Genomic DNA, 55,350 nt, shown 5'->3' with positions numbered 1-55,350 from the left:
AAGCCGGCCTTGTAGTTCTTCACCTGGCGGACCATCTCCGCCTCGGACTCGATGGACTGCGAGCCGAAGATGAAGCTCAGCCCGCCCACCCGCGCCAACGCGATGCCGAGCTCCGCGCCCGACACCGACTGCATCATCGCGCTCGCGATGGGGACGTTGATGGTGAGCGGGGATTTCCTGGGATCCGGAGGAGCATCACCGGGCTCCGCCTTGAAGCGGGCCACGGGAGCCAGGAGGTCCACGTTCGCCGGGGTGCACTGCTTCGTCGTCAGGTTCGGGATGAGCAGGTACTCACCGAAGGTCCTGCTCGGCTCGTCGTAGATCAGCGCCATGACCGCAACTATTTCGGCGGCATCGGCTTGTCAAATCTTGTTTCGAACCCCTGGACGCCTGCCTACACCCCTCCCAGGGCGGGTTGTGCGGCGGGAGCGCGCATCCACCGCCGGAAGAACCACACCGCGAGCAGCCCGTTGAGGAGGAGCCCGAAGACCCCCTCGCCATTGAAGATCCACACCTCGCCACCGAAGAGGCCGGGGCGCCCGGTGTACACGTCGCCGAGCAGCAGGGGGTTGAAGACGTTCCAGCTCAGGTGGAACAGCGCGCAGGGCCAGACCGAGCGGCTGGCCATGTACAGCGCGGCGAACACCACCGAGGCCACGGCGATGGAGGCGAGGAAGGAGACATTCTGGAGCACGTGCCCGCGCTGGGTGGAGGAGAAGATGACGGGCAGGTGGAAGGCGGCCCACACCGGCATGGAGATGGCCGCGGCCACCGCGGGGCGGTCCATCCACCGGCGCACGAGGTAGCCGCGCCAGCCCATCTCCTCGGCCAGCTCGCCGGGCAGCCCGCCCAGGTAGAACGAGGGCACCCACAGCGCGAGGTCGAAGAGGTGGGGCACCACGCGCCAGTTCTTGGGAAATCGCGCGCGCACGCGGTCCGGCCAACCGCGGCTGTGCGCCACCGCCACCAGGAGCCAGGTCAGAGAGCCCGCCACCAGAAGTCCCAGCATGGCGGGCACCACCACCAGGCCGCGTAGACCGAAGGGCCCCCTCAAGGACTCGGGCTGGAAGGTGATGAAGTCCGGCCGCCCCGACACGGCGCGCACCGCGTACGCCAGCGACACCTCCACCGCCGCGTACCCCAGGGGCAACAGCAGCCCCAGGGCCCAGTACCCCCACCCCGGAAATTGAAAGCCCATCGCGCGCGGCGGCTCACGCCGGAAGACCCACGCGCAGCTCATCGCCACCACCGCCGGCACGCACATCAACACCCGGAGGAGGAACACGAGCCGCGCCTCGTCCAGCAGCCACAGCCACCCGATGAACCAGCTGACCACCAACGTGATGCAGATGAACCACAGGGTGTCCTTACGGCTGTCCATGACGGAGCGTGTCTCCCGCGCGACGAGGCGCGGAGCGTATCACTCCCGGGACGCGCCTCCGGCTCCTGGCCGAGTGCCCTGCACGCAGCCGGGGGCTGGAACCGGGCCGGCCAGGCACACGGGAGACCCGTGATAGACCGGAGCCATGCTCTCCGCCCTCTCCGTCGTCGCCCTGCTGCTCGCTGCGGACGGGACTCCGGCCAAGAAGGAGTCTCCGGTCGAGGTCACCGCGCTCGCCGTGGACGTGGACTTCGTCTGCCGCACCCGGACCACCCAGAGCCTCATCCTCACCCCGAAGGCGCAGGGGCAGCTGGAGGTCCCCAGGGATTGTCCCAATGCCGGAGCCAACTGGCGTCTCACCCTCGACTGCTCGTCCAACGACCGCTGCTCCGGCTACGTCCGCGCGCCCCAGGGCGCCATCGCCATCATCGAGGGCACCCGGAAGCAACCCAGCCTGAAGCCCATCGCCCAGGAGCACCCGGCCACCCTGGACTTCATGAGCCTGAGCATCACCGGCCAGCACACGCTGCAGCTCAAGACGGCCGAGGAGCACCAGCGCCCGGTGCAACTGCTCCTCCAGCTCCCCGCCGTGACCGGCGTCTACACGCTCGCGCCGCCGGAGCACACCCCGGTGGATTTCGAGCACCAGGGCAAGCGCCTGATGCTGCGCGCCCAGGTCTCCTGGACCGACGACGAGCACGTCCACCTGAAGCTCTGGAACATCAAGCGCGAGCCACTCATGGATGAGACGCTGAAGCTGAACGAGCTCCGCGAGCTCGACTGCCAGCGTCTGAATGACATCTGCACGGGCAGGATGAAGGTCTTCGTGCGCGAGAACCAGCGCATCCTCTGAAATCAGCGCCCGTCTTCCTCGGTGAACTCGGCGTCGACTTCGTCTCCCGGCCGGCGATCGATGCGCGGCTGGGGAGGCGTCCGAGGCGTCCCGAAAGGGCCTCCCGGGAACGGACCCGACTGGAAGGTCGTCACGCGCAATGTGCCCGCCGCCATGCGGCGCTCGAGCCTCCGCCGCACGATGGCGGCTACGACCTTGCGCGTCGGTGGGAACAGCAGCAGGAGGCCGACGATATCGGTGAGGACACCCGGCGCCACCAGCAGCACCCCGCCCACCAGGACGAGCACCCCGCCCAGGATGCCCTCCTCGGGCATACGGCCCTGCACGAGCGCCTCCTGCCAGCGGCGGATGACCCGCACGCCCTCTCCCTTGGCCAGCAAGGCGCCCACCAGGCCCGTGAGCAGAACCATGCCTACCGTGGGCCAGAAGCCGACTTCACGGCCGATGGCCAGCAGCAGGTACAGCTCGATGAACGGAACGACCGTGAACGCGAGGAAGAAGTACTTGAACACCTGCCCAACTTAACGCCTCGAGCCCGCCCGTACCTGGAAGAACGCGTGGAGGCCCGCTGCGTTGAAGTCCAGCGAACTCAACCCCCGAGCTGCTCACCCATCCAGTTGACCAGCAGGTACAGCAGGGTGAAGAAGCCCAGGGCCCCGAGCACGAACTTCGTCGTGGGCTGGAAGCCCTCGCCCTCGGTGGTGCTGATGGGCATGGCCGAGGCCAACCCGAGCATCTCCGCCGCGTAGCGCGCGGTGCGCTCGTACTGGTCCACCACCGCACCGTCCGAGTGGGAGGAGAGCTCGCGCCCGAGCTGCGGATCGAAGAAACGGACCTCGGCCTCCTTCGCCACCTCCGCCACCTTGGCAACCACCTCGCGGACCAGCTCGGTCCGGTCCGACAGGGGCACACGCACCTCGGTGGCCACCCACTGGCCCCCCTCCCTCAGGGGGTGGATCTCCACCGAGCCGTGCTCGAGCAGCCAGGTATGCCCGCCCCCTGGCAGCACCTTCGCCCCCCGGGCTTCCAGGAGGGCCTGCACCCGGGCACTGTCGAAAGGCGTCCCGGGGACCATGGATTGAAGGAGCAGGTCGTATCTCACGCGGGTTGGAGTATACGCCGCCAACGCCATGCCCAAGCCAACCTCAGGACCCCGTCACGATCGCCGCCCCGGACCCCCCGCCGGCCGCAAGCGCCCCCAGCACCGCCCCGAGGCGCCCGCCCCGGACCGGACCACCCCGGACATCGGCCCGGACGGGCTGCCCCAGGTCTCGCTCATCCGCCGGGGCGTCGAGCGCTGGCAGGCCGGCCATCCGTGGATCTACCGCGCCGACCTCAACGGAGACCCCGCCCTGCAGGGCGGCGAGGTGGTGCGCGTGATGGATGCCCGCGGCTGGTTCCTGGGCAAGGCCTTCTATTCGAAGCACTCGAAGATCTCCCTGCGCTGGCTCTCCTACGAGGACGTGGCCGTCGATACGGACTTCTTCCGCCAGCGCCTGGCGCTGGCCGACGCGATGCGTCGACGCGCCCTCCCCGGTGAGACCACCTACCGCGTGGTGCACGGCGAGGCGGACCTGCTGCCCGGCCTCGTGGTGGACCGCTACGGCGACTGCCTGAGCGTGCAGTTCCTCATCCCCGGCACCGAGCAGCGTAAGCAGCTCATCGTCGACCTGCTGGTGGAGCTGTTCAAGCCGCGCGCCATCATCAACCGCTCGGACGTGGGCGTGCGCGCGCTGGAGGGGCTGCCCCAGGAGAAGGGCGTGCTGTACGGCACCCAGCCCGGACCCGTGGCCTATGACGAGGGACTGGTGCGCGTGCGCGCGGACCTGCTGGAGGGCCAGAAGACGGGCGCGTTCCTGGACCAGCGGGAGAACCACATCGTGGCGTCCCAGTACGCCTTCGGCGAGGCGCTGGACTGCTTCTCGTACGTGGGCGGCTTCGCGCTGCAGCTCGCCACCCGGGCCCAGAAGGTCACCGCGGTGGAGATCTCCGACCTGGCGGCGGCTCAGCTGCGCGAGAACGCGGCGTCCAACAAGCTCACCAACGTGGACGTGGTGGTGGCCAACGCCTTCGACTTCCTGCGCGACGCGGTGGACGAGGGCCGGCACTTCGACACCATCGTGTTGGATCCGCCGTCGTTCGCGAAGAACAAGGACGCCATCGAGGGAGCGCTGCGCGGTTACAAGGAGATCAACCTGCGCGCCATCCAGCTGCTGCGGCCGGGTGGCTACCTCATCTCCGCGAGCTGCACGTACCACATCGACGAGCAGGCCTTCGAGGACATGCTGGCCTCGGCGGCGGCGGACGCGAAGCGGCGGGTGCAGATCATCGAGAAGCGTGGCGCGGGCAAGGACCACCCGGTGCTGTTGAACCTGCGCGAGACGCGCTACCTGAAGTGCTTCGTGCTGCGCGTGCTTTGATGCGAGACCGCGTCAATCCCCTCTCCCCCTGGGAGAGGGCCAGGGTGAGGGTCGTCCTCCCCGGACTCGAGCAGCCCGAGCGAGGGAGCCCCTGAACCCATGAACCCCTGGGACGACGACATCGACGAAGCCCCCACCCCGGCCGCGAGCGCGCGAGAGGAAGCGCGAGCCCTCCAGGAGCTGCGCGCCATCTACCGGCAGGCGGACGCGGCGTACGCGCCCTTCTCGTGCCCGGCGAGCGGCGAGTGCTGCCAGCTCTCGAAGACGAAGCGTCAACCGTGGCTGTGGTACCCCGAGTGGCTGATGCTCGCGCGCAACCACCCGCTGCCGCCTCCGAGGGAGGACGGTGGCTGTCCCTTCCTGGACGCGGCGGGAAGGCGCTGCACCGTGTACGCGGAGCGCCCCTTCGGCTGCCGGACCTTCTTCTGCGAGCGCATCCGTGGCCCGGCCCGCCAGCCGGCGGACACGGTGAGCGCCCTGTTGATTCGCCTGGAGCGCGTCTCCCAGCGCATACTGCCGTCACTCACGGGTCCCCGTCCCATCCTCGAGTGGCACGCGGAGGCCTCGACCCCGAAGGAGTAACCATGAGCCCGATGCCGTGGCGCGGTGCCGTGATGGCGGTCGTCCTCTCCCTGTGCGGATGTAACGGCGCGGCAGGGGGCGCGGTGCTCAACGCCGCGCTGAACACCGGCATCGCGCTCGGGGCGTCCGCGGCCTCGCGCTCCAGCGGCGGCTGCTATGCCTCGTGCCCCGTGGGCACCACGTGCAACAAGGCCACGGGCCTGTGCGATCAAATCCCCTGCCGCGGAGAGTGCGATCCCTTCGAGGAGTGCATCGAGGAGCGGCTGACCTACCGGTGCGTTGCCCGGGGTCCGGCGAACGGAACCATCATCGTCAACCCTTCCGAGCAGAAGCCCGCCGAGCCCCAGCCGTGAGCCGCTGGCTCGTCGCGCCGCAGGAGTTCAAGGGGACGCTCACGGCCGCCGAGGCCGCCTCCGCGTTGGCCGAGGGACTGAGACAGGGCTCGCCCGGGGTGGAGTTGGACGTGGCGCCGCTCGCGGACGGCGGACCCGGCACGGTGGACGCGCTGCTCGCGGGACTGGGCGGCGAGCGGGTGACGCACACCGTCCAGGGGCCACTCGGTGCGCCCGTGCGGGCCACCTATGGACTGCTGGACGCGGGACGCACGGCGGTCATCGAGATGGCCGCGGCCTCCGGACTGTCCCTGCTCACACCGGATCAACGAGACCCCCGGCGGACCTCCACCACCGGCACCGGCGAGCTGATGCGCGAGGCGCTGGACCTGGGATGCGAGCGGCTCATCCTCGGGCTCGGCGGCAGCGCCACCAATGATGGGGGAACGGGGGCGCTCACGGCGCTCGGGTTCCGATTCCTCGACACACACGGGGCGCCGCTGCCTCCAGGCGGGGCCGCGCTGAAGCGACTCGCGCGGGTGGAGGCGAGCGGACGGCACCCACGGCTCACCGAGGTGGAGGTGCTGGTGGCCACGGATGTCACCGCGCCGCTGTTGGGACCGGATGGAGCCTCGCGCCTCTTCGGTCCCCAGAAGGGCGCGGACGAGGACACCGTGGCCGAGCTGGAGTCGGCCCTGGCCAGGCTCGCCGAAGTCGTCGCGCCCGGAGCCGCCCACCTCGCTGGCGCGGGCGCCGCTGGAGGCTTCGGCTACGGGCTCGCGGCCCTGGCGGGAGGAAGGATCGTCTCCGGGTACGAGCTGGTGGCCCGGACGCTCCGGCTGTCCGAACGGCTCGCCGCCGCCGAGGCCGTGATCACCGGAGAGGGCCGCTTCGACCGGCAGACGGCGCTCGGCAAGGGCCCCGGCTCCCTGGCCCGGGAGGCGCGGGCGCTCGGCAAGCGCACGGTGATGTTCGCGGGGGTGGTCGCGCCCGATGCGGACGCGGGTGCTTCACCCTTCGACGACGTGGTCGAGGTGTCCGCGCTCGCCCCTCCCGGCGCCTCTCACGCGGAGGCACTTCGCCACGCCGGTGCCTGGTGGGCCTCCCGACGGAGGTAGGTACGAAGCCGACATGGGGAACGAGTGCTCCCCTTCGGACAGTGGGTGCCTTGACCGATGAAGACAGGTGGGAGCACTAGGCGGCCCCCCCCCATCCCGTCAAGAATGGAAGCCCATGACTCAAGAAACCCACCGAGAGGCTTCGCGCAAGAACGGGCAGCCGACCTACGTGTTCGTCCATGGAGCCGGCAGCAACTCGTTCAGCTGGGCGCCGCTGCTTCGCGAACTCGCCCTGCTCGGGCATCGCACGCTCGCCGTTGATCTGCCAGGACATGGCTTCGACGCGCAGTTTCCCATCTCGTACCAGGCCCCGCAGGACCTGGAGGCGTTCGCCACCGAGCCGTCGGCGATGGCGCGCATCACCCTCCAGGACAACGTGAATCACGTCGTCGACATCGTCCGGCGCGTCGCCGTCCACGGGCCCGTCATCCTGGTCGGTGCCAGCATGGGCGGAGTGATCATCAGCGGGGTCGGCAACGCCATCCCCGAGCTGCTCCACAGGATCGTCTACATCTCCGCCTGGTGCTGCGTCGATCTGCCCAGCATCGCGGAGTACAGCCAGACGCGAGAGAACAACGAGAGTCTGCTTCCCAGCCTGGCGGGAGTGGCCGTGGGCAATCCCACGCAGATCGGGGTGGGCAGGACCAACTACCGCTCGGCGGACCCGGCCTTCCTCTCCAACGCGAAGGCCGCCCTGATGGCCGACGCCACCGACGACCAGTTCCGGGCGTTCCTCAACACCTTGCAGCCCGACGAGTCGCTCGCGGTCATGGTGGCGGATGCGCGAGTCGACGCGAAGACCTGGGGACGGATTCCTCACACCTACATTCGTCTGACGCGGGATCGGTCGATTCCTCCCTCCATGCAGGACAGGATGATCGCCGAGGCCGATGCGCTGACGCCGCATAACAAGTTCGACGTGCGGACCGTCGAGGCCAGCCACGTCGGGTTCGTCCTGAAGGCCCGGGAGGTCGCCGGGATCCTCGCCAGTCTCGCGTAGCCAGTCGCGAGCCGCTGACAGGGAGAGGCGCATGTTCGACTGGAACGACCTGCGCCTCTTCCTCGCGATGCAACGAGCGGGGAACCTCTCGGCGGCGCGGGCTGCGCATTGAGGTGTTTGAAGATCGCCTCACACCCAGAGCCCTGACTCCGCCCAGGTGTGAGTGCCCGATTACTTCTCCTCGAAGAAGTGCCGTAGGCGCTGCTCCGTCACCGGAGAGCCCTGAGCCTCGAGCAGCTTCTTCAGGCGGGCCCGGACGACCGGGTCCTCGCGACCCGTGGCCTCGAAGTACTCGATGTACCTGTCGCGCATGTCCTGATCGTGGTCCAGGCGCGGCAGGACCGTATCGCGCAAGCGCGGGTCCCCCGCCTCCGCGAAGCCCCTCAGGATGGCGCTCTCCAGCTGGGTGACCCGGCCCCGGTGCCCGAGCAGCTCCTTGAAGGCATCCTCCCCGCGAGGGGCAGGAGAAGCACCGCGGCCTGGGGCTCGCTCCTTCACCTGTGTGGAGAGCGCATCCCGCCTCTGGTGCAGTTGCTTCAACTGCTCCACCAGGAACGCTCGCTCCTCGTTCCCTCCCAGGCGGATGAGGAGGAGGGCTGCATTCAGGATGCCTCGGAACCGATCCACGTCCCGAGCGGCCTCGATACGCTCCAGGGAAAGTCTTGCCTTCAGGAAGGGAACGTAGGGCTTGGGATTGCGCCGCACCTCCTCCCAGGCCTCCATGACCTCCCTGCCCGACAACTCATTGAGGCCGTGGGGGGCTTGGACGAGCTGCTCGACGACCTGCTCGGAAGGGGGGGTTGCTGCTCGGGAGACCGGTGCCGAGAGCAAAAACCCCGCGATGATAAGGGCATGAGTCCGCATGGGTTCCATTTCCAGACGGATGTCAGCTTCGAGAGACGTCGGGGAACGCCGCCTCCACGCTCGCGATGTATCGCTCCATGCTCCTCGCGAGCGCCTTGGAGGCCGCGTCCTCCGCGTTGTTCCTCTGCTCGGCGCTCACCTCGGCATCCACGCTCAAATCAATGATTTCCTTGTACAGCTCCAGGTTGGCCTTCAAGTCGTCTCGCGCCTTCTCGAACTCCCCCCGTGGATCCGACATGGCCTGCCTCCTCGTCGCGGTTGAACTCCGCTGTAACAGGATAGCATGCGAGACCGCCTCGGGCCCATGCGTGCCCAAGGCGGTCGGTGCCCTGCGCCTACCGCATGACGAGCTGACCACCCCTCAGGGCCTTCAGCATGATGTTCTGGCCCCATCCCGTTCTGAAGCTCGTGGTCGCGTAGACGGCGCCACCGGCGGTCGTCGCACTGCAGTTCCAGGTACAGGCGTTCAGACCCAGACCGTCATTATAGAAACCCGACCACTTACGAGAAGACATTTTGTTTCAAAGTCAACTCGAGACACCCCTGTCACACCACTCGAGGCAGGGCGAGCGGGAGGAGCGCGGAGGGCGGGTCCACCATGTGGAGTACGCGCATCGTGCGCTGGTGCGCGTCCGGATCGAAGGTGGCCCGGAGCATCACCCTGTCCCCCACGATACTGTTGAGCGTCATGGTCAGACGCTCCATGGCGCTCACGTTCTCCAGGGTGCACCCGGGCACGCGCAGGTCCTCGCCGGCCGCCGTGAGCCAGGGACCCGCGCCGAGCGCGTTGAACCGCTTCTGCGAGATCCTCCCCCCCTGGGCCATCTGCCGCCCGAGCTCGAGCGCCGACAGCAGACTCACCGTCATCCCCTGCCCGTAGACGGGATTCAAGGCACACAACGCATCGCCCATCGTCACGAAGAGCGCGGCCAGGATGCGGCGTCGCGAGGAATCCCATCGGAAGGTCTCCGCCTCGAAACGCTCGACGAGCTCGATTCTCGGGTTGCTCGCCAGACGCGCGCGGATCGTCTTCTCCAGGAGCCCTCGGCTGCACAAACGCGAGGTGATGTCCGAGCGGGGGCGCGGGAAGGCCCCGAAGCGTCCCACCCAGTAGCAGTTCGCCCCCCAGTCGACCTCCGCGGCCCAAGGGGCTGCGCGGCCTGTCCACCGGCCGGTAACTGCGGAAGTCAGCGCGCTCGTCGAGAACTCATCGAAAGCCGATCGCGAGCAACTCTCGGCGCTACTCTGCGAGCTCGCGGAGCAGCTGTTCGACCCCACGCGCTGAAGCGTCGTCCGCCGGTGAAAAGACAAACATGCTGAGGCCGTCGCTGCCGTCGACGGAAAACACCGACGTCTCGAACACGAGCTCGCCGACATTCGGTCGGACGAGTCGCCTGTACCTCACTCCGTGCGTGCGCAGCTCATTCTCGGCCCACAGCCGGCGAAAGTCCGCGCTCGTCTCCATCAACTCGTCGACGAGCGCGGCAGCTTCTTCTGATGCTCCCGCACGCGCGATGTCGACGCGAAACGCGGCGAGGCACGTGCGATGCATGTCTTCGGCATGCGGCAGGAACGCGGCGGATTCGGGATGAAAGACCCGGCGCAGCATGTTGCGGTCGCGCTCGGGAACCGCGGCGTAATCGCCGATCACCGCCACGGCGGCGCGATTCCACGCGACGATCTGAAACGTCGGCGTCTTCACGAACGCGGGCACGTGCAGGTTGTCGAGCACGCGCTGCAGCGCCGGCGTGACCTCGGCGGGCGGCGTGTGGCGGCGCGGTGGCGGACGAGCGTGAGCGAGCAGGAACAGCATCTCGCGATTCGTGTCGTCGAGCTCGAGTGCGCGAGCGAGGCGTTCGAGCACGTCGTCGGACGGCACGCCGCCGCGACCTTGTTCGAGCCACGTGTACCAGGTGACGCTCACGCCGGCGCGCGCCGCGACTTCCTCGCGACGAAGTCCAGGAGTGCGACGCCGCTCGGTCGATTCGGGGTGAAGCCGCTCGCGGCGAGTGCGGAGAAATTCGGGGAGGGTGGTAGTCGCCATACCGGTATGCGGGCACGCCTTTTCTAGCTGACTCGCTCAGCTTACGGTTCGCGCATGACCAAGACAATGCTTCGGGCAAGGGAGTTCATATGCTGACGCTGCATCATCTCGGGCGTTCGCAATCGGAGCGGATCGTCTGGCTCTGTGAGGAGCTCGGACTCGACTATGAGCTGAAGCGCTATCAGCGCCGGGCCGACAACCGAATGGCCCCGCCGGAATACAAGGCGCTTCATCCGATGGGCACGGCGCCGATCCTCACCGACGGCGACCTCGTCCTCGGGGAATCCGGGGCGATCTGCGAGTATCTGCTCCAGACCCATGGCAATGGCCGGCTCGCTGTGAAGCGCGGCGAACCCGGTTTCACCGACTATCTCTATTGGTTCCACTTCGCCAACGGGACGCTGCAACCGGTCGTCTTGCAGGTGAGGAGTCTGGAGCGCGTCGATCCTTCAGACAAGAACGCGCCGCTGCAGGCGGCCAAGGACCGGTTCAAGCTGGTCTTCTCGACCTTGGAGAAGCGGCTGGGGGAGGCGCCCTATCTGGCCGGCAAAGAGTTGACGGCGGCGGATATCATGACCGTGTTCTCGTTGACCACGATGCGGCTGTTCAAGCCGTATGATCTCTCGCCCTGGCCGAACATTCTGGCCTATCTGCAGCGCATCGGCGCGCGGCCGGCTTATCGTCGGGCGATGCAGAAGGCCGATCCGGATTTGACGCCGGTACTGGGGGCTGTCCCGGAATAAGAACTCGTCTTCGACTCAATGCCTCTGCGTGCGATGCGGGGGATGAGGTGGCGCTGGCGCATGTCGGGCCGGACATCGGCGTAGTCATACCCCTTGTCGCCATGTCCTTTGTTGGACGCCTCCTTGGCTGGTGCGCGAGGCCGTGGCGCTCAACGCGCAGCACGGCGACCCATTGAAGCGCTGAAGACCCTGTCGAGCGCGAGGCTCCTCTAGCCCTTGCCCGCCTGCCAGGCGCGGACTCTTTCGTAGGCGGCCTGCAGCTGCTCGGCGACCGAGGGGCCCTTCCGTTTCGCCGGCTTCCCCAGATGTGCCTCGCGCAGCTCGGCCATGAACTGCTCCCACATGGCCGGGCCGCCTTCCTCCAGGAGCTGCGCGCGGATGCTGAGCTCCTCGGAAACGGGCAGGAACCTGCGTCCCCAGGCGCCCAGATGCGCGAAGAGGGGGACGAGCGCGATGGATTTCTCCGTCAGGCTATAGACCGCCTTCTGCTTGTGGCTGGGATCGTCGGCCTTGGTGATCATTCCCTCGTCCAGCAGCATCTTCAGGCGATCCGACAGGATGTTGGACGAGATGCCCTCCTCCGACTGCGTCAGCAGCTCGCGGAAGTGCCGCCGGCCTCCGAAGATCATGTCTCGCAGGATGATCAGGCTCCAACGGTCCCCGAATACCTCGAGAGAGAGATTGATCGGGCAGCCCGATCGGTGTGCGTCGCTCATCCGTCCGCTCCAAGAAAAACCGGTTGCATTCTCGCACCAGTGTCCCTAGCCTGAAACCAGTTGCGATTCGCAACCAGTCCTACGGGAGAGGAGCGGACGATGCAACGTCGAGGAGACGGCGCGACCCGGGCGGGGGTCGACCGCCGGAGCGTGCTCGTGGGCGCCGCGGCGCTCGGAGCGTCGGTTGCGTGGGGCTGCACACGGACGGAAGTGAGGAAACCCATGGCCAGGGCAGGATTCTCCAAGGAAGGGCTCGCTCGCATGCACGCGAGCATGGCCGCTCATGTCGAACGCGGCGACCTGCCAGGCGTCGTGACGCTGCTCGGCCGGGGCGACGAGGTGCACGTGGACGCGATCGGCATGATGGCGTCTGGCGGCACGACACCGATGCGGCGCGACACCCTCTTCCGGATCGCCTCGCTGACCAAGCCCGTCGCGGGTGTCGCGGCGATGATGCTGGTGGAAGACGGAAAGCTCCGACTCGACGAGCCGGTGGACCGCCTGCTCCCCGAGCTCGCGCACCGCAGGGTCCTCAGGCGCCTCGACGGACCGGTCGACGACACCGTGCCCGCCAATCGCCCGATCCTCGTCAGTGATCTCCTGACGTTGCGCATGGGAATGGGCGCGATCATGGCGCCGGGTGAGTATCCCATCGTCCGAGCCATGACCGAGCAGGGTGTCGCGGTCGGCCCCTGGCTGCCGAAGGCTCCGAGTCCGGACGCGTGGATCCGCGCCCTGGGCTCCCTGCCGCTGATGCATCAGCCGGGCGAGGCCTGGATGTATGACACCGGCATCACCGTCCTGGGCGTGCTGATCGCGCGAGCCTCGGGCCAGCCACTCGAGACCTTCTTCCGGGAGCGCATCTTCGAGCCCCTGGGGATGAAGGACAGCGGCTTCAGCGTCCCGGCCGAGAAGCTCGAGCGGCTGTCCACCTGCTACATGCGCAACCCCGAGACGGGGAAGCTCGACGTCTTCGACGCCGCCGGTCGGGACAGCCAGTTCAGCCGTCCACCGGGCTTCCCGTCCGCATCCGGCGGCCTGGTCTCGACGGCCGACGACTACCTCGCCTTCGCCCGGATGATGTTGAACAAGGGTGAGCACGGAGGGAGGCGACTCCTCTCCGAGCGCTCGGTCGAGCTCATGACCACCGATCACATCACCCCGGAGCAGAAGGCCGTGTCACCCTTCGGCCCCGGCTTCTGGGACAAGCGCGGCTGGGGATATGCGCTCTCCATCGTCCACAAGCATGAGCCTGGAGAGCCCCGCGGTTTCGGTTGGGACGGGGGCTACGGAACGTCCTGCTATTGGGATCCCGAGACCGGATTGATCGGCATCCTGATGACGCAGCGGTTGATGGACTCTCCCGCCGCGCCACCGGCTTTCGTGGACTTCTGGCGCTCCGCGTACGAAGCGATCCAGGCCCAGGGCCTCAACCCGGCAGCACGGTGAGCGGCAGCACCGTGGGCCCGCGGACGACGATCGAGGCGTGCCACTGCACGGGCGCGGCGTCACGAACCAGGCCGCCGCACCGGTCGAGCAGCGCATTCAGGGCGAGCCGCGCCTCCATGCGGGCCAGGGGGGCGCCAAGGCAGAAGTGGATGCCGTGGCCGAAGGGCATGCTCTGCGACCCCTCCCGGTCCAGGTCGAAGCTCTCGCTGTTGGGGAACTGCGCCTCGTCCCGGCAGGCGGAGCCCAGCAGCAGCATCACGTGCGAGCCGGCTGGCAGGCGGACGCCGCCGAGCTCCGTCTCGGCGGTGGTGAGCCGCAGCAGCGTCTGGGCCACGGGCTCGTAGCGCAGCACCTCCTCGATGAACCGCGGAATCAGCGAGCGATCCGCGCGCACGCGCGCGAACACATCCGGGCGCTCGGCGAGCACCAGGGCGGCGTGGCCCAGCAGGTGGACGGTGGTCTCCAGGCCGGCGATGAGCAGCAGGAAGAGGAAGCCCAGCAACTCCGCGTCCGTGAGGGCCTCGCCCTCGATACGGGCGGCGAGCAGGTCACTGATCATGTCCTCGCGGGGAGCGCGGCGGCGTTCCGCGATGACCTCCTTCAGGTACTGCTCCATCTCCGCGTAGGTGCCCCGGATCTGGGCGTGCCATTCGTGGGCATCCGGGGGCGTGGAGCTGGTGTTGTTGATGTCGTCCGCCCAGCGCTTGAAGCGCGGGTGCAGCGAGGCATCCAGGCCGAGCAGCTCACCGATGACGGCCGCGGGCACGCGCAGGGCGAAGGACTCGACGAAGTCCACGGGGCGGCCGAGGGTCAACTCGGCGGCGGCCTGCTCGGCGTAGGCGCGGATGCGCGGCTCCATCCGGCTCAACGCGGTGGGGCCGAACGACCGGTTGACGAGCGCCCGGAGGCGGGTATGCCGGGGTGGATCCACCATGACCATGGAGTCCGCGAACGGGTTGCTACGACCCAGCCACTCGGGCTCCGCGGGCGCCCGATTGCCGGTGGAGGAGAAGAGTTGGGGATTCTTCAAGACGTGCAGGACGTCCGCGTAACGCGACACGGCCCAGAAGCCGAGCGGATCCACATTGGAGAGCGTGGGCTGGCGCCGCAGCTCGGCGAAGAACGGATAGGGGTTGGCGCGGAACTCGGGTGCGAAGAGATTCAGACGAACGGTCATGTGGAGAGAGCCCCCCGGGGATGCGTTGATGAGGTGCCGGATGCTACCTCATGTGGAGAGTCGCTCAGCCGCCTTGACACCGATCCGCGCCGCCTTACTTCATTTCGATGAAAGCGACCCCCCTGAAAGCAAGACGACTCTTGAAGTCCTTCCTGGTGGGGTGCGGAACCCTCACGCTCCTGCTGATCGTCGGCATCGTCGGACTCGCCACGTGGATGCTCCCCGACTCCGGTCCCATCGAAGTGACCGGGTACCACCCCTTCCGATCGGCGGAGGACAGGGAGCGGTTCCTCACGCTGTACGACCAGCGGGCGCAGCGGTGGCCCGTTCCTTCCGAGAACAGGACCGTGAGCACGTCGTACGGCACCACCTTCGTGCGAATCAGCGGACCGGCGGGTGCTCCCCCGCTCGTGCTTCTGCATGGCGTGAGTGGCAACTCATTGCAGTGGATGCCAAACATCGAGGCGCTCTCCCAGGAGTTCAGGATCTACGCCGTCGACGGCATCACCGATCATGGGCGAAGCGTCTACACGCGCTCCATCGAGAGCGCTGATGATTACACGCGTTGGCTGGATGAGCTGTTCAGTGGGCTCGAGCTCCGGGACCGCATCCAGCTCGTGGGCTTGTCCTACGGAGGCTGGATGACGAGCCAGTACGCGTTCCGCTTTCCGGAGCGGCTCGACAAGATCGTCCTGGTGGCCCCCGTGGGGACGGTGCTTCCGCTGCGCATGGAGTGGATCCGTCGTGCCGCGCTCAGCGCCCTGCCGCACCGGCGCTTCACCCGGGACTTCATGTACTGGCTGCTCGAGGATCTGGTGCGCCGGGATGAGGCCGGCAAGCGGATGGTCGACGAGTGGGTCGAGTCTACTCCACGCGGGAGGCCGTCGAACGGCTGGCGGCGGTTGCCCCCCAGGTCGAAGTGGCTGTCATTCCCGGTGCCGGGCACGACTTGACCATCGTGCAAGCGGAGCGCGTGAATGGCGCCATCCTGGAGTTCCTGAGGAGACCTGTCACCCCCGGCAATGACAGCCCCCGGGAGAAGCACTGAACCGCTACAGGGACCCCTTCGCCGAGGCGGTGCAGCTCAAGGGGTAGTCCGAGCCGTGCACGCTGACCAGACATTTTACCTGGCATACCGTTTACGGTATAAATGAATGAACCGAGATTGTCCGCGCTGAGCCCCGTCAACCCCCATCACCAAGCCTGTGAGCCGATTCCCATGAGCGATTCCCAGACCTTGTCCCTGCCCGACGACGCCTCCCTGTTCACCCGCCTGCGCGTGGCGCGCCAGTGCCTGGAGGTGATCAAGAACGACCCGACGAATCCCACCTACGGCCAGACGTTCAACATGAGCCTGAACGTCAACGTCTACGCATCGCTCGCCCAGCAGCTCCAGCGCAGCCAGGACGGGCGCCGCATGCTGTCCAAGCGCCCTTCCCTGCAGGGCAAGGAACTGGATCTGGCCGCGCTCGAGCGCCTGCCCGAGGGAACGCTCGGCCATGAGTTCGCGCGCTACTTCCGCGACAACAAGATCTCGCCCTTCGAGACGACGCTCGAGATCAAGAACGACATCGACTTCCTCTCCAAGCGCTACCGCGAGACGCATGACCCGTTGCACGTGCTGACGGGCTACGGCACGGACGTGGTGGGCGAGATGGAGCTGCAGGCGTATTGCCTGGGCAACCTGGGGCTCCGGACCACCGCGTTCGTCCTGCTGAACGGCACGATCGGGCACTTCAAGGTTCCACAGTCCGGCGTCGGGCGGTCCGAGTACCTGCGGCGGCTGTGGGCCGCGTACCGCCGTGGCCGTGCGTCCCCTCGGTTCCTCGACTTCTGGTTCGAGGAACACTGGGAGACCCCCGTGGCCACGCTGCGCGCGCGGCTATGCGCACCCGCGAATGGGTAGGGGTTGAGCTGGTTCGCCGAGAGCCCCTCCCCCGGTCTCGCGTATCTCCGTGCCGTCAGTGCCCCGGCGAGGCGTCTTCCCGCGGGCGCTCGACGAGGGTCTGCCGCGCTCGCGAAACCTGTTCGGCCGCGGTCTCCGGCTGGCCCGTCGCGCTGGCGCAGCGCTCACGGAGCGTGGGGTCGGCGGTGGTCTCGAACAGGTTCCAGGAGAGCAGGTCTCCCTTCATGACGGGCAGGAGCACGCGCTGCCCGATGATGTACTGGCGGGAGTCCGACTGGATGAGCGACGAGGTGACCCACTCCCTGGGCACCAGGACGTTGGTGATATCCGCCTCGGTCACAAGCTCGCCCGTCGCGAGATCCCGCACCGCGACGGTGACGGAGACCTGTTCGGGTGCGGAGGACTGGCGCTCCTTTTCGGGCCGCGCGCCCAGCACGACCACGAGCAGCGGCACGAACAGCAGCAGATGATGTGGACGCATCTCAGTGACCCTCCGTGGCAACACCGAAGAACGCCTCCGCCTTCGCCCTGGCCGCGGCGGAGCGCTCCTTGTCGCCCTCCGCGCCGGCCTGCATCACGCATGCGCCCGTGGAGCGCGGCTGGTCCGGGTCATCCAGGAACTGCCAGCGCAACACATCCCCCGGCTGCATCCCGACCACCGCCAGGGCCCCCACCACGGACTCCAAGGCGTCCCCGGGCACCAGGCTCGGCGTCACCAGGGCCCGTGGCATCTTCCGGCTCTCCAGGGCCGACGCGGGAATCCGGTCTCCCTCGGCCACCTCCTGCGTCAACACGACGACCGGGGTCAGGCCCTTCGCGTCGAACTTGAAGGCGGGCACTGGCGGCGGGGGGCTCGTGGGCGGCGGGCCACTGCGCTGCGTGAAGGCCTGGATGGCCGCATCCCGCGCTCGCTCACCGGCCTCCTTGAAGGCGGCGCGCCCGTTGGCGATGCAGGCGCGCACCTGCTCCTGGGATTCCTGTTGGGCGAACATCGACCAGGCCAGGACATCTCCCTTCACCATGTCCAGGGTGAGGGGCTTCCCGACCACCGCGCGCCGATCCGCGGGCAGGATGAACGACTCCGAAACGAATTGCTCCGGGAAGGCGACTTCCGCGAGGTCCTCGTCCTTCAGCACCTCGCCCGCCGCGACATCCCTCGCGAGGGTGAGGGTGGGCTTCAGATCCCAACCGTAGCGGGCATCCCGCATCCGCTTCGGAATGGTGCCGGCCGCGAGCAGGCCAATGACCGTGAAGCTCACGACGAGACCGATCAGCGCGCCCAGGAGAAAGGACCTCATGGCGAACCTCCCCCGACCAGCCGTTCACGGATCTTCCCCGCGGTCCGATCCGGCCTGGGGCGGTCCGGTTGCAGGTCGAGCGCGCGCTGGCACTCCTCGGAGAGCCGGCGCTCCGAGGGCTCGAGCTTCTCCGTGGCCGCCGCCAGGAACGCCCAGCGCAGCGGCTCGCCGGCCTGGACGGGGACGGTGAGCGCCTGGCCCACCAGGTTGGCCGCCGAATCCGAGCGAACCATGGAGGACGTGACGAGCTGCTCGGGGGCGGAGCGCTGCGCCAGATCATCGAGCTTCAGCACCTCACCCGGCGCGAAGTCACGCTGGGGGACGATGACCGGGACGAGCGCCCAGCGCAGGCGCGCCTCCCGCTCCGCCTTCCTGACGAGGGTGTACCCAAGAATCGCCGCGCCGAACCCGCCGACCACCAGGCCGAGGACCAGACCCACGACGATGCCACCGACGAGCATGCCCTTGTGCAGCGGTTCCCGAGGGGTGCTCATGGCCGCGCCCCCACGAATCCGCGTCCGAACTGGAAGAATCGCATGCGCGCACGGTAGCCCGGCGCGAGCCCCTGGCGCCACGGCCGGCAGGTACGGTCCGGCTCGCGCGGCTCACGGCGTGTACTTCACCGTCCGCGTCACCCAGGACATGCCGCCGCGCCCGTCGCGCACCACCACCCAGAAGCGGACCTCCTGGGCCTGCGCGTTCGACGGAGGCCGCCACTCCACGTTGTGCCGCTCCTCGCCGCCGCCCAGGTCCGCCCCCCCCGTGTTGTTGGGCGAGATGGTTCCCAGCGTGCTCATCCAGCTCAGCTCCCAGGACTCCTCGAGCTGCACCGGTTTGAGATCGAAGGAAGGCACCACGTACGGCTCCTCGCGCGAGGAGAAGTCCTGCGGCTCCAGCTTGAAGGGCCCCGGGCCGGACAGCTCGCGCGCCACCTCCACCTCCCACGGCTGGCCCTCCAACAGCAGGCCCGGCAGCTCCGGCTGCTCATTGGGCTTCATCTCCGGGAAGAAGCGGCAGCCGTACACCATCAGCTTCTGCGCGTAGACCTGCTCATCACCGCCGCGCACCCACAACACCAGGGGCAGGCGCACGCCGCCCAGGCCCCGGTACGTGTCCTCCGCGAGCACCTTCTGGGCGACCAACGTGCCATCCTCCAGCCGCGCCGCGCCCGGCCCCGGGGAGAGGTCGATGACCAGCTCGCCCCCCTTGGTGATGCCGCGGGCCAGCTCCACGCGCTCGCCCTGGCAGGTCTCATCACCCGGGTCGACACAGGCCCACAGGGTGTAGTCGAGGTCGCGGCCCTCCCCGGCCGGATCCGGAATGAGCGCGGTGACGCGCACCGGGCGCACGAGGGTGCCGATGAGCGCGGCGGGGTCCGTGGAGCACGTGTCCGAGAACAGCTCCGGAGGATCCATCCGGATGGCGAGCACGCGCAGATCCTTCACGTTCGATGGGTTGTCCTCGGGCCCCACACAGGCGGAGCACAGCAGCAGACCGAGGACGACGGACAGATGGCGCATGACTCAGAAGCTCCCCTTGACGCCGAGGACCGGGAGGATCGGGATGCCAGGCACCTCGAAGAGCTCCCGGTAGCGGTAGTCGGTGAAGGTCGCCTCCACGTTGGAGGCGTTGTAGACGTTCTGCACGTCGATGTAGGCGGAGAGCGTCCAGCTCTGGAAGAGCCAGCTCTTCTCCAGCCGCAGGTCCAGCTGGTGGAAGGGCGTGTAGCGGATGGAGTTGGTCTCGCCGTACGTGCCCTCGAAGCCGTTGCGATCCACGTCGTAGACGTCGAAGACGTGCTGCAGCGGCGTGGTGGGCCTGCCGGTGACGTAGCGCATGCGCGCGCCCAGCTCGAAGCCATACGGCAGCCGGTAGCTGGCCACCGCGGTGAGGATGTGCGTCTGGTCGAACGTGGTCAGGCGGTAGTCGTTGCCACCCACGCGCCGCTGCTCGGAGCGGTTGAGGGTGTAGGCCAGCCAGCCGAAGAAGTTGCGCGTCACCGCGTGCCGCAGCATCACCTCCATGCCATAGGCTCGCCCCAGGCCCCGGTTGCCGTACTGGTAGCGCGTCTGCGTGCCGTCCGCGTTCACCACCGCCTCGCCCGGAGAGACGACCAGGTCATAGCGCCGGTTGAAGTAGCCGGTGACGTCCACGCTGATGGCGTCGGTGAGCTGGTGCTCCACGCCCAGGCTCGTCTGGAAGGCCCGCTCGTGGTTGAGGTTCGGGTTGCCCAGCGGCGCGGGCTCCAGGTTGAACGCCTGGGGCGGCTGGCTGTAGAGGCCCACGCTGCCCTTGACGGCCGTCTTCTCCGAGTGCTGGTAGCGCGCCCACAGCCGCGGGTCGAAGACAACGCGCTGCTGGCCATAGATGCGGGCATAGGTGGCCCGCACGCCGGGCGTCAGCGACACCGGCCCGAACTCGAGGTCCAGCTCTCCGTAGAGCGCGCCATCGAAGGCGTTGACCGTCCGCTTCAGCTCCTGCATCTCCGCCTTGGGCTCGGCGCCCGGGAAGGCCGGGTACTGGACGCCACCGAGGACGGGCAGCTTGCCCTCGGCCACCGTGTGCTCGAAGCGCGTGTCCGCGCCGGCGCGGGCGGTGAGCCAGGACGTGAGCTCCAGCGAGAGATCCTCGCGCCCGCCGATCGACCAGATGTTCGCGTCGAGATTCGTCTCACCGAAGCCGAGGCTGGCCAGGTCATAGCCCGCGTACGGGGTGAACACCGAGGTGAGGTTGCCGAGGCGATACGTCCAGTTGCCCGTGACGCGATGGAAGAGCGTGTGCGCGTCCACGGTGACGTCGCGGTTGCGTCCGCCGCCGGAGGCCACCACGTTCAGGATGTCGTCCGAGCCGAAGGCCATCACGTACCCACTGTGGCGTCCGGCCGCGGAGGGCTCGCTCCCGCGCTTCCCGCCGAAGTCCATGCGGACCTGGTAGTCCCAGTAGCGCGGCAGCACGAGCAACGTTCCGCCCTCGGGGTCTTCGGGCAGCACGAAGGGCAGGAGCACGTCCACGTACGAGCGCCGCGCGGCGGCGGCGACGGAGATGCCATCCGTGACGGGGGTCTCGACGAAGAAGCCCGAGTCCAGCAGATCCACCTTCACCGAGCCGTGCAGCGTGTCACTGGCGCCCTTGCGCGTGGCCACGTCCACGGCACCGCCCACCGCCCGGCCGTAGCGAGAGCCGAAGCCGCCCGGGAAGAAGTCCACGCGGTCGATGAACTCGGCGTTGAGCACCGAAGGCCCGCCGCCCAGGTGGTAGAGCAGCGGCACCTGCACGCCGTCGAAGAAGGTGAGCGTCTGGTCCGGCGCCGCGCCACGCACGATGAGCTGGCCGGAGATGAGGGGCGCGCGCGCCACGCCGGGCAGGTTCTGCACCACGCGGATGGGGTCTCCGAAGGTACCCGGTACCTTCTGCAACTCCTGGCGCTCCAGGGTGCGGCGCACCACCTCCTTCTTCTCGCGTACGCCGCGCACCACCGTCTCGAAGCCCGGGGCCTTGGGCAGCAGATAGAAGATGACCTCCGTCGTCTCGTTCGGAGCGAGCGTCTCCTGCGTGGTGTAGAGGTGGTAGTCATTGGCCACCACGCGCACGTCACAGACGCCGGGCACCACCTTCAGGGTGAAGCGGCCCTCCTCGTCCGAGAGGGCCTCGGAGGCCTCCGGGTCATCCCCGCAGCGCACCGTGGCTCCACCCACGCGCGAGCGGCTGCCCCGCTCCAGCAGTTGCCCGGTGAGGGTCGCCTGCGGAGGGGGCGGCGGCGGAGCGGACTCCTCCGGCTTCGGCGGCTGGAGGACGAAGTTGTAGACGTACTGGATTTGAATGGGGGCCGGCGCGCCGTCGACCTCGGCCGGGGAGAACTGGAACTGCCGCACCGCCGCGAGCGCCGCCTCGTCGAAGCCATCGCCGACGGGCGACACCACCTGCGCGTCGGACACCGCGCCCTTCTCATCGATGGTGACGAGCATCTCCACCGAGGCCGTCTTGCCGATCGCCGCGGCCTCGGGCGGGTAGACGGCTTCCACGAAGTGGATGAGCTCGGGTGCCTTCGTCAGCACCGGGGTATGGACGCCAGCATCCACCTCTTCCCTGCGCGCGCCGTCGTAGGACTGGGCCCACGCCCGCACGGAGGAAAGGGAGAGGACTGCGAGGAGCAACCAGAGGGCGGAACGGATCGGGGCCACGGTGGGGGCGCATGCTAGCGGAAAACACCGCCGGGAGGCTTCCAGAGTAGGTAGCCCCGAGCGAGCAGCCACGCGTCCGTGACAAGGCCCTCGACGCGCGTGGCCAGCCGGAGGACGGAGTGGTGGAAGGCCTCGGGAGGCTCCAGGGGACCCACCTCGCGTGCCTCCTGCCAGGTCTCCATCCATTGGGCGAAGAAGGCGTGGATGGGCTCCCCGGGCTTCACCCGGCGACGGAAGTCCCGGGGTAACCAGTCGCGGAAGAGGACGGGCGCGAAGCCGCGGCTGAAATCGGTATGGAACAGCAGGGCCTCGCGCGAGAGCCCCTCCGGAACGCGCCGGAGCAGGTGCGCCACCAGCACGGCTCCGGACGTGTCCGTGCTGCCCTCGACGAGCAGCCCGCCCTCGAGCAGCGCCCCGCCCAGCTTCTGGTGGATGCCGGGCACCTCCTCGGGGCGGTACCCGCGCAGCAGGTTCATGGCGCGGATGAGGCGGACGGTCTCCCCGGGCCCCAGGGGCAGATCGAAGCCACCCTGCCGGAAGTCGGTGAGCGCGTCGGCATGCTCCCGGGCGGACTCCACGCGCTGGGGCTCCAATTCCACGCCCACCACGGGAAGCCTCGGGTTGAGCTCGCGGAAGGCCCGGGCACTCTCGAGCGTGGTCCATGGATGCTCGCCGAAACCCAGGTCCACGAAGGCGGCCCGCCCCCACGCGCCCTCGCTCCGGGTCAACAGCTCGCGCTCCTGGTGGAGCAGGTACACGTCGAGAGCCTGGAGGCGCCCGTGGGAGGTGCGTCCTCGCGTCTTCCTATCCAGGGAGGTCATGAGCGAGTCCCGGATTTATATTCTCCCGGCCATACCCGCCACGACCGTCCACGCGAACCATTACCCATCCGAGCGTTTCCGAGTCCGTGGGGCGCTCGCTCGCTGGGCCCCGAGGAGTTTCGTGCCTCTCGTGTCTTTCCTGACGTGGTCCGAGGTGATGCGAACGGACCCGAAGACAGGGTACACTCGCAGGAGTCGAGTTACCCAAAGGGGGGAAGTTCGTGATCGCGACCGCTGCACTCCAGGCCAATCAGCCCGAGTTCGAATTCCAGATCGGTCCCCACGCCATGGGCGAGCTGGCCGTCGTGGGATTCGAGGCCGACGAGACGGTCTCCCAGCCCTACTCCGTCGAGGTCACCCTGGCGGCGCCTCCGGACGTGGACGTGGACGAGAAGGCACTGCTGGGCCAGAACGCGCTGCTGCAGGTGCAGCTCGGTGACGGGACGGCGCGCTTCTTCCATGGCATCGCGTCGCGCGTGGTGCGCTGGGACGCCAACCGGGGACCGGAGCGCCAGCGCTACCGCGTCACGGTGGTGCCCCGCCTGTGGACGCTCCGGCACACCCGCAAGAGCCGCATCTTCCAGGAGATGACCGTCCCGGACATCGTCCACAAGGTCCTCAACGAGGGCATGGTGGAGCACAAGCTGTCGCTCAATGGCTCCTACGCCAAACGCGACTACTGCGTGCAGTACCGAGAGTCCGACCTCGACTTCGTGTCCCGGCTGCTCGAGGAGGAGGGCATCTTCTATTACTTCGAGCACACCGAGGGCGGGCACAAGATGGTGCTCAACGACGCCTCGCTCACGTGCTCGGCCATGGCCGGTGAGGCGACGCTCGTCTTCCGCGAGCGCAGCAAGATGGTGGCGGAGCAGGAGTCCATTCACGAGTTCGCCGCGCGGCTGGAGATCCAGCCCGGTGCCGTCACCCTGCGCGACTTCGACTTCACCCGGCCCGCGTTGGATCTCACCACCGACACCGCGGCCGACGGGGGCGAGGCCGCGCTCGAGATCTACGACTACCCGGCGCGCTACGAGGATGCGGGCGTGGGCAAGGGGCTCGCCAAGGTGCGCATGGAGGAGCTGCGCGCGCGCTCGGAGATGGTGACGGGAGCCAGCAACTGCCGGCGCCTGCTCGCGGGCCACACGTTCGAGATGGGCGACCACCCGGTGCCCGCGCTCAACAGCGGCTACCTGCTCATCTCCGTGAGGCACTCGGGCAGCCAGCCGGAGGTGCTCACCCACGGGCAGACGGCGTATGACAAGCAGGAGGGCTACCGCAACGAGTTCGTGTGCATCCCCGCGTCGGTGCCCTACCGCCCGCCGCGAGCCACGCCCCGCCCGACCATCGCGGGCGCCCAGACGGCCATCGTCGTGGGTCCCTCGGGCGAGGAGATCCACACCGACGAGCACGGCCGCATCAAGGTCCAGTTCCACTGGGACCGCGAGGGCCAGAACAACGACAAGAGCTCGTGCTGGATCCGCGTGAGCCAGGCCTGGGCGGGACCGGGCTGGGGCGCGCTGTACCTGCCCCGCATCGGCCATGAAGTGGTGGTGGAGTTCCTCGAGGGCGACCCGGACCGGCCCATCGTCACCGGCAGCGTCTACAACGGGCAGAACCCGGCGCCCATCTCGCTGCCCGACAACAAGACGCAGAGCACCCTGCGCTCCAGCTCCAGCCCCGGCGGCAACGGCTTCAACGAGCTGCGCATCGAGGACTCGGCGGGCGAGGAGGAGATCTACCTTCACGCCCAGAAGGACTTCAACATCGTCGTCGAGAACGACAAGACGCAGATGGTGGGCGGCAACGAGACGCTGCTCGTCAAGAAGGACCGCAGCCGCACCATCGAGGGCAACCAGTCGCTCGAGGTGAAGAAGAACGACGACACCGTCATCGGCGGCAACCAGAGCCTGGAGGTCGTCAAGGATCGCTCGACGACGGTGATGGGCAACCACACCGAGTCCGTGGTGGGAGACCAGTCCATCTCCGTGAGCGGCAACCAGAGCGTGACGGTGGCGCTGGCCTCCTCGGAGACGGTGGGCCTGGGGAAGATGCTGAACGTCGGCGGCGGCTACGCCGTCACGGTGGGCGGGGCACTCAACCAACTGGTGGGTGGCCTCAAGTCCGAGCAGGTGGGCGGCGCCAAGGTGGAGGTGGTGGGCGCGAAGAAGTCCGAGACGGTCAAGGGCTCGCGCACGCTGCAAGTCGGTGGAGACCTGTCCGAGCAGGTCGACAAGAACCGCACCCTGAAGGTGGAGAAGGATCTGCTGGTGAGCGTGGGCGGCAAGCACAACCACGCCGTCAAGGACAGCTACACGCTCTCCGCCAAGGAGATCTCCCTGGTGGCCCAGGATCAGTTCACCCTGAAGGTGGGCTCGGCGACGTTGCAGGTGAAGAAGAACGGCGACGTGGTCATCAAGGGCGCGAAGATCGAGGTCACCGCCAGCGGCGACGTCGTCATCAAGGGCTCGAAGATCTCCGAGAACTGACCCGCGGCATCACCCTCCCCGGAGAAGTTACCCGGGGAGTCCCTCATCGGGATTCATCCAGGCGTTGGGGGACAGCTGCATCGTGCCGGGCGGCAGGCGCGCCAGGCTGGGGATGTTCGGGTACTCCCGCTGTGCCGGCAGCCCGCTCATCTCCGCCATCCGCAACAGCGCCAGGCCATTCATGAACACGGCCCCGTCCGTCCGGCGTGCCTCCTCCGAGTGCTCGTCCTTCTGCTGGAAGGAGCGGGCCCGCTCCTCGATGACCGTGAGAAGGGCGTCCCCGAACCCGGCCGCGTCTCGGCGGAACAGGGCCTGGCACACGTCGAAGTATGGGGTGCGCTCCCCTTCGAGCACCCGCTCCCAGCGATCGAAGAGCGCCGTGAAGTCATAGGACTCCGCGGCGTGCAGGTGCAGGAAGTTCCTCTGCAGGAAGCGGTGCAGGAGGAAGTCGTCCTCGTACTCGGCGGTGGGCTCGTGCTTGTCCGTCGTCAGGCGAGCGATGTCCGCCGCCAGCCCGAGCTGCCCCGCCACCACCGCATCCACGAAGGAGAAGTTCGCGCCCGCGCACGTGGTGGAGGGATGAAAGGACCGCCCCGAGGAGACGAGCCGGACGAGGTGGAGGCGCACGAGCGCGGACTTGCACAGGTGGACCTGGAAGCGGTCAGCACGGGCTTCGGAGAGCAGCTCGCACAAGGCGAGCCGGTGGTACATGAGCGAGGCCGCGCCGTAGGCCTTTCCAGAGCGCTCGGCCACGCCCCCGTGCTTGATGATGCGCAGGGCCTGATCCAGGGAGAAGCGGGCGTTGTCCGCAATGGTCTCCAGGTCCATCGGCATATCAGCCTCCCCGGCTCAAACGAGCCGGCACCTCTCGCCCATGGCGGTGAACTTCATCCCCTTGATGCCGTGTTGCTCGAAGGCGGCGCGCAGGTCGTCCCGGACGATGAGGAAGCGCGGGATGATGTTCAGCCGGAAGAGCTTCGCCTGCGGGTCGACCTTCGCGGAATCCAGGTGGAGCAGGTGGAGCGCCTCGAAGGTCCCCGGCGAGATGATGGACTTCTCACCCCGGGTCCTCGTCATGTCGGCCCACTCCCTGGTGCCAATGACGTTGGCGATGAAGCACTCCGGATCGGCGACCCGGCCCTTGTGGTTGTAGAGCGCGAAGGGGAGGAACTCGATCTCCGCCCCGGACTCCTGCTCGAGCAACGTCTTGAGCTTGCCGGTCACCATGGGCATCAGGAGGGTGTTGGGGATGTACTCTGGAATGACCAACCCCCGATGCCGCTTGGACATCGCCAGCCGCACACCCGCCGGATACTCCGTCCCCATCCGCTCGCCCTCGGCCGCCCTCCAGCACTTCTTGTCCAGGGGCCTGGGTAGAGGCGCATCGATGCGGCAGTACTCCTCGCTGTAGTCCATGGTGAGGATGAAGTAGTCGTGCGTGGCGGCGGTCATGGGGCGGACCCGAATCGACGTGAAGGTGGTTGCGCGAAGTATCAGAAGCGAGAGCCCGGCACGAGCCCGGACGCGTGCTCAAACGGATGCGGAACCCCGATCCTGGGACTTGAAGACATCCTCCAGCGTGTTGGAGGCATCGGCGGTCAGCCCCAGCAGGATTCCCGCCCGGCGAATGGTTTTCCGGAGCTGCTTCGAATGATCCTCGAGCTGGGACTTCCAGCTGTTGTTGGGAGCATCGGAGACATCCGGGTGGCCCTCCTTCTTCTCCTGCTGCTTGCTCGCGGCGGAGCGCACCCGGTTGACGCGACTCTCGACCTCGATGCTGTAGCCCGCGTGGCTGTTGTTGTGGGCGGGCAGCAGGTAGATCCTGCCGAACGCCAGCCGCCGGGGCAGGACGATGATGTTGACGCCCTTGTTGATGTTGTACTTGAGCTGCTGCAACAGGCTCAGGTCTTCCCCGAAGGCAGCATAGAGCACATCCGTCGGGATGATGTGGTGGGCCTCGTGGTGCCAGGGCGTCTTGCTGCTCGACCAGAAGTTCGCGCCACTCATCCCCATGTCCCAGGCGCCAGGCGTCGCGATGGGGTTGTTCTTGTCGGCCCGCCGTGAAAGGTGGATGGCCTTGGCCTGGGCCTCGAGCCGCTTACGAGCGCGGCTGCCCGCTCGATCGAAGCTCAGGTTGAACCAGCTCTGATCATTGCCGACGTGGTACTTGATGGCGTTCTCTTTGTGGTTGTGCCCATCGAAGAGGCACCGGGGCCGGTAGTTGGGAGGACGCCCACCCTGCTCCCAGACGCAGCGGGTGACACACCCGTTGTCCTCTCCTGGCTGGTGCGTGTCCTTCGTCTTCAGCCTGGCCAGGTGCCGGTTCTTCTCGGCGGTCTCGGCCTTGCTCTCGGCCTTCTGGGCCGCCTTGGAGGGCTTCTCGGCCTCCTTCAGCGCCTCCTTGGCCTTGGTCTTCCCCTTCCCCTCCTGCTGCGCCTTGGCGTAGTCCTTCTCGGCCTGCTGCAGCTTGTCCTCGGCCTGGTTCGCCAGCTTGCGAGCCCGCGTCGCATCCTGCCTGGCCTGACGGGCCGCATCGGCCCGCTTCTTGTACTCCTCGAACGCACGCCGCATTGCTTCCGCGTTGCTCATGGCTCTACCTCGGGCTTGACGCTCTTACATCCTCGACGAGCAGTGCCGCACGCGCCTCATCGTCCCCCACCAACAGCACGAGAGCACTCCGGCCCCCCGCGTACCCACGCACGAACCCCCGGACCGCCAGGCACACCGAGGCGGCCCCGGTCGCGGCGCCGAGCTCTCCAAAAGACGCCGGCGGATACCACTGCTGGAAGGACTCGGGCAGACGCTCGCGCCCCAGGCGCACGAGCGCGCCACCGAAGTCCTGGGCCCGGAAGTCATCCCCATTGAGATTGACGATGACGAGACCGGGCCGCGCCTGGCCTTCCCGAAGACACGCCTCCGCCGTGTGGGCGAGGGCGACCCCCTGCGGCGACGCGCCCGACAACCGGTGGAACGGCTCTTCCGCGAGGGCCACCGGCCCGAGCAGGGCCTCGACACGGGCCCCACGCCCACGGGCCGCGTCCGCCCTCTCCAACAGGATGAACGCGGCCGCCTCGCCCGGGAAGAAGCCCGAGGGCTGCTCCTGCGTCCGCAACAGGCCCAGCTCGTAGACGTCCCTCAGGACGGCCCCGTGCACGAACGAGTCGATGCCCCCCACGATGCAGCGGTCGAGCTCCCGCGTCCGAAGTCGATGGACCGCCAGCTCCACGGCACGAGCGAAGGTGGCCGGTCCCCCGAAGAAACAGGCCCGCAGCGAGGGGTGGATGGACAGCCCGTTGCGGGACAGCAACTCCGAGACCATGCGTCCCTCCAGCCTCGCCTGGAGTTGCCGCTGCTCCTCGAAGTGCTCCTGGAACGAGGCCCGTGCGACCTCGTCCGGCGCGGGGCCCGAGAGCAGCTCGGCCTCAAGCCGCTGGGTGGCGTGGAAGTCTCCCGGCAGACACACGAAGAAGCCCGTGCGCGGAGGGACCGCCGAAGCCAGCCCCGCGTAGTCGAGCAGGTCCGCCAGCGCCGTGTTCCCCAGCCGCAGGAGCCGCCCGATTCCCTCGAAGCCATCGGTGAGGCCACGCACGGCATGTCCCTTCAACGGCACGCTCTCCAGCGTGTCGAGGTCGGGCTCTTCGATATCGAGCGGCGTCCAGCGCGTCACGCCCGCCCGCGCCGACATGCAGCTCGCCACCACGTCCAGTCCGATGGAGGTGGTCAACCCCAGACCGGTGATGGCGATGGAGCCCAGGGGCAGCGTGGGGGAAGACCCGGAGGGAATCATGAAGCGAGCCCCCTCACGAACGGACCCGAGGACAGGGAGGGAGGCGTGGTGCGAAGCGTCTCCAACACCGCGAGCTGGTGGCGCGCGAAACGACGCGTGCGCGCCTGGAAGGTGCCCTGGCTCCGAAGGGCGACCTCCAGCGCCAGGCCATGCCGCCGCCGCATGGGCTCCGTCCACAGCCCCTGGAGCAGGACGGCGGGGCTCCAGGGCCGCCCACGCAGGTAGCGTGTCTCGGGATTGAACCGCGTCCTGGACTCCACCCACCAGTCCCGCACGAGCCGTGCATCGAGGAGGGGCAGACCCGGGCCCGGCATGGGATGCGAACCCAAGGGCGCCTCCGACCCGGGCTCCTCGTCCTCCAGGAACGGATCCCCGGCCAGGAACCGGCCCGAGAGCTCCAGCCCCGTGATGGAGCAGAACGCCTCGGCCGCCAGGTGGCCCACCGCCTCGTCACCCAGATACGCCAGGCAGGCTTCGGCCGCGGACACGCGTCCACTGAACCCGAGGGCCCAGAGGACGTGTGGACGAAGCGCCGTCACGTCGAGCAGCCCCCGGAGCGGAGCCAGCTCCCCGGCGTCTCCACCCAGCGCGAGCAACAGCAGGGGCAGCTCGAGGTCGGGCCCGCGCGCCTCCACGACCTGCCGGCAGGACATCCACGCCTCGCGCTGCCCCTGGATGAGGCCGGCGAGGATGGCGGCGTCACGCACGGAGGACTCGGACGAGGACCAGAAGCGTTGCAGCACCTTTCGATCCAACCGCGCTCGGAGGCGCACCGAGGCGCGCAGGGCGGCGGCGGACAGCCGCGGATCCTCCTCCGAGAGAAAGCCCGTCAACTCGAGCCCGGGAGAGAGGCTGTGTGCACCGAGCACATCCAACGCCAGGGCCTGGAGTGATGGCTCGGGTTGGGCCAGCAACGACTCCACCCAGGCCGGAAGCGAGGCGGTGGGGAGGACCTCGAGGGCCCTCAGGATGGCGGCGCATGCATCGGGAGCCGCGTCACGCAGGGCGCTGAGCACCGCATCGGAGCCCCGTCGGGACGAGGCGTCGAACAGGAGCGTGAAGGCGGCGGAGGAGAGACGCTCGGGCTCATCCGAGGCAAGCGCCGGCATCAGCAACCTCTCGGCCACTCGCGGTCCCCCCAGGACGAGCGCGTCCAGGCGGGCCAGCAACCGCTCCTCACCGACCGCGACGTCGGGGAGCACTTCGTCGGGAGCGGAGAGGGAGCGCTCCCACTGGCCCCAGAAGAAGGCGGCCTCGTCGAGATGTTCCTCCTGGATGTCCCAGTTCAAGAGGGGGTCGGACCGATCACTCATGGCGGCTAGTTGATCTCGACCGAGCCGCCCTTGATGCGATTCTTGCCGCTGGCGCTCGTCTCCACGAAGGTGCCCTTGATGACGACCTTGCCGTTACGCCGGAGGGTGATGCTCGCCGCACCACACCGGATGACGACCTCCTCCTTGCCCTCGATGGTCACCCGCTGACCGTCGACCCAGGCCTCCGTCGGCCGGCTCGCCTCCTGCGCGGGCGTCTGCTCCAGCAGTTCGTCCAGCAGAGGGGTCGGGCTCGGCTCCTGGACGAGCCCCATGAGAAAGGGCCGAAGCGGATCACCGTTCTCGAAGAGGAGCACCGCCCGCTGACGCCGGTCCGCCGCGGCCTTCAGGGCCTGGGCGTCCACGACGGCGGCCAACAGCGCGGCGACGGGGCCGGCCTCATTGCCCTCGAAATCCACCAACGGCCTTCCACTGCCGTCGATGCCAACGACCCAACCCGCGCGACTCCCCAGGATGGATTCGCGAACCGCCGGGACCTGAACCTCCGAATCGTCCTCACGAGCGCCCATGGAATCGCCCCCCTTTCGAACTAGAGATCCTTCTCACAGACGGCACAGACGGCCTTTCCCTCATCCTTCCCGAGGGCGATGACGGGCGGCTGGATCACCGGGAAGGGCGGCGTGTTCTTGTCGTTGTGCAGCATCAGGTCCATGGCGCGCGCCACGTTCTTGCCCTCGAACTTCACATCGAAGGAGAAGTTGACGAACTCGGCCTTGCCCTTCGTCTTGCCGGAGACCACGCCACCGCCCGCGGTGCCCGCCTCGTCACCCGTGCTGGTGCTGAAGTTCGAGTCCTTCACGCACACCGGGTTGCCCTCCACCGAGACCTTCTTGGTGCCCTGCGCGGTGTCCGAGGACTTCGCGACGTTGGGATAGGGAATGGGGATGGGCCCACCCGGGCTGGGCGTCTTACAGACATCCGGGAAGGCCGCGGAGACTCCATTGGAGTCCTTGGTCACCACGGACATCTTGTTCACGCCAACGGTATTGGCCATGGGACTCCATCCTCCTCAGCTGGCGGTCGCGGACGACAGGACGAGGGCCCGCAAATCACGCACACCCCCGAACAGCGGTATACTACCTCGCCACAGCAACATCACGCGATGGGCATCCGTGTCGAGGATGACCGTATCCAGGACCAACCGTGGATTCAGGTCGGCTCCGCCCGCGACGACCGCCGTGACGTTCGGTGCTGGCTGGCCGGGCAGGGAGAAGGCGAGCCGGCCTCGAGACGAGACATTCACGAGGGTGACCGGCTCGTTGCCCTGGAGGTAACCCGGAGCCACGAGCCCCGGCGGCGCGGCGTTGAAGAAGCGCCGATCGAAATCCCTCGGCAGCAGCGGCTTGCGCTCCTTCGCCCACGCCTCGTCGTAGGTGCCGGCATACGCCGCGCGAGGCTGCCAGTGCGGCGAGGTGAAACCGAAGCCCACCGGTGGGACGCGCTGACCGAATTCACGCAGCGGCACCTGGGGATCCTCCAGGTTGGGCAGTCGCAGTCCCTCCTCGAAGTTCCTCGAGCTGGCCCGGAAGCCCACCCCCACGGGGTTGCAGGGCTCGAAGGTGTGCTTCTTCGGATCCGGGTTCGTCCGATCCCAACCGCCGAAGGCCCGCTCCCAGGTGAGCGGCATGCGGGAGAAGGGTAGCGGCTTCGTCATGGAAACCTGGCCCAGGCTCTTGAACCACGTCCGCTCCCCCACCACCCGGACGACCTTCTTCAGCGGACCCACCTGCAAGGACACCTGAACCTCGGTGGCCTCCTTCTGCCCGGCGTGCGCGTGACCGATGAGGACCACGTCCGTGGCGGGCTTGATGAAGGCACACTCCGGCTCGTACTTGTCGCTGGACTCCCCGGGCTTGCCCCACGCCTCCCCACCCCAGTTCACCGGCACCTGCTGCTCGGCGAGCACCAGCCCCGTCGTTCCCAGGTCGTAGGTGGCCTTGGCCAGCAGGAGGACATGAGGCCGTCCCTCCTCGTCCGCGACACCCATGAACTCGAAGACGAACGGCGTCTTGTTCTCGATGGAGGGATGACCCATGCCCGGGGATTCTCGTCCATCACGCGCGGAACCGGTAGAGCGCTGCGGGCTTCGAGGCCGTCCGCCGCACTCCCGGTGCCTTCTCCAGCACCCCATCCTCGATGAGCCGCGCCACCTTGCGGCGGAAGTTGCCCGGATCCTGCGGCTCGCCCTTCACCGCGGAGAACACCGCGCGCAGCTCCGGAATGGTGAAGGTCTCCGGCACCAGCGAGAACGCCAGCGTCGACGTGTCCAGCTTCTCCCGCATCCGCTCCAACGCCACCTGGAGGATGTCCTCGTGGTCGAAGGCCAGCGCGCCCTCGCGCAGCCCCGCCACCGGCTGCCAGCACGTCTCCGCCGCGTCTCCGCCCGCGCGCACCCGCCGTGCCAGATCTGGCCGCACCAGCGCGTAGTACGCCACCGAGAGCACCCTCATGCGAGGGTCCCTCCCCGGCCTGCCGAACGTGGCGAACTGCTCCAGCAACACGCCCTCCGTCCCCAGCCCCGTCTCCTCCTCCAGCTCGCGCGCCGCCGCCACGTCCAGGTCCTCGCCCTGGTCCTCCACCCCGTCCCCCACCCGCAGGAAGCCGCCGGGCAGCGCCAGCTTCCCCTCGAAGGGAGGCCCGCCCCGGCGCACCAGCAGCACGTTCAGCGCGCCGTCCACCAGCGTCAGGATGACCAGGTCCACCGCCACCGCCGGGCGCGCGTACGCAGCCAGCGTCTCGCGCGCCTGAAGGACTTCCGGCGCCCTCACACGTCCAGCGGGTCGGTGGTCCGCACCACCTTCATCCCCGCCTCCCGGAACGTCCGCATCGCCTCGTTGGCGACGCGCGGGAAGTCCAACCCCGGCGGCAATGGGTCCAACGGCGGCGCCGGCACCGGGCTCATCGCGTCCTCGAGGATGTGGATGCGCCCCATCTTCGAGCGGTCCGTCGCCTCGATGTGCTGCTTCAGGTCCAACAGCGTCGACAACACGCAGTGAGACTTCGCCTGCCCGAAGACGTACACCCGGTCGAACGTGAGCAGATGGTCGAAGAGCTCCTGGTTGAACTCGCCCACCTTGCGCCCCGACACCTCCGTCACCTCGGGCGCCAGCACCGAGTAGTTCTCCGTCAGCGGCTCCTCGCCCTTCTGCTCGAAGCGCGTCTGCGTGTCCCGCGCCACCGAGTGGAAGAGGCTCGCCTCCATCACCGACGGGAGCAGCGCGTGGCTCAGCCCTCCGAGCAGCGCGTGGTACGGCCACACCGTCAGCACGTACCTGCCCGTGGCCTCCAGGCGCTCGCAGTAGGCCAGGCTCTCCTCGGGGTGGCGCGTGGCCCGCCACTTCCCCGCCCGAATGTCCGCGGCCAGGATGGCCGTCATCGGCGCCGGCGGCCGGCCCTCCGCGTCCTGCCACCACGCCGGGTGGAAGATCTGGAAGACGCGGTGCGTGTCCAGCGAGAACACCAGCCCGGTGATGCGATCCAGGTGCGCGTACAGCCAGCGCAGCGTGCGCCGCGTGTCCTCCACCGCGCCCGGGACGAAGAGGCTCGCCTCGGGCTGGCAGAAAGCCACCTGCACGTCGATACCGAAGGCGGCGATGCGCACGCGGTCCTCGCTCGCCGGCCGGATCCGGTGCGTCGCCGCGTAGCGGCGGGCCTCCTCGGTCACCCGCGCGGCTCGCTCCAGGAACAGCGAACCCACGCGCTCGTCGTCATGGAATTCGGGAAGGGGCAACGGCATGACGTCCTCCAGGGAATTTCAAGAATGGTGCGCGGGGCCCTTCGGGAAGTGACGGTGGCGCAGCTCGTCCACCAGGGCCTGCGTGGCCGGCGTGTACGCGACACGGAGCTCCCCGGTACCGGGCGCGGGGATGGCGGCGGCGGCCTCGGGCGTGGTGCCGGAGAGCAGCTCGTAGCCCTCGGGCACCGGCTCGCCCTCCTGCCCGATGAGCCCGATGGGCCCCGAGCCGCTCCGGCGCCGGAACACCACCGGCACGCCCGGAATGCTCTGCTTGCCCTCGGCCAGCTCGTTGCCGAACTTCATCGTCGGCTGGTGACCCGTGCGCGCCAGCTTGTACACCGCCGCCACCCGGTCCCGCGTGTAGGGGCACGCCATGGTGCGCGCCACGATGAAGCCGCCGTAACCGTAGAACTGCTTCGAGGGCTCCCAGCCGAACTGCTGGCGCAGCTCCTCGAACTCGCGCGTGGCCTGCGCGTCCAGTCCGTCCTCCAGGATGAGCACCGGCTTGATGCCCTCCTCCTTCGCCCGCGACACCGCCTGCGTGTACTGCTTCTTCTTGTCTCCCGAGTCGAAGCGGATGGAGTCCCCCGCCTCCGGGTCCTCGTGAACGAGCCGGAAGGCCGACGGCAGGCCCGAGGCCAGCGTGTCATAGGTGTCCAGCAGGTAGCTGGAGCGCTCCGGCCGCCGCTCGCGGATGGCGCGGAAGGCCGCCTCGTCCGAGCCGTAGCGCTGCACGTGCTCGTGACCCATGGTGCCCACCGGAATCATCCCCAGCTTCCGCGCCAGCAGCACGTTGCTGGTGCGCATCACCCCGGCGTCCTTGCAGGCCCTCAGGGCGATCTCATGCTGCTCCAGGCACGTGGCCGCGCGCAGACCCACCTCGAAGATGCGGCTCGGGTCCTTCACCGCCTCCACCAGCTCGCGCACCACCGCCAGCACCCGCGCGTGGTAGCCCTCGGCGTCCACGGTGATGGGCACCGGCTTCACCCCCACCGCGTCCAGCGTCTCCAGGGCGATGCGCTTCTCCTCCTCGCACGACAGCACCGCGAGCGCCTTCGCCAGGGCCTCTCGGTCCGCCAGCGCCTGCGTGGCGATCTGGATGCGGAAGTTGAGCTGCAGCAGCAGCGGCTCCAGCCACGACACCATCGCCGAGGGTCCCGTCACCGAGAACACCGGCTCCCGCGCGTAGAAGCGCGTGCCCTTGGGCAGCGCCCGGATGACCAGCTTCTGCTTCTGCTGGATGGCCGCCTTGAAGCCCGCGCCCATCTCGTAGCTGTTGCGGGCCAGGTAGGAGTAGTCGCTCTCGACAGGCTCCGGGAGCAGGCCCCGCACGTAGGACTCGAGATCCAACGGCACGACCTGCTGCCCTCCCTTGCGATGTGAGTAGTAGAACGTCTCCCGGCGCAGCGGCCAGCCAGCCTCCGCCATGCTGAACTTGTAGCCGTCCGTCGCGAGCAGCGGACTCCCCATGGTGTGCCTCCCGCCGGGGAATCTAACGAGCGGAGAAAGAGTCGGCAATACTCTTTCTGACGTGGGGGTCGGGAAGGAGGCGAAGGGTGCTTGAATCGGCGCCGTGATGCCGGACTCCCGCCGACTGCTGCTCCCCCTCGTCCTCAGCCTCGGGCTGCACGCCGGGGTCTGGCTGTGGATGGAGGCGCGGCATTCCCCCCTCGAGGGGCCGCGGACGGCTCCGGTCCCCGCCCAGGCGACACTCCAGTTCGTCGAGGTGGACGTGGCGCCCCCGCCCGAGCCTCCGAGGCCCGAGCCTCCGAAGCCCGCGCCTCCGAGAGCCCCTCCGGCGAAGCCACCCCGCGCCCCGCCGCCCCCCGCGCGCGCCGAGACGAAGCCCCCGCCGGTCTCGCCGCCCACCCCCACCGAGGTCCCCGCCTCCACCGCGGGTGACATGCCCCTCGCGGACGCCCCCCGTGCCGAGGGTCTCCGCCCGGGCCCCTCGCGGCTCCTCCCCTCCCCCTCGCTGTCATGGAGCCCCGACAAGGGCGTCGACGTGCCGGACGCGGGCGTGCCCGTCCCCTCCACGCCGGAGGAGAAGGTGGCCGACCTGGTCATGGAGGGCGTGCGCCGCGGGAAGGTGGATCGCGGCCTGGTGCACCCCTACTTCTCCGACCTGGGCAAATCCCTGCTGAAGCACTGGGACGCCGAGCGCGCCGTCTCCGCCAAGGGCCTCCAGGGCTTCCTCCAACAGACCCGCGGCAATTCGAAGGAGTGGATGCGCGTCTGGTCGGATCGCGCCTCGGCCTACGCCAACACGGGCTCTCCGCTCGACACGGACACCCCGGAGGCCAACGACCGGCTACCGCCCGGGGGAGATCCCACGCTCGAGGCCCGCCGCTCCCTGCGCCGGCAGATGAAGGAGCAATTCCGGGCCACCCGCCGCGCCACCGTGCGTGTGGTGCAGGACACCGAGGGCCGATTGCTCAGCGTGGAGCTCGTCACCCCCAGCAACGACGCCCAGGTGGACCGTGAGGCGATCGCCGACATCCGCGCCGCCGCCGAGCGACTCCCCATTCCTCCACCCGAGGCCCTCCAGGGCCGCACGCGGCTCGTGAGCCTGTGGCAGATCGAGCTCATCGTCTCCATCAGTCCGCCCGTCCCCACACTCAGCGTCGAATTCGACGCGGAGATGAAGCTCACGGACATGCGGATGCCGCTCGACCGCCGGCTCTACAAGCGCGTGCGACTGCTCGAGGTGCGCTAGCCCTTGCGGCCACGGGACTTGCGCGCCGGAGCCTGGCCGTACACGCGCTGGTAGTCCTTCATGCTGCGCTTGATGACCTCGTGCGCCTCGGAGCGATCGTACATCTCGACGATCTCCACCGCGCGCTTGGCCTCACTGGGAATCTGCTTGTAGGTGAGGAAGTAGTGCTTGAGGCGCTCCACCAGCGTGGTCGGCAGCTGCGCGACGTGCTGCAGGGCCCCGAAGACGAGGTCCGACTCCAGCACGGCGATGATCTTGTCGTCGGCCTCGTCGCCATCGACCATGCGGAAGCCACCCACCGGCACCGCGCGAACCAGCAGCCCGCCGGCCGGAATCACCTTCTCCGTCAGCACGCAGATGTCGAGCGGATCCCCATCACCCTTGATGTCCCTGTTGCCGGTGCGCTCGGCGCAGCGCTTCGCCACCAGCTCGTCACAGAACGTCTGGGGGATGAACCCGTAGAGCGTGGGGCACTGGCTGGAGAACCGCTGCGGGCGGTCGATACGGAGGAGGCCCGACTCCTTGTCCAGCTCGTACTTCACCGTGTCGGTGGGGACGATCTCGATGTACGTGGTGACGACCTCGGGGGTCTCGTCGCCGGGGGCAATGCCGTGCCAGGGGTGTGCCTGGAAACTGTGGGTCTGCTGCTTCTTGGTGGCCATGTCACTTCCATCCCGAGTGCCATGCGCGCCCGGGGTCCTTCACTTCAGACGAATTCGTGCGCCGGAAAGAGGAGGACATCCGAAATGGCCTCCACACCCAGCAACAACATCAAGATACGGTCCAGCCCCACGGCGATCCCCGCCGAAGGCGGCATGCGGCCTACCGCGTCAAGGAACCGCTCGTCCAGTGGGTAGACGGATCTGCCCGTCACACGCCGGAATTCCTGTTCTTCCAGCAACCGAGCCCGCTGCTCCACCGCGTCCGTCAGTTCGGAGAAGCCGTTGGCCAGCTCCAGCCCCTTCGCGTACAGCTCCGTGCGCTCCGCCACCGAGGGCTCCCCCGGCTTGAGCCGCGCCAGCGAGGCCATGGAGGCGGGGTACTCCGTCAGGTAGGTGGGCCGCTCCCAACCCAACGTCCCCTCCACCTTCTGCAGGAACAGGTGGAAGAACACATCGTCGAAGCTGGTGGCGTCCCCGGTGCGCACCCCAGCCGCCTCCGCCGCCCGCTTCAGGGAGGGGCCATCCGCACAGGCCCTCAAGTCGATGCCCGTCGTCCGGAGCACCGCGTCCCTCACGGACAGCCGCTCATAGGGGGTGCGGGTGAAGAAGCCATCGCCGCCCACCGTCCGGTCCGCCTCCGCCAGCGCCCCCTCCAGGTCCGCCATGATGGCGTGGTAGTCCGCCCGGGGCCGGTAGAACTCCAGCATCGTGAACTCGGGGTTGTGGGTCCTCGAGACCTCCCCGTTCCTGAATACCTTGCAAATCTGGAAGATGGGACCCGCGCCATCGGCGAGCAGCCGCTTCATGGCGTACTCGGGGCTGGTGTGCAGATAGAGGGTGCGGCGCTGGCCCACGTCCGTCTCGGGCACGAAGGGCGACTCGAAGGCGGTGATGTGGGGCTCCATCCCCGGCGTGGGGACGAGCAGCGGTGTGTCCACCTCGAGGTAGCCGAGCTGGGTGAAGAAACGGCGGAGGGCTCCGTAGAGTGCCTGCCGGGCGGCGGCCGAGCGCCACTGGAGTTGATTGGGCATGAGCGGCGCGGAAGTTACATTGCGCATCCCATGCGCCCAAGGCTTCCCGCACTCGTCCTTCTCCTCGGTCTCAGCTCCCTCGGCGGGTGCGCCACGACAAAGTCCGCCGCTCCTCCGCTCACCGAGGAGCAGAAGCTGGCCGCCGAAGTGGCCCGGCTCGCCGCCGAGGCCGAGGACCTCCTCAAGTCGCAGGAACTGCTGGTGTGGCGCTTCTGGGCCGAGGGAGCCCGGGCGGACGTGGCCTCCACGTACGTCGGCAAGGAGGCGCTGTTCAGCCTCGACAACATCCGGAAGATCGATCAACTGCGCCAGCGCACCACGGACGCGCGCGAGCTGCGTGCCCTCACCGCGCTCCAGTCGCACTTCGCGGGCGAGTACCTGTCGCAGCAGCTGGCCGAGGTGAACGACGCCATCGCCAACCTGGAGGCGTCCCTGACCTTCCAGGTGGACGGCCGCGAGGTGCGTTGGCGAGACCTGGAGCGGCTGCTCGCCAACGAGCGCAGCGCACCGAGGCGCAAGGCCCTCTACGTCGCGGCCACGCCCGCGCTGGAGCGGCTCAACCCGCTCATCCACCGCCGCGAGGAGCGGACGGAGCAGCTGCTGCGCGAGCTGGGCTACACCTCGTACGAGGCCTTCGGCGGCGAGCTGCGGCAGGCGGACCTGGGCCGGCTGGGCCTGCTGGCCGAGGAGGTGCTCCAGGCCACCGAGGCGCCCTACAAGGAAGTGATGGAGCGGCTCGCCCAGCGCGAGCTGGGGATGCCCTTCACGAGCCTCACCCGGGCGGACCTGCCGCGGCTGTTCCGCCCGCGCGAGGTGGACGGCTTCTTCCCCAAGGGCGAGCTGCTGCTGCGCGCGCACGGCACCCTGGCGGGGATGGGCATCGACCTGGGCGAGATGAAGAACGTGCGCATCGACGCGCGCGACGACGTGAAGCGCAAGAACCCGCGCCCGCTGACGCTGGGAGTCGAAGTGCCCGAGGACGTGCGGCTGTCGGTACGGCCCGTCGAGGGCGCACTGGAGCAGGCGCGGCTGCTGCACGAGTTCGGCCACGCGCTGCACTATGCCTTCACGAAGGAGCCCCGCTTCGAGCTGGCCAAGCTGGGCAACCCCACCGTCACCGAGGCGTACGCGGCCCTCTTCGAGGACCTGTCGGAGGACCCGGTGTGGCTGGAGGAGCACGCGGGGCTGACGGGCAAGGACCGCGCCACGTACCTGGCGGCGACGAGCGCCCACAAGCTGTTCCTCATCCGCCGCGCCGCGGGCAAGTTGCTGTACCAGCTCGCGCTGCACCGGCAGCAGGAGGAGGACGTGGATCCCCGCGAGCTGTACAGGAGCATCCTCGAGCGCGTGGACGAGATGCCCGCGACGGACAACGACGTCGCGCGCTACCTGGTGGACCAGGAGGACTTCTTCCAGTCCGCGGACAACTTCCGCGCGTGGTTCCTCGCGGGCCAGCTCCAGGGCCAGCTCAAGGCGCGCTTCGGCCCGTCCTGGTGGCACGAGCCGGACGCCGGCAAGTTCCTCAAGGAGCTGTGGGCCCACGGCAACGCGCTCTCCGCCCGTGAGGTGGCCGAGGCCATGGGCGAGAAGGGCATTGCCCCGGACGTGCTGCTGCTGCGGCTCGGCGCCACCCTGGGCGTGCCCATCAAGCTGGATGTCCGCGAGGAGAGCGGGACCTCGAAGCCCACCGCCCCGGCCTCTCCGGAGAACACCCCGGTGGCCCCCGAGGCCCCGGCGCAGGAGCCCGCTCCGGCGGAGGCGCCCGTGACTCCTGCTCCCGAGCCCACTCCCGCCACTCCGGCTCCGGCTCCTACTCCGGCTCCTACTCCGGCTCCGACGGCTCCGCCCTCGGCCTCCAGGACCCAGGTCTCGAAGCTCAGCAAGACCCAGACCCGGCACGCCCGCTCCTCGAGGGCCACGACCTCCAGGAAGAAAGAGAGCGCCCGTCCGGAGCACGGACGGAAGACCCGGAGCAGCAAGAAGACCCACTGACTCCACTCGGTGGGGCGCCTGAAACACGAAGGCCCCCGCCCTGAACACGGACGGAGGCCTCGGGATACAACTCGTGGACTCCTCTACCCTCACCCCGTCCCTCTCCCAGAGGGAGAGGGGATGGGGCTACAGGAGCTTCATCAGCTCGGCGCGCTTGGTGTTGTACTCGTCGTCCGACAGCACGCCCGCGTCCTTCAGCTCCTTGAGCTCCTTCAGCCGCTGCGCCGGGCTGCGCGTGTCAGCCGGGGCCGCCGCCTGCGGAGGAGGCTGCTGCTGCGGGTGGTGCTGCTGCTGGTTCTGCTGGTTGGCGAACATCTGGGCCATTCCGAAGCCCATGCCCATCCCCATTCCCTGCAGCGCGCCATCCGAGCCGCCACCGCCCTTGGCCATGCCCTCGGACGCGCCCAGCATCGCCTGACCCTGCGCGTACTGCTGGAAACCACCCGCCAGACGCGAGTACGCCACGTCCTTCGACAGCTTCTTCAGCGTCGCCTCGTCCTCTTCCTTGATGCTGACGTGGAAGTTGCCCATCCGCACCACGGTGAGGCCGTAGGTGTCCACGTGGGGCTTGAGACCCGCGATGACCTCGGTCTCGATCTCCTCCGTGTACGCGCCGCTCGTCACGTCCAGCAGCGGCCAGCGCTTCTTCACCAGCAGCTCGGCGATGCGATCCCGCGTCACCTTGAGCACCTGGCCCTTGAACCAGCCCAGGAAGTCCGCGTTGCTCGTGCGGCCCATGCCCACCAGGCCCACCACCAGCTTCTCCGCCTCCGTCACCCGGATGGAGAAGTCGCCGTACACCATCGTCCCAATGCCCAGCCCCGTCTCCGGGTCGCGCACGTCACCGATGGGGCCGCCGAACTTCACGCCCGTGAACTCGCGCGTGGAGACGAAGAACACCTCGGAGATGAACAGGTTGCCGCCGGTGAAGCCCTCCACCAGGCGCGACAGGAACGGGATGTTGCTGGTGTCCAACTGGTGCCGCCCCGGCCCCAGCTTGCCCTCCACCTTCCCGTCCTTCACGAAGAGAGCGATCTCGTCGGCATCGACGGTGAGCTGGGTGAGCATCCGGATGTTCTTCTCCGGATACTTGTAGACAATCTCGCCCTTCGCCTCATCGGCGCGCGCGATGAAGTTGCGCTTCGCCTCGTCCTTGATTCCACCGAAGAATCCCATCGTGCTTTCGTCGCCTCCTAGAGACCGCGTCGACACCGGGAGCCCAACGCCGCCTACCCCTCTAACGCATAGCGACCGGGTCCATTGCATGCCCGCCGATCGCACTGCAACCGGCCTGCCCCCCGGAACATGCCAGAGGTTCCGCACCCTTGGCCAGTCAACCCGGTAGGGGAGCGTCCGCCCGGCTACCCCCAGCGGCTGATGAGGCGCTCGCGCTCCAGCAAACGGACGCTGACCCAGAGAAGCACCGCGTCAAGCAGCAACACCACCGCGCCCTGCAGGGCATAATAGCCTGGCCCGGCGTTCAGGAAACCGGCCACCTGTCCCGCTACCAGCCCCACGAGCGGCAATACCACCAGGGCGGAGAGCTGCTGGGCCGTGCGCGCATCGGCCACGCGCGCGGAGATGAGCACCGCCACACCGTTGCCGAAGAAGGCGAACAGCGGCGCCAGCACCATCACCCCGAAGAGCCACAGCATGTTGGGCATCAGGAGCCCCTGGCCCAACGGCCACGCCACCACGTCCACGCCCACGCACAGCAGCGCGAAGGCCACCCACGTAATCAGCACCGCGGGCACCAGCGAGGCCAGGCTCTTGCCCGCCACCAGTTCCACCGCCGTCACCGGCGAGGCCAGCAACGGCTCCAGAGTGCGCCGCTCCTTCTCCCCCGCCACGCTCTGCGAGGAGATGAGGATGGGGACGAACACCGGCATCACCAGGAACATGCCGAACCAGTCCAGCAGCGTGCGCTCCACCAGGAAGCGCCCCGCGTTGGCGCCCAGGGGCAGGCTCGGATCGTAGTAGAGCGCGAGCACCCGCAGGTTGGTGTCGTTCGGATCCCTCACGTAGGTCCAGACGACGATCATCGGCACCACCACCAGCACCATGGGCAGCGCCGCCATGGCCAGCAGCAGCGACGGGTTCCTGCGCAGATCCAGGAAGTCCTTCCAGAAGACGGCCAGCGCGCGACGGGAATGGAACGCCATGCTCAGACCCTCCCCTCGCGGATGAGCTCCAGGTAGACCTCCTCGAGCGGACGCTGGGCCGGCACCGCGCTGTGCACACGCGCTCCCGCGCCCACCAGACACGCCACCACGTCCGGGGCGTGCGACTCGTCCTCCAGCATCACCCGCAGCCGCGCGCCCTCGGCGAGCACGTTGGGGGCGAAGGGCAGCGCCGCCAGCGCCGGGACGAAGCGCTCGGCCCCGCCCTCCACCTTCACGTCCAGCGCGCTGCCCGCTCGCCGCAATTCCTTCAACGGGGCCATCGCCAGCAACCGTCCCTTCACCACCGCCACCCGCGTGCACAGCCGCTCCACCTCGGCCAGGTTGTGCGAGCACAGCACGATGGTGCGCCCCTCCGCCGCCAACTCCGCCACCGCGTCACGCACGGTGCGCGCCGACTCCGGATCCAACCCGCTCGTGGGCTCGTCCAGGAAGATGACCTTGGGGTCGTGCACCAGCGTGCGCACGATGGCCAGCTTCTGCCGCATGCCCTTGGAGAAGCTCCCGCAGGGGTCGTTCTCCCGGCCCGCCAGCCCGAAGCGCTCCAGGTAGGCGAGGGCACGTGGCCAGGCCTCGCGCTCGTCCAACTCGTGCAGCTTCATGAAGAAGCGCAGGTTGTCGCGCGCGCTGAGCCGCTCATAGAGCCCGGGTTGCTCGGTGAGCAGGCCCACCACGCGGCGCAGCGACTCGCCATCCGTGCGCACCGAGTGGCCCCAGACGCGCGCCTCGCCCTCCGAGGGCTGGAGGAGCCCGGTGAGCATGCGCACCGTGGTCGTCTTCCCCGCGCCGTTGGGCCCGAGCAGGCCGAACACCTCGCCCGGGCGGACGTCGAAGGTCAACCCCTCCACCGCGGTGCGCGCACCGAAGCGCTTGGCGACCCCCTGGACGGAGATGCCGCTCAATCGATGCTCACCAGGACGAACTTGTTGTTGATGTCGCGGTCGATGACGGTGATGACCTTGTCGGTGCCCGCGGCCTGCCGCAGCACGCCGAGCCGGTTGTGCTCCACCAGGGCCCACTCGCGGCCGGGCTGCGACACGAAGGGCTTGAGCTTGCCCGGCTCGCGGATCTGCTTCACCTGGTTGCGCGAGTAGAAGGTCTCTCCGCGCCAGTTCATCATGAAGGCGGTGATGGGCTCGTCCGGCTTGCGCTGGGCGTAGTAGCGCCAGAACAGGTCTCGCTGCGTCCAGTGGTGGGACAGGTCCACCCAGTGGCCCCAGTTGAACCAGAGGGCGAAGCCGGCCGCGAGCGCCCAGAAGGTGCCGTACAGCATCACCCGGGCGCGCTGCAGCGCCGCCACCACGGCCAGGCCACCGGCCACGGTGAAGACGAAGCCCAGGGCCATCTTCACGTTGACGGGCGCGGACAGGGACTTGAGGAGCGAGTCGCTCGCCACCGGGGCGCGGAAGCCACGCACGGCGGACATCGCGCCCACCAGCAGCAGGGCCGAGGCGAAGAGCCACAACGACGTGCGCGCGTCCACCGGCGCCCGGTAGGCCTGCCACGCCACCCAGGCGCCCACGAGGAACAGGGCCACGCCCATCAGCGGCGTGGCGGGCACCCCGCGCATGGCCATGGGCACGAGGAAGGCGCCGCCCACCGCCAGGCACAGCAGCGCCACCGCGCGCGCGTACACCGAGGAGCCGGACTTCGCCTGGAACACACCCACCGCGAGGTAGGCGCCCACGCAGAGCAGCACCAGCGTCACCAGGTCCCCCACCCACAGCGGGCGGGAGGCGAACATGGCGATGGGCTTGGTGACGAGGTCGAAGGGGTAGGGCCGGTCGTAGTTGTAGACGAAGAGGTCGGTGAAGTTCTTCGGGTTGTTGGCCAGGTCATGGCCCACGAGGATGAAGAGGACGAGCCCGAAGACGAGGCTCATCACGTGGGCGGAGATGCCCTCCTCCCACAGCTTGTTCACGAAGAGGGCGATGAGGACGGCCAGGCCCGGCAACACCGGGAAGACGTAGTGGTGGAACTTGGTGGCCGAGGAGGCCAGCAGGGTGAAGGAGAAGGCCACCCACAGCGCGGCGATGAGGGCCAGGTGGTCCGCCTTGTCACTCGAGCGGGGCCGCAGCCGGGACACCAGCGCGAAGGCCCCCGGCACCAGCGCCACCCAGGGGAAGATGCCGAAGCCCCCCTGCTCGATGAAGTAGATGAAGGTGCCGCCCGGCGTGGTGGTGTGCACGCCCGCGCTCAGGCGGTTGAGGTGGTCGTGGATGAAGAAGCGGTACCAGAAGAGCTTGCCCTCGTCGTCCACGCCGTCGAAGAGGCTCAGCACCAGGTACCAGGGCACGGCCACCGCGCAGAACACGAGGATGCCGGTGCCCAGCTTCATCTTGTACATCTGCCCCCACAACACCGGCATGGGCTGCTTGCCCTCGCGGACCTCGGCGCGGAAGGAGCCCTCCAGCAGCCAGCGCAGGTGCGCGTTGAGGCTCGCCGCGTCGTAGGGGATGACGGCGAAGAGCGCGTAGAGGACGAGGATGACGGCCGGCAGGCCCACGCCCAGCAGACCCTTGGCCAGGGTGGACAGGCCCGCGAAGACGTAGAAGGCGTACCACCAGCCGGCGCGGTGCTTCGTGGTGTCGTCGAGCTGGCCGATGATCGCGCACGCCATGGCGCACACCAGCGTGGTGACGAAGGGCGTGTCCGTCACCGTTTGCCGGGTGAGCAGGAAGTAGAGCGGCATGGTGGCCAGCACGAAGCCCGTGGCCAGGCCCGCGCGCCGGTTCACCACGCGCGCCACCGCCATCGACAGCAGCGACACCGCCGTGATGCTCAGCAGCGCGAAGGGGATCCGCATGCCCCACTCGGTGTAGAGCCCCAGCGCGCCCTCGCTGCGCATCGCGCCCACCACCTGCATCCCCAGCGCCTGCATCCACATGGTGAGCGGTGGCTTGGAGAAGAACCACGCGTTCTCCCAGAAGGGGAACACGTAGTCGCGGCGCTGGATCATCTCGCGACCCACCTCGCCGTAGTGTGGCTCCCAGCAGTCCCACAGGCCCACCGCGCCCAGGTAGGGGATGAAGAGCAGTGCCGCGAAGGCGGCCGTCGCCAGCGCCACGCGCAGCGACGGCTCCAACGCCATCCAGCGCTTCGCCCATGACTCCTGGTGGATGCCCTTGCCGAGGATGGCCTCGGTGAAGGTCTGCGGCTCCTGCTCAGCTCCGTTGCTCGACACGGGGAAACACGCCTCCATCCGCATGGGCCCACGCGCCTGGCGCGGGTCGCGGCCTTATATCCCTGCCTCCCGCTCCGGTCGACCTCCGCCGGAGCCCGGCGCCGAGCAGTCTGCCGCGCATCGTGCCCGGAACTGCACATCCATCTGCACATCGCCCCCCTCGCCGGGTCGCTCACCGGGCGAGGGCATGTGTCTTGACTCCCAACGCTGTCTCGCCGCCCCCACGCATGAGCTGGACGTGGATGGCACGGAAGAGCGATCGCCCCCTCGAGCGCGTCCTGCTGCCCCAGCCGCGGCAAGGGCACGCCGTGGATCAACACCCACCGGCTGCTCGTCACCGAGGCCCGGAGTGGCACCGCCCTGAGGGCCTGGAGCGCGCGTCTGGGAGGGGCCGGAGAACCATCAGGCGCACGACGGCTCGCCTGGTGCACGCACCGTACCATTCCCTCCATTCTCACCCCCGAGGTGGGCAGCGGCGTCCCGCCCCCATCAGGTCCTCCTTATATGCGGGGCATCCTGAGCGGGCTCGCGGCCATCTGTCCGATAGACAACCGACCCCCGCAGGCTCCTTCCTGCGGGAAAATCCCTGTCATTTGGGGTGGATGCCCTCCTTGAGATGCTCAGGGGCGTTCTGCTATAGCTGTAAGGGGACCCAACCCGTGCTGAAGCTCATCATCGAAGACGACGAGGGGCGAAAGACTGTAGTCCCCTTCGTGCGGGACGAGATCACGATCGGTCGTCAGGAGGGAAACACCATCCGCCTGACCGAGCGAAACGTGTCGCGTCGCCATGCACGCCTGGTGCGCCAGAACGGGCACGTACTGGTGGAGGACCTGGGCAGCTACAACGGGGTGCGCATCAACGGTGAGCGCATCCAGGGGCATGCCCAGCTCGCGGACGGAGACCTCATCCAGATCGGCGACTACGACCTGGCCGTGCAGCGCGAAGCCGCCGCCCAGCCCCCACCCCAACCTCCGCCCCAGCCGCAGCATCAGGTAGGCGCGCCCACCATCCGGCTGCCCGCGGCGGCCCTGCAGGCCGCCATGGACGAGCTGCAGGCCAAAGCCGCCCAGACGGAGCCGGACGTCCCCGCCGCCCGCCACGAGGAGGAGGAGGAAGAGGACGAGGCGCCCACACCCACTCCGTCCGAGCAGCGCCGCAACTCCACCGCGGTGATCCGGATGGATCAGGTGGAGATGAACCGGCCCCGCAGGGTGTCCCCGGTGGACGCGGCGGAAGCCCCGCACCTGTTGGTGGTGAGCGCCGAGCTCAAGGGGCAGGAGTTCGCCTGCCTCCGCACGGAGGTGCGGATCGGCCGCACCGACGACAACGACATCACCATCGACCACCGCTCGCTGTCGCGCACGCACGCCAAGATCGTCCGCGAGGACTCGGGCGAGTGGCGCATCATCGACATGCAGTCGGCCAACGGGATGGCCGTCAACGGTGAGAGCTACGCGCAGGCGCCGCTCTCGCACGGAGACCTCATCGAGCTGGGCCACGTGAAGCTGCGCTTCATCGGCCCGGGCCAGAGCGCCGAGGGACTGACGCACGAGGGGACTTCCAAGGGATCGAAGAAGGGGCTCGTGCTGGCCCTCGTGGGCTGCGTCCTGCTCGGCGTGGGCGGAGGCGTGGCCTGGTTCCTCCTGGGAGAGACCCCCGCCACCCCCGTTGTCCCGCCCCAGCCGGTCGCGGTGGAGAAGAAGCCACGGCAGGCGCAGCCGTCCAATCCGGCGCAGGCGCGCCAGGAGCCGGCATCCGGCGCGGAGAAGCAACCCGCCGGGTCCTCCCTCCCCATCGAGGAGAAGCTCCAGAGCGCCCGGGCCGCCATCGACGCGCGTGACTTCGACACGGCGGTGGCCACGCTCGAGTCCGTCCAGGACGCCAAGGGCCAGCGCCCCACCGAGGCCGAGGAACTGCTGAAGCAGGCCCGGGCCGAGCAGGAGTCGAAGCACAACATCGACCAGGCGCAGAAGGAGTTCGACGCGAACCGGCTCCCGGAGGCCCAGAAGTACCTCGAGGCCTCCGAGGGCACGCTCGCCTTCGCCGAGGAGCACACCGCGCTCAAGGAAAAGGTGGAGGCCGCGCTCGAGACGTCGGCGAAGTCCGGTACCAGCAAGCCTCCCGCGGGTGGCACGGCAACGGGCACGGCGCGCCGCCCCTCCACGGAGCAGCAGGTCAAGCAGCTCTACGACGATGGCGTGACGCTGGTGCGCAAGCAGCAGCTTCCCGAGGCCGAGTCCGTCCTGAAGAAATGCATCGCCCTCGAGCCCAACTACGCGCCCTGCTATCTCGCACTGGGCGCGACGGTGGCCCGGCGCAAGCGTCCGGACGAAGGCGCTCAGTACTACCGCGAGTTCCTACGACTCGCGCCCGACCATGAGATGGCCGCTGGCGTGAAGAAGCTGGTTGCCGACTACGAGAAGAGTCAGAAACAACCGGGAGGTGGCAAGTAGCCCGGAAGAGCGCCGCGCACGCCACCCCCCTGGCGTGTGCGGCTTCCCGGGCTGCGGGCCCCCGCCCCTCACACGAGGAGAAGATTCGTGCAGATTCGTATCCTGGTGGTCGACGATGAGCAGGACAACTGCGACTACCTGAAGCTCGTCCTCATGCGCGAGGGCTATGACGTCGTCACCACGACGGATCCCACGAAGACGGTGGAGATCCTCCGCAGCGCCGACTTCCACCTCGTCATCCTGGACATGATGATGCCGGTGATGTCCGGCACCGAGGTCCTGGAGCACATCCGCAAGTACGACACGGACGTCGCCGTCATCGTGGCCACCGCCTACCCGACGGTGGACACGGCCGTGGCCTCGCTGAAGAACCAGGCCAGCGACTACGTGAAGAAGCCCATGGAGCCGGATCAGTTCCTCGGCGCCGTGCGCAACGCGCTCGCCAAGAAGGGCCTGTCGCAGGATCCCGAGGCCGACCTGCACCGCGCCATCGGCCGCACCATCCGCGACGCGCGCAAGACGCAGGACCTCACCCTCAAGCAGCTCGCGCGCCGCACCGGCCTGTCCGTGTCGCTGCTGTCGCAGATCGAGCGCGCCGAGTCCTCGGCCTCCATCTCGTCGCTGTACAAGATCGCCTCCGCCCTGCAGCTGCGGATGGGCGAGCTCTTCGGCGATACCTGAGCCGCCGTCAGGGGGCGGCCCGCCTCACTGGCCGCGAAAGCGGGGCGTGCGTTTCTCCAGGAACGCCGCCCTGCCCTCCCGGGCGTCCTCGCTGGCGAAGGCCCGGGCCCGCACCTCGCGCAGGTGCGCCCGCTCCGCGTCGGACAGCGCCGCCCGCGTGAGCAACCGGAAGGTCTCCTTCATCCCCGCCACCGCCAGGGGCGCCTGCGCGGCGAGCGTCCGGCACAGCTCCAGGGCGCGCGTCTCGGCGTCCGCGGCCGGGAGGCACTCGTCCAACAGGCCCCAGGCCAGCGCTTCCTTCCCATCCAGCCGCCGAGCGGTGAGGAAGAGATTCTTCGCGCGGGCCACGCCCACCAGCCGGGCCGTGCGCGTCAGCCCGTCCGGCGAGTAGACGATGCCCAGCCGCGCCGGGGGCATGCTGAAGACGACGTCTTCCGCTCCCACCCGGAAGTCACACGCGGCCGCCAGATCGAAGCCCGCTCCGAAGGCCCACCCCTGCACCAGCGCGACGCTGGGCAGCGGGAGCGACTCCAGTCGCGAGAAGCACGCCATCAGCCCGTCATCCGGCAGGCGGTCCTCGGTGGGCGCCGCCAGCAGGTTCAGGTCATAGCCCGAGCAGAAGGTCCCTCCCGCTCCCCGGATGAGCACGGCGCGCACCTTGCCGGGAGCCGAGGCCAGCGCCTCGTCCAGCCGGGCCACCAGGCTGTCGTCGAGCGCGTTGCGCCGCGCCGGGTTGGACAGGGTGAGGACCCGGACACCGTCGTCCCGGTCCTCGACGAGCAGGGAGGATGGCTGCACCGCGCGCGTCCCGCTCTACCCGAGCACCACGAGGACGTCGCCCTCGTTGACCGGCTGGGACTCCTTGCAGCGGATCTCCTTCACCGTGCCGCTCTCGGGCGCCTCGACCGGCATCTCCATCTTCATGGACTCGAGGATGACGAGCGTGTCCCCCGCGGAGACCGCCTGTCCGACCTGCACCTCGATCTTCCACACCGTCCCGGTGATGTGCGCCGCCACGTCCGCCATCGCTGTGCTCCTCCTGGAGTGCTGCGTGTTGTGCGTCCCCTACTTACGGCTTCGCGTGGTGCTCCAGGAAGCGCGTGTTCAGGTCCCCCGCGCGGAAGACAGGCTCCTGCAGAATGCGCAGGTGCAGGGGGATGTTCGTCTTGATGCCCTCGATGCGGAAGCCCTGGAGCGCCTGGATGGAGCGCTCGATGGCCTCGGCGCGCGTGGCGCCCGAGACGATGAGCTTGGCGATCATCGGATCGTAGTTCGGCGTGACGGTGTTGCCCTCGGCGTAGCCCGAGTCCAGGCGCACGCCCTCGCCCGTGGGCGGCTGGTACACCTTGAGCGGGCCCGGCGAGGGGAAGAACTTCACGGGGTCCTCCGCGTAGATGCGGAACTCGAGCGCCGCCCCACGCCGCTTCACGTCCTCCTGCTTCACGGTGAGCTTCTCGCCAGCGGCGATGCGCAGCTGCCAGCCGATGAGATCCAACCCCGTGGTCAGCTCCGTCACCGGGTGCTCCACCTGGAGCCGGGCGTTCATCTCGATGAAGTAGATGTCGCCATCCGAGTAGAGGAACTCCACCGTGCCGGCATTGGCGTAGCCGAAGGCCTTGGCCGCGGCGATGGCCGCCGTGAAGAGCTTCTGCGACAGCTCCGCGTTGCGCCCGTCGGCGAACAGCGGCGAGGGAGCCTCCTCCACCACCTTCTGGTGCCGGCGCTGGATGGAGCACTCGCGCTCCAGGCAGTGGATGAGGTGACCGTGGTGATCCCCGAGGATCTGCACCTCGATGTGGCGCGGAGCCGGGAAGTAGCGCTCGATGTACACGCCCTCGCGGCCGAAGGCGGCCTTCGCGCGGTCCGTGCACTGACGGAAGACCTTCTCCAACTCGGCGGCGTCCTTCGCCGCGGCCATGCCGATGCCACCGCCACCGCCCGCGGCCTTGCAGAGCACCGGGTAGCCGATGCGCTCGGCGGCGGCCAGCGCGGAGGCCACGTCCGGGAGCACGTCCTCGGTGCCGGGGACGATGGGCACGCCCGCGGCGGCCACCAGCTTGCGCGCCTGGCTCTTGTCCTTCATCCGCAGCATGGCCTCGGGCGGCGGACCCACGAAGGTGATGCCGGCGGCCTTGCAGGCGGTGGCGAAATCCGCGTTCTCCGAGACGAAGCCGTAGCCGGGGTGCACCGCATCCGCGCCGGTGGACCTCGCCGCCTCGAGAATGGCGGGGATGTTCAGGTAGCTGTCCTTGGCGGCGGCGGGCCCGATGCGCACCGCCTCGTCCGCTTCGCGCACGAAGGGCAGCTCCGCGTCCGCATCCGAGTACACGGCCACGGTGGAGATCCCCATCCCCCTGGCCACGGTGTTGATCCGCCGGGAAATCTCACCCCGGTTGGCGATGAGCAGCTTCTTGAACATGGCTCGCAACCCCTCCGCTGTGAGGCGAGGGAACCTAAACCCCCACCTGCGACCTGACAAGGAGACAACGCACCTCCGGCCGGGAAGTTGCGGGCATGTAGGTAAATGGCGTAGCGTCCCTGGCCGTGAAGCCCTCCACGACAGGAACAGTGGTGGATCTCCAGGGCGCGCGCCACGAGCGGCGGCTGGAGATGTACCGGGCGCGAGTCACCGAGCGCCTTCGCACCAACCGCACGGCAGTCGAGGCCCTCTATCAGGGAGGCAGCCTCTTCTCGCCCCAGGGGACCCGCACCGGCCGGGCCCTGCTCCGAGCCCATCAACTGCTACAGCGCGCGAGCTCCCTGCTGGAGCAGCTCTCCGGCGACGGAGTGGTTCCCGCCCCGCGACTGCCCGAGCGCATCGACGAGGTCTACCGCGAGCTGGACACGCTGCTCTCGCGCAGTGATGCCCTCTCCGGGCGCCACCACCGGGCGGCGAGCGTGGCCCGCCTCCCCGGGCGCTAGCTCGGCGAGACCCCAGCCCTCGCGGACCGGGGCCCCCGCCTCACGGCATCTCCGTCTGACCCTGGCGGCGCAGGAAGGTGGGGATGTCGAACTGATCCTCGTCCAGGGGCAGCGCCGCGTCCTTCACCACCGCGGTGCGGCCGGACAGCGAGCGGCTCTCCACCGAGGGCATGGAGCGCACACCCGCCTTGGCGGGCACCAGGCTGGCCACCTCCTCGCGCGCCACGTTCAGCGACACGGGCGAGGGACGGGTGACGACCGGCACCTGCACCACCTGAGCCGGCTGACGCACCTTCGCATCGCGCGACACGAAGCCCGTGGCGATGATGGTGATCTTCACCTCGTCCTGGATGTTGTCGTCGATGAGCGAGCCGAAGATGATCTCCGCGTCCGGATCGGCCGCGTCGTGCACCAGCGTGAGCGCCTCGTTGACCTCCTGGAGGGTCATGTCGCGGCCGCCCGTGATGTTGATGAGCAGGCCGGTGGCGCCGTCGATGGAGATGTCCTCGAGCAGCGGGCTGGAGATGGCCTGCTGCATGGCGTTGAGAGCGCGCTTGTCGCCGGAGGAGTGGCCGGTGCCCATGAGCGCCAGGCCCTTGTCGCTCATGATGGTCTTCACGTCGGCGAAGTCCACGTTGATGTAGCCGTGGTACTGGATGAGGTCGGAGATGCCCTGAACGGCGTTGAGGAGCACCTCGTCGGCGCGCTTGAAGGTCTCCAGCAGCGGCATGGGCGCGTTGCTGAGCGTGAGCAGCCGCTGGTTGGGGATGGTGATGAGGGTGTCCACCGCGGCCTTGAGCTCCACGAGGCCCTGCTCCGCCTGCTTGCGGCGCTTGTTGCCCTCGAAGAGGAAGGGCTTGGTGACCACGCCCACGGTGAGGCAGCCCAGGCTCTTGGCGATGTCCGCGATGATGGGAGCCGCGCCCGTACCGGTGCCGCCACCCATGCCGGCGGTCACGAAGACCATGTCCGCGCCCTCGAGCATGGAGGCGATCTGATCGCGCGACTCGAGCGCGGCCTCGCGGCCCATCTCCGGGTTGGCGCCGGCGCCCAGGCCCTTGGTCAGGGTCTGACCGATCTGCAGCCGCACGGGAGCCTTGTTCGCAGCCAGGGCCTGAACATCCGTATTGGCGGCGATGAAGTCGACCCGCTCAAGCTTCGCCATGATCATCGTGTTGACCGCGTTACAGCCAGCGCCACCGACGCCGACGACACGAATCTTTGCGGCCTGCTTGTTCTGGTCGAACTGGTCCATGTGGTTCCTTCTTTCAGCGCAGGCCACGCGTGCCCGCGCGCGCACCTGCAATCGCCATCTTCAGCAAGTCGCGATCTTTGGCAAGTTCTCAGCTACGAACATGTAGCGCTACGTCGCGACGCCAAGTCGTCACAGGCACTTACGCGGAAGCACCACGGCGCTTCCGTGCGGCGCGGTGGGTGCATCACGCCTCTTGACTCGCGCGATGAGGTCTCTTCACGCGACCTCACGCACGCTTCGTGCCACGACAACGGGCTCATGGCCAGCCTGGTCGCGCTCCACGCGAAGACGCTGTTCCTGATGGACAGCGTGATCCAACCGCAGATCCAGCGCGCCGAGCTGCGCGACTTCGCCCAGGTGGCCCGCGGGCAGGTGCAGCAGCACCTCAACACCGCCGTCCCCATCCAGCAGGACCTCTCGCCGAGCCCGTGAACGGAGCGCGTCAGGCCGCCTCGATGACTCGGGACGCGCCGCGCGAGGCCTGCCGGTCCTCGACGACGAACGGCTCACACGGCAGGCCCTGCTCGTCGCGGAACGACAGGTGGAAGCGCAGCACCTTCCGCGCCTCGCCATGGGCGCAGTAGTCGGTCCCGCTCCGCCACGCATGGAGATAGAGGGAGTACAAACCTTCGCCCTCCTTCACCAACGAGGGGTGTCCCGGACCGTTCCACGCCCCTCCCAACGCGGGGCTCGCGCTGTCCATCAGCAGACGTTCGTCCCGGACCAGGCCGCGCAGGACGTCATCGAGCTTGCCCACGTAGGTGTGGTACTCGTGGTTGCCGAAGAAGCCGGCGCTGTAGATGACGTAGAGCTGCCCGTTCTCCCGGACGAAGAACTGTCCCTCGACGAGCCCGCCATGATGGGGGCCGTCGGTGAGAATGACGTTGGGAGAACCAACGAAGTGGAGCGTCCCGTCCGGCCCGAGCGTGAACTCCCGCGCGACCAGCGGCGTCGGGACGGTGCGCGACCGGCCCGTGCACGGCTCCACCCAGCGCAGGGCGTTGCCGTCCACCTTGACCACCAGGGCCTGACGCTCGCGCCCCGTGCCGTCCTCGATGGGCACCACGGTCCCGTCGATGGTACCCAGCACCGGGTTGTCCCCGGCGGGCCCGCCCGGGTAGTCGGGGACGAGCTCCTTCACGCGCGGGTTGACGTCCAGCGGCCCGTGGTCCGTCCAGGGGCCCTCGATGGAGCGGCTCGTGGCGTAGGCACTGCGCAGCACGCCCTGTCGGTCGCGCGCGGTGTAGAAGAGGACCAGCTGCTCTCCGATTTCGAAGATCTCCGGCGCCCAACGTGCGAGCAGGAGATCCTCGGGAAGGTCCGGCTCGGTCGGCACCGGCTCGCCCTGGTTCCACCACGCGGGCAGCTGGCCCTCGGGGAACACGGCCAGGAGATGCCCCTCCTTCTCGGCGGCCTCGAACCGCGCCCGGTCCTCATGCCACCGGTAGAGCCGGAAGGCATAGGGGCGATTGCTCGAGGTGGCGATGAGCCACAACCCCTGCGTCTCCGGCCCTCCCGGGCTCGTGTCCGACAGCCGCAGGACATACGGGTCCGGCATGTTGTCGGCGAGGAGCGACTCGGGCACCAGGGCTGGCCGCGCGAGGAGCGCACCGAGCGTCAAGCTCGTTCCGGGAGCGTCGACCACGAAAGGCGCGGGCAGGGTCGACGCGAGCGTGTTGTGCTTCTGGGGGAGAGCAGACGGCCGAGGGGCAGAAGGAACAGGAGCGGGCTTCTGCTCGAAAGGGTCGGGCGGCATCGGATCCAGGGCAGAGGTGACGGCAGCGGAAACCGGATGTGCCTCCGAACCCATTCCGAAAATGACTCGACAGCGGAGCAGCCCGTGCGCCCGGGTGGTGGGCAGCCGGCCTGACGGCCCAAGATGCTTCAGTGCCAGCGCGCGTGCCGCCTCGTCAGAGGAGCCGCTCATGCCCCACCGAGGATGTCCTCATGCCGCGTGCTCCGCGGACACACTCGCGCATTGCGCGGTCATGGCGAGGCGAACATCCTGGGCCGTCACTCTCGACCGGAGGCCCGCTCTCATGAACC

Annotated in this window: 57 protein-coding genes and 1 pseudogene (2 of these 58 cut by a window edge); 18 read left to right on the top strand and 40 right to left on the bottom strand. The window is 68.7% G+C overall.

The window, feature by feature from the left end; all coding sequences use genetic code 11:
- Together JQX13_RS28570 and JQX13_RS28565 are read right to left on the bottom strand one after the other, a co-directional pair.
- Window positions 1-332, bottom strand: partial view of an IMP dehydrogenase gene (locus tag JQX13_RS28570; protein ID WP_203402647.1) — the 5' end (the start) only. The gene continues 1,210 nt to the left of window position 1, outside the view; 332 of the gene's 1,542 nt are visible here — the first part of the coding sequence; the start codon lies at window positions 330-332; its stop codon lies off the left edge, out of view.
- Window positions 333-394: 62 nt separating this feature from the next.
- Window positions 395-1,381, bottom strand: a complete 987-nt coding sequence (locus tag JQX13_RS28565) for a CPBP family intramembrane glutamic endopeptidase (RefSeq protein WP_203402646.1) — start codon at window positions 1,379-1,381, stop codon at window positions 395-397.
- Window positions 1,382-1,526: 145 nt separating this feature from the next.
- Here JQX13_RS28565 and JQX13_RS28560 point away from each other — a divergent pair, with 145 nt between their 5' ends.
- Entirely contained in the window at window positions 1,527-2,234 is a 708-nt protein-coding gene (locus tag JQX13_RS28560) for a hypothetical protein (protein WP_203402645.1), read from the top strand.
- Between the two features lie 2 nt (window positions 2,235-2,236).
- Here the strand turns inward: JQX13_RS28560 and JQX13_RS28555 are convergent, their stop codons facing one another.
- Both JQX13_RS28555 and JQX13_RS28550 read right to left on the bottom strand, forming a co-directional pair.
- Window positions 2,237-2,746 carry an FxsA family protein gene (locus tag JQX13_RS28555; RefSeq protein WP_203402644.1) on the bottom strand — a complete coding sequence of 170 codons (510 nt, stop codon included), beginning with the start codon at window positions 2,744-2,746 and terminating at the stop codon, window positions 2,237-2,239.
- A gap of 77 nt (window positions 2,747-2,823) precedes the next feature.
- Entirely contained in the window at window positions 2,824-3,366 is a 543-nt protein-coding gene (locus tag JQX13_RS28550) for a hypothetical protein (RefSeq protein WP_239013910.1), read from the bottom strand.
- Between JQX13_RS28550 and JQX13_RS28545 the strand changes: the two genes are divergently transcribed.
- From JQX13_RS28545 to JQX13_RS28525, 5 genes are all read left to right on the top strand, one after another.
- Window positions 3,365-4,654, top strand: coding sequence for a class I SAM-dependent rRNA methyltransferase (locus tag JQX13_RS28545; protein WP_203402643.1), 1,290 nt, complete (start codon window positions 3,365-3,367; stop codon window positions 4,652-4,654). The genes JQX13_RS28550 and JQX13_RS28545 overlap by 2 nt on opposite strands.
- A gap of 99 nt (window positions 4,655-4,753) precedes the next feature.
- Window positions 4,754-5,236 (top strand): YkgJ family cysteine cluster protein, encoded by a 483-nt coding sequence (locus JQX13_RS28540; RefSeq protein WP_203402642.1) that lies wholly within the window; start codon window positions 4,754-4,756, stop codon window positions 5,234-5,236.
- 2 nt (window positions 5,237-5,238) lie between these two features.
- Complete coding sequence (locus tag JQX13_RS28535) at window positions 5,239-5,589, top strand: hypothetical protein (RefSeq protein ID WP_203402641.1); 351 nt, start codon at window positions 5,239-5,241, stop codon at window positions 5,587-5,589.
- Window positions 5,586-6,686: a glycerate kinase gene (locus JQX13_RS28530; RefSeq protein WP_203402640.1), complete on the top strand. Its 1,101-nt coding sequence runs from the start codon at window positions 5,586-5,588 to the stop codon at window positions 6,684-6,686. Before JQX13_RS28535 ends, JQX13_RS28530 begins: the two co-directional genes overlap by 4 nt.
- 115 nt (window positions 6,687-6,801) lie before the next feature.
- Window positions 6,802-7,686, top strand: a complete 885-nt coding sequence (locus tag JQX13_RS28525; protein WP_203402639.1) for an alpha/beta hydrolase — start codon at window positions 6,802-6,804, stop codon at window positions 7,684-7,686.
- 171 nt (window positions 7,687-7,857) lie between these two features.
- Here the strand turns inward: JQX13_RS28525 and JQX13_RS28520 are convergent, their stop codons facing one another.
- The 5 genes from JQX13_RS28520 to JQX13_RS28500 all read right to left on the bottom strand — a co-directional run bounded on the left by JQX13_RS28520 (window position 7,858) and on the right by JQX13_RS28500 (window position 10,594).
- Entirely contained in the window at window positions 7,858-8,409 is a 552-nt protein-coding gene (locus JQX13_RS28520; protein ID WP_203402638.1) for a hypothetical protein, read from the bottom strand.
- Window positions 8,410-8,572: 163 nt separating this feature from the next.
- Window positions 8,573-8,788, bottom strand: coding sequence for a hypothetical protein (locus JQX13_RS28515; RefSeq protein WP_203402637.1), 216 nt, complete (start codon window positions 8,786-8,788; stop codon window positions 8,573-8,575).
- 97 nt (window positions 8,789-8,885) lie between these two features.
- Window positions 8,886-9,065 carry a hypothetical protein gene (locus JQX13_RS28510; RefSeq protein ID WP_203402636.1) on the bottom strand — a complete coding sequence of 60 codons (180 nt, stop codon included), beginning with the start codon at window positions 9,063-9,065 and terminating at the stop codon, window positions 8,886-8,888.
- 31 nt (window positions 9,066-9,096) lie between these two features.
- The gene (locus tag JQX13_RS28505) at window positions 9,097-9,657 is read right to left on the bottom strand and encodes a hypothetical protein (RefSeq protein ID WP_203402635.1); all 561 of its coding nucleotides are present in this window, start codon (window positions 9,655-9,657) and stop codon (window positions 9,097-9,099) included.
- 133 nt (window positions 9,658-9,790) lie between these two features.
- Window positions 9,791-10,594, bottom strand: coding sequence for a helix-turn-helix transcriptional regulator (locus JQX13_RS28500; protein WP_203402634.1), 804 nt, complete (start codon window positions 10,592-10,594; stop codon window positions 9,791-9,793).
- Window positions 10,595-10,683: 89 nt separating this feature from the next.
- Here JQX13_RS28500 and JQX13_RS28495 point away from each other — a divergent pair, with 89 nt between their 5' ends.
- Complete coding sequence (locus tag JQX13_RS28495; RefSeq protein WP_203402633.1) at window positions 10,684-11,337, top strand: glutathione S-transferase family protein; 654 nt, start codon at window positions 10,684-10,686, stop codon at window positions 11,335-11,337.
- 11 nt (window positions 11,338-11,348) lie between these two features.
- Here the strand turns inward: JQX13_RS28495 and JQX13_RS54485 are convergent.
- Window positions 11,349-11,473, bottom strand: a pseudogene (locus tag JQX13_RS54485) (IS5/IS1182 family transposase); the annotation flags it as partial.
- 73 nt (window positions 11,474-11,546) lie between these two features.
- A complete protein-coding gene (locus JQX13_RS28490; RefSeq protein ID WP_203402632.1) occupies window positions 11,547-12,053 on the bottom strand; it encodes a winged helix-turn-helix transcriptional regulator in 507 nt (168 codons plus the stop codon).
- A gap of 222 nt (window positions 12,054-12,275) precedes the next feature.
- Between JQX13_RS28490 and JQX13_RS28485 the strand changes: the two genes are divergently transcribed.
- Window positions 12,276-13,502 carry a serine hydrolase domain-containing protein gene (locus JQX13_RS28485; protein ID WP_239013909.1) on the top strand — a complete coding sequence of 409 codons (1,227 nt, stop codon included), beginning with the start codon at window positions 12,276-12,278 and terminating at the stop codon, window positions 13,500-13,502.
- Here the strand turns inward: JQX13_RS28485 and JQX13_RS28480 are convergent.
- The gene (locus JQX13_RS28480; protein WP_203402630.1) at window positions 13,483-14,679 is read right to left on the bottom strand and encodes a cytochrome P450; all 1,197 of its coding nucleotides are present in this window, start codon (window positions 14,677-14,679) and stop codon (window positions 13,483-13,485) included. The genes JQX13_RS28485 and JQX13_RS28480 overlap by 20 nt on opposite strands.
- Window positions 14,680-14,819: 140 nt before the next feature.
- On the opposite strand from JQX13_RS28480, the gene JQX13_RS28475 reads away from it, so the two are divergent.
- On the top strand, window positions 14,820-15,632 hold the full coding sequence (locus JQX13_RS28475) for an alpha/beta fold hydrolase (protein ID WP_203402629.1): 813 nt from the start codon (window positions 14,820-14,822) through the stop codon (window positions 15,630-15,632).
- A 266-nt stretch (window positions 15,633-15,898) separates the two neighbouring features.
- Entirely contained in the window at window positions 15,899-16,585 is a 687-nt protein-coding gene (locus tag JQX13_RS28470; RefSeq protein ID WP_203402628.1) for a Coq4 family protein, read from the top strand.
- Window positions 16,586-16,640: 55 nt separating this feature from the next.
- Here the strand turns inward: JQX13_RS28470 and JQX13_RS28465 are convergent, their stop codons facing one another.
- The 6 genes from JQX13_RS28465 to JQX13_RS28440 form a co-directional block, all read right to left on the bottom strand.
- A complete protein-coding gene (locus JQX13_RS28465; protein ID WP_203402627.1) occupies window positions 16,641-17,066 on the bottom strand; it encodes an SAF domain-containing protein in 426 nt (141 codons plus the stop codon).
- 1 nt (window position 17,067) lies between these two features.
- The gene (locus JQX13_RS28460) at window positions 17,068-17,883 is read right to left on the bottom strand and encodes an SAF domain-containing protein (RefSeq protein WP_203402626.1); all 816 of its coding nucleotides are present in this window, start codon (window positions 17,881-17,883) and stop codon (window positions 17,068-17,070) included.
- Window positions 17,880-18,377, bottom strand: coding sequence for an SAF domain-containing protein (locus JQX13_RS28455; protein WP_203402625.1), 498 nt, complete (start codon window positions 18,375-18,377; stop codon window positions 17,880-17,882). Before JQX13_RS28455 ends, JQX13_RS28460 begins: the two co-directional genes overlap by 4 nt.
- Before the next feature lie 111 nt (window positions 18,378-18,488).
- The gene (locus tag JQX13_RS28450) at window positions 18,489-19,403 is read right to left on the bottom strand and encodes a hypothetical protein (protein ID WP_203402624.1); all 915 of its coding nucleotides are present in this window, start codon (window positions 19,401-19,403) and stop codon (window positions 18,489-18,491) included.
- 3 nt (window positions 19,404-19,406) lie between these two features.
- The gene (locus JQX13_RS28445) at window positions 19,407-22,064 is read right to left on the bottom strand and encodes a TonB family protein (RefSeq protein WP_203402623.1); all 2,658 of its coding nucleotides are present in this window, start codon (window positions 22,062-22,064) and stop codon (window positions 19,407-19,409) included.
- 14 nt (window positions 22,065-22,078) lie between these two features.
- Window positions 22,079-22,885, bottom strand: coding sequence for a methylase (locus JQX13_RS28440; RefSeq protein WP_203402622.1), 807 nt, complete (start codon window positions 22,883-22,885; stop codon window positions 22,079-22,081).
- A gap of 221 nt (window positions 22,886-23,106) precedes the next feature.
- Here JQX13_RS28440 and JQX13_RS28435 point away from each other — a divergent pair, with 221 nt between their 5' ends.
- Entirely contained in the window at window positions 23,107-25,371 is a 2,265-nt protein-coding gene (locus JQX13_RS28435; RefSeq protein ID WP_203402621.1) for a type VI secretion system Vgr family protein, read from the top strand.
- Window positions 25,372-25,398: 27 nt separating this feature from the next.
- Here the strand turns inward: JQX13_RS28435 and JQX13_RS28430 are convergent, their stop codons facing one another.
- The 11 genes from JQX13_RS28430 to JQX13_RS28380 all read right to left on the bottom strand — a co-directional run bounded on the left by JQX13_RS28430 (window position 25,399) and on the right by JQX13_RS28380 (window position 35,695).
- Complete coding sequence (locus JQX13_RS28430) at window positions 25,399-26,205, bottom strand: Imm49 family immunity protein (protein WP_203402620.1); 807 nt, start codon at window positions 26,203-26,205, stop codon at window positions 25,399-25,401.
- 15 nt (window positions 26,206-26,220) lie between these two features.
- Complete coding sequence (locus JQX13_RS28425) at window positions 26,221-26,823, bottom strand: imm11 family protein (RefSeq protein WP_203402619.1); 603 nt, start codon at window positions 26,821-26,823, stop codon at window positions 26,221-26,223.
- Between the two features lie 78 nt (window positions 26,824-26,901).
- Window positions 26,902-27,960 carry an AHH domain-containing protein gene (locus JQX13_RS28420; protein ID WP_203402618.1) on the bottom strand — a complete coding sequence of 353 codons (1,059 nt, stop codon included), beginning with the start codon at window positions 27,958-27,960 and terminating at the stop codon, window positions 26,902-26,904.
- Between the two features lie 4 nt (window positions 27,961-27,964).
- Complete coding sequence (locus JQX13_RS28415) at window positions 27,965-29,158, bottom strand: beta-ketoacyl synthase N-terminal-like domain-containing protein (RefSeq protein WP_203402617.1); 1,194 nt, start codon at window positions 29,156-29,158, stop codon at window positions 27,965-27,967.
- Window positions 29,155-30,471, bottom strand: coding sequence for a TIGR02270 family protein (locus JQX13_RS28410; RefSeq protein WP_203402616.1), 1,317 nt, complete (start codon window positions 30,469-30,471; stop codon window positions 29,155-29,157). The genes JQX13_RS28415 and JQX13_RS28410 overlap by 4 nt, the downstream gene beginning before the upstream one ends.
- Before the next feature lie 5 nt (window positions 30,472-30,476).
- On the bottom strand, window positions 30,477-30,998 hold the full coding sequence (locus JQX13_RS28405; RefSeq protein WP_203402615.1) for a DUF6484 domain-containing protein: 522 nt from the start codon (window positions 30,996-30,998) through the stop codon (window positions 30,477-30,479).
- Window positions 30,999-31,018: 20 nt separating this feature from the next.
- On the bottom strand, window positions 31,019-31,483 hold the full coding sequence (locus JQX13_RS28400) for a DUF4150 domain-containing protein (protein WP_203402614.1): 465 nt from the start codon (window positions 31,481-31,483) through the stop codon (window positions 31,019-31,021).
- A gap of 15 nt (window positions 31,484-31,498) precedes the next feature.
- Window positions 31,499-32,524, bottom strand: a complete 1,026-nt coding sequence (locus JQX13_RS28395; protein ID WP_203402613.1) for a DUF2169 family type VI secretion system accessory protein — start codon at window positions 32,522-32,524, stop codon at window positions 31,499-31,501.
- A 19-nt stretch (window positions 32,525-32,543) separates the two neighbouring features.
- Entirely contained in the window at window positions 32,544-33,257 is a 714-nt protein-coding gene (locus JQX13_RS28390) for an NUDIX hydrolase (protein ID WP_203402612.1), read from the bottom strand.
- Entirely contained in the window at window positions 33,254-34,225 is a 972-nt protein-coding gene (locus JQX13_RS28385) for a nicotinamidase (protein WP_203402611.1), read from the bottom strand. Before JQX13_RS28385 ends, JQX13_RS28390 begins: the two co-directional genes overlap by 4 nt.
- Before the next feature lie 18 nt (window positions 34,226-34,243).
- On the bottom strand, window positions 34,244-35,695 hold the full coding sequence (locus JQX13_RS28380; RefSeq protein ID WP_203402610.1) for a nicotinate phosphoribosyltransferase: 1,452 nt from the start codon (window positions 35,693-35,695) through the stop codon (window positions 34,244-34,246).
- Window positions 35,696-35,801: 106 nt separating this feature from the next.
- On the opposite strand from JQX13_RS28380, the gene JQX13_RS28375 reads away from it, so the two are divergent.
- Entirely contained in the window at window positions 35,802-36,941 is a 1,140-nt protein-coding gene (locus JQX13_RS28375) for an energy transducer TonB family protein (RefSeq protein ID WP_203402609.1), read from the top strand.
- Here the strand turns inward: JQX13_RS28375 and JQX13_RS28370 are convergent.
- Window positions 36,938-37,603, bottom strand: a complete 666-nt coding sequence (locus JQX13_RS28370) for an inorganic pyrophosphatase (protein WP_203402608.1) — start codon at window positions 37,601-37,603, stop codon at window positions 36,938-36,940. The two genes, JQX13_RS28375 and JQX13_RS28370, sit on opposite strands and share 4 nt — an antisense overlap.
- 44 nt (window positions 37,604-37,647) lie before the next feature.
- Window positions 37,648-38,634 carry an EF-P lysine aminoacylase EpmA gene (epmA, locus tag JQX13_RS28365; RefSeq protein WP_203412247.1) on the bottom strand — a complete coding sequence of 329 codons (987 nt, stop codon included), beginning with the start codon at window positions 38,632-38,634 and terminating at the stop codon, window positions 37,648-37,650.
- Between the two features lie 30 nt (window positions 38,635-38,664).
- Between epmA and JQX13_RS28360 the strand changes: the two genes are divergently transcribed.
- Window positions 38,665-40,626, top strand: coding sequence for a chromosome segregation protein SMC (locus tag JQX13_RS28360; protein WP_239013908.1), 1,962 nt, complete (start codon window positions 38,665-38,667; stop codon window positions 40,624-40,626).
- 126 nt (window positions 40,627-40,752) lie between these two features.
- Here the strand turns inward: JQX13_RS28360 and JQX13_RS28355 are convergent, their stop codons facing one another.
- The 4 genes from JQX13_RS28355 to JQX13_RS28340 all read right to left on the bottom strand — a co-directional run bounded on the left by JQX13_RS28355 (window position 40,753) and on the right by JQX13_RS28340 (window position 45,990).
- On the bottom strand, window positions 40,753-41,802 hold the full coding sequence (locus JQX13_RS28355; protein ID WP_203402607.1) for an SPFH domain-containing protein: 1,050 nt from the start codon (window positions 41,800-41,802) through the stop codon (window positions 40,753-40,755).
- A gap of 185 nt (window positions 41,803-41,987) precedes the next feature.
- Window positions 41,988-42,788 carry an ABC transporter permease subunit gene (locus JQX13_RS28350; protein ID WP_203402606.1) on the bottom strand — a complete coding sequence of 267 codons (801 nt, stop codon included), beginning with the start codon at window positions 42,786-42,788 and terminating at the stop codon, window positions 41,988-41,990.
- A gap of 2 nt (window positions 42,789-42,790) precedes the next feature.
- Entirely contained in the window at window positions 42,791-43,708 is a 918-nt protein-coding gene (locus JQX13_RS28345; protein WP_203402605.1) for an ABC transporter ATP-binding protein, read from the bottom strand.
- Window positions 43,705-45,990, bottom strand: a complete 2,286-nt coding sequence (locus JQX13_RS28340; RefSeq protein ID WP_430384105.1) for a glycosyltransferase family 39 protein — start codon at window positions 45,988-45,990, stop codon at window positions 43,705-43,707. The genes JQX13_RS28345 and JQX13_RS28340 overlap by 4 nt, the downstream gene beginning before the upstream one ends.
- 659 nt (window positions 45,991-46,649) lie before the next feature.
- Here JQX13_RS28340 and JQX13_RS28335 point away from each other — a divergent pair.
- Together JQX13_RS28335 and JQX13_RS28330 are read left to right on the top strand one after the other, a co-directional pair.
- On the top strand, window positions 46,650-48,446 hold the full coding sequence (locus JQX13_RS28335; protein WP_203402603.1) for an FHA domain-containing protein: 1,797 nt from the start codon (window positions 46,650-46,652) through the stop codon (window positions 48,444-48,446).
- Between the two features lie 87 nt (window positions 48,447-48,533).
- Window positions 48,534-49,127, top strand: a complete 594-nt coding sequence (locus JQX13_RS28330) for a response regulator (RefSeq protein ID WP_203402602.1) — start codon at window positions 48,534-48,536, stop codon at window positions 49,125-49,127.
- Between the two features lie 24 nt (window positions 49,128-49,151).
- Here the strand turns inward: JQX13_RS28330 and JQX13_RS28325 are convergent, their stop codons facing one another.
- From JQX13_RS28325 to JQX13_RS28315, 3 genes are read right to left on the bottom strand one after another with little or no spacing between them, the layout of a single operon-like run.
- The gene (locus JQX13_RS28325) at window positions 49,152-49,925 is read right to left on the bottom strand and encodes an enoyl-CoA hydratase/isomerase family protein (protein WP_203402601.1); all 774 of its coding nucleotides are present in this window, start codon (window positions 49,923-49,925) and stop codon (window positions 49,152-49,154) included.
- Between the two features lie 15 nt (window positions 49,926-49,940).
- On the bottom strand, window positions 49,941-50,153 hold the full coding sequence (locus JQX13_RS28320; protein WP_203402600.1) for a biotin/lipoyl-binding carrier protein: 213 nt from the start codon (window positions 50,151-50,153) through the stop codon (window positions 49,941-49,943).
- A gap of 43 nt (window positions 50,154-50,196) precedes the next feature.
- Window positions 50,197-51,546, bottom strand: a complete 1,350-nt coding sequence (locus JQX13_RS28315; RefSeq protein WP_203402599.1) for an acetyl-CoA carboxylase biotin carboxylase subunit — start codon at window positions 51,544-51,546, stop codon at window positions 50,197-50,199.
- A gap of 125 nt (window positions 51,547-51,671) precedes the next feature.
- Here JQX13_RS28315 and JQX13_RS28310 point away from each other — a divergent pair, with 125 nt between their 5' ends.
- A complete protein-coding gene (locus JQX13_RS28310; protein WP_239013907.1) occupies window positions 51,672-52,049 on the top strand; it encodes a hypothetical protein in 378 nt (125 codons plus the stop codon).
- Window positions 52,050-52,089: 40 nt separating this feature from the next.
- Here the strand turns inward: JQX13_RS28310 and ftsZ are convergent, their stop codons facing one another.
- Window positions 52,090-53,304, bottom strand: a complete 1,215-nt coding sequence (gene ftsZ, locus JQX13_RS28305; protein ID WP_203402598.1) for a cell division protein FtsZ — start codon at window positions 53,302-53,304, stop codon at window positions 52,090-52,092.
- Window positions 53,305-53,562: 258 nt separating this feature from the next.
- On the opposite strand from ftsZ, the gene JQX13_RS28300 reads away from it, so the two are divergent.
- Window positions 53,563-53,736 (top strand): hypothetical protein, encoded by a 174-nt coding sequence (locus JQX13_RS28300; RefSeq protein WP_203402597.1) that lies wholly within the window; start codon window positions 53,563-53,565, stop codon window positions 53,734-53,736.
- A gap of 10 nt (window positions 53,737-53,746) precedes the next feature.
- On the opposite strand, the gene JQX13_RS28295 is transcribed toward JQX13_RS28300, so the two are convergent.
- The gene (locus JQX13_RS28295; protein ID WP_203402596.1) at window positions 53,747-54,925 is read right to left on the bottom strand and encodes a xylosidase; all 1,179 of its coding nucleotides are present in this window, start codon (window positions 54,923-54,925) and stop codon (window positions 53,747-53,749) included.
- Between the two features lie 418 nt (window positions 54,926-55,343).
- Between JQX13_RS28295 and JQX13_RS28290 the strand changes: the two genes are divergently transcribed.
- A protein-coding gene (locus tag JQX13_RS28290) for an amidohydrolase family protein (protein WP_239013906.1) crosses the window boundary here: on the top strand, window positions 55,344-55,350 show its start. It continues 1,394 nt past the right edge of the window; the window shows 7 of its 1,401 coding nt (coding positions 1-7); it begins with the start codon at window positions 55,344-55,346; its stop codon lies beyond the right edge, outside the window.

Source organism: Archangium violaceum (assembly GCF_016859125.1).
Lineage (GTDB): Bacteria > Myxococcota > Myxococcia > Myxococcales > Myxococcaceae > Archangium > Archangium violaceum_A.
Note: the sequence above shows the minus strand (reverse complement) of the source record. Positions and strands in the feature narration are given on the sequence as shown.

Excerpts from the sequence above, each read along its gene's own strand:
- JQX13_RS28415 (WP_203402617.1), bottom strand. The coding sequence starts at position 29,158 with ATGATTCCCTCCGGGTCTTCCCCCACGCTGCCCCTGGGCTCCATCGCC.
- JQX13_RS28565 (WP_203402646.1), bottom strand. The coding sequence starts at position 1,381 with ATGGACAGCCGTAAGGACACCCTGTGGTTCATCTGCATCACGTTGGTG.
- JQX13_RS28385 (WP_203402611.1), bottom strand. The coding sequence starts at position 34,225 with ATGCCGTTGCCCCTTCCCGAATTCCATGACGACGAGCGCGTGGGTTCG.
- JQX13_RS28515 (WP_203402637.1), bottom strand. The coding sequence starts at position 8,788 with ATGTCGGATCCACGGGGGGAGTTCGAGAAGGCGCGAGACGACTTGAAG.
- JQX13_RS28470 (WP_203402628.1), top strand. The coding sequence starts at position 15,899 with ATGAGCGATTCCCAGACCTTGTCCCTGCCCGACGACGCCTCCCTGTTC.
- JQX13_RS28560 (WP_203402645.1), top strand. The coding sequence starts at position 1,527 with ATGCTCTCCGCCCTCTCCGTCGTCGCCCTGCTGCTCGCTGCGGACGGG.
- JQX13_RS28495 (WP_203402633.1), top strand. The coding sequence starts at position 10,684 with ATGCTGACGCTGCATCATCTCGGGCGTTCGCAATCGGAGCGGATCGTC.
- JQX13_RS28300 (WP_203402597.1), top strand. The coding sequence starts at position 53,563 with ATGGCCAGCCTGGTCGCGCTCCACGCGAAGACGCTGTTCCTGATGGAC.
- JQX13_RS28420 (WP_203402618.1), bottom strand. The coding sequence starts at position 27,960 with ATGAGCAACGCGGAAGCAATGCGGCGTGCGTTCGAGGAGTACAAGAAG.
- JQX13_RS28400 (WP_203402614.1), bottom strand. The coding sequence starts at position 31,483 with ATGGCCAATACCGTTGGCGTGAACAAGATGTCCGTGGTGACCAAGGAC.
- JQX13_RS28370 (WP_203402608.1), bottom strand. The coding sequence starts at position 37,603 with ATGGCCACCAAGAAGCAGCAGACCCACAGTTTCCAGGCACACCCCTGG.
- JQX13_RS28450 (WP_203402624.1), bottom strand. The coding sequence starts at position 19,403 with ATGCGCCATCTGTCCGTCGTCCTCGGTCTGCTGCTGTGCTCCGCCTGT.
- JQX13_RS28355 (WP_203402607.1), bottom strand. The coding sequence starts at position 41,802 with ATGGGATTCTTCGGTGGAATCAAGGACGAGGCGAAGCGCAACTTCATC.
- JQX13_RS28360 (WP_239013908.1), top strand. The coding sequence starts at position 38,665 with ATGCGCCCAAGGCTTCCCGCACTCGTCCTTCTCCTCGGTCTCAGCTCC.
- JQX13_RS28425 (WP_203402619.1), bottom strand. The coding sequence starts at position 26,823 with ATGACCGCCGCCACGCACGACTACTTCATCCTCACCATGGACTACAGC.
- epmA (WP_203412247.1), bottom strand. The coding sequence starts at position 38,634 with ATGCCCAATCAACTCCAGTGGCGCTCGGCCGCCGCCCGGCAGGCACTC.
- JQX13_RS28380 (WP_203402610.1), bottom strand. The coding sequence starts at position 35,695 with ATGGGGAGTCCGCTGCTCGCGACGGACGGCTACAAGTTCAGCATGGCG.
- JQX13_RS28350 (WP_203402606.1), bottom strand. The coding sequence starts at position 42,788 with ATGGCGTTCCATTCCCGTCGCGCGCTGGCCGTCTTCTGGAAGGACTTC.
- JQX13_RS28480 (WP_203402630.1), bottom strand. The coding sequence starts at position 14,679 with ATGACCGTTCGTCTGAATCTCTTCGCACCCGAGTTCCGCGCCAACCCC.
- ftsZ (WP_203402598.1), bottom strand. The coding sequence starts at position 53,304 with ATGGACCAGTTCGACCAGAACAAGCAGGCCGCAAAGATTCGTGTCGTC.
- JQX13_RS28440 (WP_203402622.1), bottom strand. The coding sequence starts at position 22,885 with ATGACCTCCCTGGATAGGAAGACGCGAGGACGCACCTCCCACGGGCGC.
- JQX13_RS28405 (WP_203402615.1), bottom strand. The coding sequence starts at position 30,998 with ATGGGCGCTCGTGAGGACGATTCGGAGGTTCAGGTCCCGGCGGTTCGC.
- JQX13_RS28540 (WP_203402642.1), top strand. The coding sequence starts at position 4,754 with ATGAACCCCTGGGACGACGACATCGACGAAGCCCCCACCCCGGCCGCG.
- JQX13_RS28545 (WP_203402643.1), top strand. The coding sequence starts at position 3,365 with ATGCCCAAGCCAACCTCAGGACCCCGTCACGATCGCCGCCCCGGACCC.
- JQX13_RS28520 (WP_203402638.1), bottom strand. The coding sequence starts at position 8,409 with ATGGAGGCCTGGGAGGAGGTGCGGCGCAATCCCAAGCCCTACGTTCCC.
- JQX13_RS28510 (WP_203402636.1), bottom strand. The coding sequence starts at position 9,065 with ATGTCTTCTCGTAAGTGGTCGGGTTTCTATAATGACGGTCTGGGTCTG.
- JQX13_RS28375 (WP_203402609.1), top strand. The coding sequence starts at position 35,802 with ATGCCGGACTCCCGCCGACTGCTGCTCCCCCTCGTCCTCAGCCTCGGG.
- JQX13_RS28490 (WP_203402632.1), bottom strand. The coding sequence starts at position 12,053 with ATGAGCGACGCACACCGATCGGGCTGCCCGATCAATCTCTCTCTCGAG.
- JQX13_RS28525 (WP_203402639.1), top strand. The coding sequence starts at position 6,802 with ATGACTCAAGAAACCCACCGAGAGGCTTCGCGCAAGAACGGGCAGCCG.
- JQX13_RS28535 (WP_203402641.1), top strand. The coding sequence starts at position 5,239 with ATGAGCCCGATGCCGTGGCGCGGTGCCGTGATGGCGGTCGTCCTCTCC.
- JQX13_RS28500 (WP_203402634.1), bottom strand. The coding sequence starts at position 10,594 with ATGGCGACTACCACCCTCCCCGAATTTCTCCGCACTCGCCGCGAGCGG.
- JQX13_RS28315 (WP_203402599.1), bottom strand. The coding sequence starts at position 51,546 with ATGTTCAAGAAGCTGCTCATCGCCAACCGGGGTGAGATTTCCCGGCGG.
- JQX13_RS28465 (WP_203402627.1), bottom strand. The coding sequence starts at position 17,066 with ATGCGTCCACATCATCTGCTGCTGTTCGTGCCGCTGCTCGTGGTCGTG.
- JQX13_RS28485 (WP_239013909.1), top strand. The coding sequence starts at position 12,276 with ATGGCCAGGGCAGGATTCTCCAAGGAAGGGCTCGCTCGCATGCACGCG.
- JQX13_RS28320 (WP_203402600.1), bottom strand. The coding sequence starts at position 50,153 with ATGGCGGACGTGGCGGCGCACATCACCGGGACGGTGTGGAAGATCGAG.
- JQX13_RS28430 (WP_203402620.1), bottom strand. The coding sequence starts at position 26,205 with ATGCCGATGGACCTGGAGACCATTGCGGACAACGCCCGCTTCTCCCTG.
- JQX13_RS28455 (WP_203402625.1), bottom strand. The coding sequence starts at position 18,377 with ATGAGCACCCCTCGGGAACCGCTGCACAAGGGCATGCTCGTCGGTGGC.
- JQX13_RS28395 (WP_203402613.1), bottom strand. The coding sequence starts at position 32,524 with ATGGGTCATCCCTCCATCGAGAACAAGACGCCGTTCGTCTTCGAGTTC.
- JQX13_RS28460 (WP_203402626.1), bottom strand. The coding sequence starts at position 17,883 with ATGAGGTCCTTTCTCCTGGGCGCGCTGATCGGTCTCGTCGTGAGCTTC.
- JQX13_RS28550 (WP_239013910.1), bottom strand. The coding sequence starts at position 3,366 with ATGGCGTTGGCGGCGTATACTCCAACCCGCGTGAGATACGACCTGCTC.
- JQX13_RS28410 (WP_203402616.1), bottom strand. The coding sequence starts at position 30,471 with ATGAGTGATCGGTCCGACCCCCTCTTGAACTGGGACATCCAGGAGGAA.